Source organism: Microbacterium yannicii, from assembly GCF_024055635.1.
Lineage (GTDB): Bacteria > Actinomycetota > Actinomycetes > Actinomycetales > Microbacteriaceae > Microbacterium > Microbacterium yannicii.
On sequence record NZ_JAMXMB010000032.1, the window covers coordinates 57,672 to 114,184 of the forward strand.

At 71.3% G+C, this 56,513-nt stretch carries 52 protein-coding genes and 1 pseudogene (2 of these 53 cut by a window edge); 18 read left to right on the forward strand and 35 right to left on the reverse strand.

Annotated elements, in window-relative coordinates; translation table 11 throughout:
* Window positions 1–19, forward strand: partial view of a hypothetical protein gene (locus NCG93_RS12675; RefSeq protein ID WP_194413694.1) — the end only. The gene continues 1,040 nt to the left of window position 1, outside the view; only the last 19 of its 1,059 coding nucleotides appear in the window; its start codon lies off the left edge, out of view; it ends in the stop codon at window positions 17–19.
* A gap of 23 nt (window positions 20–42) precedes the next feature.
* Here the strand turns inward: NCG93_RS12675 and NCG93_RS12680 are convergent, their stop codons facing one another.
* The 3 genes from NCG93_RS12680 to NCG93_RS12690 form a co-directional block, all read right to left on the reverse strand.
* On the reverse strand, window positions 43–1,959 hold the full coding sequence (locus NCG93_RS12680) for a bifunctional copper resistance protein CopD/cytochrome c oxidase assembly protein (protein WP_206687396.1): 1,917 nt from the start codon (window positions 1,957–1,959) through the stop codon (window positions 43–45).
* A 318-nt stretch (window positions 1,960–2,277) separates the two neighbouring features.
* Window positions 2,278–2,565: an HU family DNA-binding protein gene (locus NCG93_RS12685; RefSeq protein ID WP_194412288.1), complete on the reverse strand. Its 288-nt coding sequence runs from the start codon at window positions 2,563–2,565 to the stop codon at window positions 2,278–2,280.
* A 210-nt stretch (window positions 2,566–2,775) separates the two neighbouring features.
* Window positions 2,776–3,369 (reverse strand): TetR/AcrR family transcriptional regulator, encoded by a 594-nt coding sequence (locus tag NCG93_RS12690; protein ID WP_194412287.1) that lies wholly within the window; start codon window positions 3,367–3,369, stop codon window positions 2,776–2,778.
* Window positions 3,370–3,591: 222 nt separating this feature from the next.
* Here NCG93_RS12690 and NCG93_RS12695 point away from each other — a divergent pair, with 222 nt between their 5' ends.
* A complete protein-coding gene (locus tag NCG93_RS12695) occupies window positions 3,592–4,446 on the forward strand; it encodes an alpha/beta hydrolase (RefSeq protein ID WP_194412286.1) in 855 nt (284 codons plus the stop codon).
* Window positions 4,447–4,588: 142 nt separating this feature from the next.
* Here NCG93_RS12695 and NCG93_RS12700 read toward each other — a convergent pair whose 3' ends face one another.
* On the reverse strand, window positions 4,589–5,719 hold the full coding sequence (locus NCG93_RS12700; protein WP_194412285.1) for an alpha/beta hydrolase: 1,131 nt from the start codon (window positions 5,717–5,719) through the stop codon (window positions 4,589–4,591).
* 231 nt (window positions 5,720–5,950) lie between these two features.
* Window positions 5,951–6,289: a hypothetical protein gene (locus NCG93_RS12705; RefSeq protein WP_194412284.1), complete on the reverse strand. Its 339-nt coding sequence runs from the start codon at window positions 6,287–6,289 to the stop codon at window positions 5,951–5,953.
* 110 nt (window positions 6,290–6,399) lie between these two features.
* Between NCG93_RS12705 and NCG93_RS12710 the strand changes: the two genes are divergently transcribed.
* Window positions 6,400–6,984, forward strand: a complete 585-nt coding sequence (locus NCG93_RS12710; RefSeq protein WP_194412283.1) for a TetR/AcrR family transcriptional regulator — start codon at window positions 6,400–6,402, stop codon at window positions 6,982–6,984.
* 97 nt (window positions 6,985–7,081) lie between these two features.
* Here the strand turns inward: NCG93_RS12710 and rpsN are convergent, their stop codons facing one another.
* Genes rpsN through rpmB form a run of 3 tightly spaced genes read right to left on the reverse strand, consistent with a single transcriptional unit; the run spans window position 7,082 to window position 7,797 of the window.
* The gene (rpsN, locus tag NCG93_RS12715; protein ID WP_127820367.1) at window positions 7,082–7,387 is read right to left on the reverse strand and encodes a 30S ribosomal protein S14; all 306 of its coding nucleotides are present in this window, start codon (window positions 7,385–7,387) and stop codon (window positions 7,082–7,084) included.
* Between the two features lie 3 nt (window positions 7,388–7,390).
* Complete coding sequence (rpmG, locus tag NCG93_RS12720; RefSeq protein WP_029145259.1) at window positions 7,391–7,561, reverse strand: 50S ribosomal protein L33; 171 nt, start codon at window positions 7,559–7,561, stop codon at window positions 7,391–7,393.
* On the reverse strand, window positions 7,561–7,797 hold the full coding sequence (rpmB, locus tag NCG93_RS12725; RefSeq protein WP_055832508.1) for a 50S ribosomal protein L28: 237 nt from the start codon (window positions 7,795–7,797) through the stop codon (window positions 7,561–7,563). Before rpmB ends, rpmG begins: the two co-directional genes overlap by 1 nt.
* A gap of 412 nt (window positions 7,798–8,209) precedes the next feature.
* Between rpmB and NCG93_RS12730 the strand changes: the two genes are divergently transcribed.
* Window positions 8,210–13,555 carry an SCO7613 C-terminal domain-containing membrane protein gene (locus tag NCG93_RS12730; protein WP_194412282.1) on the forward strand — a complete coding sequence of 1,782 codons (5,346 nt, stop codon included), beginning with the start codon at window positions 8,210–8,212 and terminating at the stop codon, window positions 13,553–13,555.
* On the opposite strand, the gene NCG93_RS12735 is transcribed toward NCG93_RS12730, so the two are convergent.
* Window positions 13,539–14,216 (reverse strand): DNA-3-methyladenine glycosylase, encoded by a 678-nt coding sequence (locus NCG93_RS12735; RefSeq protein ID WP_194412281.1) that lies wholly within the window; start codon window positions 14,214–14,216, stop codon window positions 13,539–13,541. The genes NCG93_RS12730 and NCG93_RS12735 overlap by 17 nt on opposite strands.
* A 75-nt stretch (window positions 14,217–14,291) precedes the next feature.
* Between NCG93_RS12735 and NCG93_RS12740 the strand changes: the two genes are divergently transcribed.
* Window positions 14,292–15,923: an MFS transporter gene (locus tag NCG93_RS12740; protein WP_194412280.1), complete on the forward strand. Its 1,632-nt coding sequence runs from the start codon at window positions 14,292–14,294 to the stop codon at window positions 15,921–15,923.
* Window positions 15,924–16,017: 94 nt separating this feature from the next.
* Here the strand turns inward: NCG93_RS12740 and NCG93_RS12745 are convergent, their stop codons facing one another.
* Genes NCG93_RS12745 through NCG93_RS12775 form a run of 7 tightly spaced genes read right to left on the reverse strand, consistent with a single transcriptional unit; the run spans window position 16,018 to window position 22,636 of the window.
* A complete protein-coding gene (locus NCG93_RS12745; RefSeq protein ID WP_194412279.1) occupies window positions 16,018–17,466 on the reverse strand; it encodes a hypothetical protein in 1,449 nt (482 codons plus the stop codon).
* Window positions 17,456–18,355, reverse strand: coding sequence for a TIGR03943 family putative permease subunit (locus tag NCG93_RS12750; protein ID WP_194412278.1), 900 nt, complete (start codon window positions 18,353–18,355; stop codon window positions 17,456–17,458). Before NCG93_RS12750 ends, NCG93_RS12745 begins: the two co-directional genes overlap by 11 nt.
* Window positions 18,348–19,415, reverse strand: a complete 1,068-nt coding sequence (locus tag NCG93_RS12755; protein ID WP_194412277.1) for a permease — start codon at window positions 19,413–19,415, stop codon at window positions 18,348–18,350. The genes NCG93_RS12750 and NCG93_RS12755 overlap by 8 nt, the downstream gene beginning before the upstream one ends.
* Complete coding sequence (locus tag NCG93_RS12760; RefSeq protein ID WP_194412276.1) at window positions 19,402–19,827, reverse strand: Fur family transcriptional regulator; 426 nt, start codon at window positions 19,825–19,827, stop codon at window positions 19,402–19,404. The genes NCG93_RS12755 and NCG93_RS12760 overlap by 14 nt, the downstream gene beginning before the upstream one ends.
* 51 nt (window positions 19,828–19,878) lie before the next feature.
* Window positions 19,879–20,742, reverse strand: a complete 864-nt coding sequence (locus tag NCG93_RS12765) for a metal ABC transporter permease (RefSeq protein WP_194412275.1) — start codon at window positions 20,740–20,742, stop codon at window positions 19,879–19,881.
* Window positions 20,739–21,575 (reverse strand): metal ABC transporter ATP-binding protein, encoded by an 837-nt coding sequence (locus tag NCG93_RS12770; protein WP_194412274.1) that lies wholly within the window; start codon window positions 21,573–21,575, stop codon window positions 20,739–20,741. Before NCG93_RS12770 ends, NCG93_RS12765 begins: the two co-directional genes overlap by 4 nt.
* Window positions 21,572–22,636, reverse strand: coding sequence for a metal ABC transporter solute-binding protein, Zn/Mn family (locus NCG93_RS12775; protein ID WP_194412273.1), 1,065 nt, complete (start codon window positions 22,634–22,636; stop codon window positions 21,572–21,574). The genes NCG93_RS12770 and NCG93_RS12775 overlap by 4 nt, the downstream gene beginning before the upstream one ends.
* 155 nt (window positions 22,637–22,791) lie before the next feature.
* Between NCG93_RS12775 and NCG93_RS12780 the strand changes: the two genes are divergently transcribed.
* The gene (locus NCG93_RS12780) at window positions 22,792–23,436 is read left to right on the forward strand and encodes a DUF2238 domain-containing protein (protein WP_194412272.1); all 645 of its coding nucleotides are present in this window, start codon (window positions 22,792–22,794) and stop codon (window positions 23,434–23,436) included.
* Window positions 23,437–23,473: 37 nt separating this feature from the next.
* Entirely contained in the window at window positions 23,474–24,274 is an 801-nt protein-coding gene (locus NCG93_RS12785) for an alpha/beta fold hydrolase (protein WP_194412271.1), read from the forward strand.
* A gap of 28 nt (window positions 24,275–24,302) precedes the next feature.
* Here the strand turns inward: NCG93_RS12785 and NCG93_RS12790 are convergent, their stop codons facing one another.
* From NCG93_RS12790 to NCG93_RS12805, 4 genes are all read right to left on the reverse strand, one after another.
* On the reverse strand, window positions 24,303–25,682 hold the full coding sequence (locus NCG93_RS12790) for a dihydrolipoamide acetyltransferase family protein (RefSeq protein WP_194412270.1): 1,380 nt from the start codon (window positions 25,680–25,682) through the stop codon (window positions 24,303–24,305).
* A 124-nt stretch (window positions 25,683–25,806) separates the two neighbouring features.
* Complete coding sequence (locus NCG93_RS12795) at window positions 25,807–26,772, reverse strand: alpha-ketoacid dehydrogenase subunit beta (RefSeq protein WP_194412269.1); 966 nt, start codon at window positions 26,770–26,772, stop codon at window positions 25,807–25,809.
* A gap of 173 nt (window positions 26,773–26,945) precedes the next feature.
* Window positions 26,946–28,070, reverse strand: coding sequence for a thiamine pyrophosphate-dependent dehydrogenase E1 component subunit alpha (locus NCG93_RS12800; protein ID WP_194412268.1), 1,125 nt, complete (start codon window positions 28,068–28,070; stop codon window positions 26,946–26,948).
* 53 nt (window positions 28,071–28,123) lie between these two features.
* Window positions 28,124–29,245 carry a histidinol-phosphate transaminase gene (locus tag NCG93_RS12805; protein WP_194412267.1) on the reverse strand — a complete coding sequence of 374 codons (1,122 nt, stop codon included), beginning with the start codon at window positions 29,243–29,245 and terminating at the stop codon, window positions 28,124–28,126.
* Between the two features lie 193 nt (window positions 29,246–29,438).
* Between NCG93_RS12805 and NCG93_RS12810 the strand changes: the two genes are divergently transcribed.
* Entirely contained in the window at window positions 29,439–29,828 is a 390-nt protein-coding gene (locus NCG93_RS12810) for a phage holin family protein (RefSeq protein ID WP_194412266.1), read from the forward strand.
* Between the two features lies 1 nt (window position 29,829).
* Here NCG93_RS12810 and NCG93_RS12815 read toward each other — a convergent pair whose 3' ends face one another.
* The 3 genes from NCG93_RS12815 to NCG93_RS12825 form a co-directional block, all read right to left on the reverse strand.
* Window positions 29,830–31,434, reverse strand: coding sequence for a hypothetical protein (locus tag NCG93_RS12815; RefSeq protein WP_194412265.1), 1,605 nt, complete (start codon window positions 31,432–31,434; stop codon window positions 29,830–29,832).
* A 5-nt stretch (window positions 31,435–31,439) separates the two neighbouring features.
* Window positions 31,440–31,742, reverse strand: a complete 303-nt coding sequence (locus NCG93_RS12820) for a hypothetical protein (protein ID WP_194412264.1) — start codon at window positions 31,740–31,742, stop codon at window positions 31,440–31,442.
* Between the two features lie 141 nt (window positions 31,743–31,883).
* On the reverse strand, window positions 31,884–34,514 hold the full coding sequence (locus tag NCG93_RS12825) for an ExeM/NucH family extracellular endonuclease (protein WP_194412263.1): 2,631 nt from the start codon (window positions 34,512–34,514) through the stop codon (window positions 31,884–31,886).
* A gap of 166 nt (window positions 34,515–34,680) precedes the next feature.
* Here NCG93_RS12825 and NCG93_RS12830 point away from each other — a divergent pair, with 166 nt between their 5' ends.
* Window positions 34,681–35,187, forward strand: a complete 507-nt coding sequence (locus NCG93_RS12830; RefSeq protein ID WP_194412262.1) for a low molecular weight protein-tyrosine-phosphatase — start codon at window positions 34,681–34,683, stop codon at window positions 35,185–35,187.
* 93 nt (window positions 35,188–35,280) lie between these two features.
* Entirely contained in the window at window positions 35,281–36,663 is a 1,383-nt protein-coding gene (purB, locus tag NCG93_RS12835) for an adenylosuccinate lyase (protein WP_194412261.1), read from the forward strand.
* Window positions 36,664–36,924: 261 nt separating this feature from the next.
* On the opposite strand, the gene NCG93_RS12840 is transcribed toward purB, so the two are convergent.
* The 3 genes from NCG93_RS12840 to NCG93_RS12850 all read right to left on the reverse strand — a co-directional run bounded on the left by NCG93_RS12840 (window position 36,925) and on the right by NCG93_RS12850 (window position 39,522).
* A complete protein-coding gene (locus tag NCG93_RS12840) occupies window positions 36,925–37,269 on the reverse strand; it encodes an amino acid transporter (protein WP_194412260.1) in 345 nt (114 codons plus the stop codon).
* Window positions 37,266–38,030: an acyl-CoA synthetase gene (locus tag NCG93_RS12845; protein ID WP_194412259.1), complete on the reverse strand. Its 765-nt coding sequence runs from the start codon at window positions 38,028–38,030 to the stop codon at window positions 37,266–37,268. The genes NCG93_RS12840 and NCG93_RS12845 overlap by 4 nt, the downstream gene beginning before the upstream one ends.
* 109 nt (window positions 38,031–38,139) lie before the next feature.
* A complete protein-coding gene (locus NCG93_RS12850) occupies window positions 38,140–39,522 on the reverse strand; it encodes a pyridoxal phosphate-dependent decarboxylase family protein (RefSeq protein ID WP_194412258.1) in 1,383 nt (460 codons plus the stop codon).
* A gap of 264 nt (window positions 39,523–39,786) precedes the next feature.
* Between NCG93_RS12850 and NCG93_RS12855 the strand changes: the two genes are divergently transcribed.
* Window positions 39,787–40,224: a hypothetical protein gene (locus tag NCG93_RS12855; RefSeq protein ID WP_194412257.1), complete on the forward strand. Its 438-nt coding sequence runs from the start codon at window positions 39,787–39,789 to the stop codon at window positions 40,222–40,224.
* A 45-nt stretch (window positions 40,225–40,269) separates the two neighbouring features.
* Here the strand turns inward: NCG93_RS12855 and NCG93_RS12860 are convergent, their stop codons facing one another.
* A complete protein-coding gene (locus NCG93_RS12860) occupies window positions 40,270–41,064 on the reverse strand; it encodes an alpha/beta fold hydrolase (RefSeq protein ID WP_194412256.1) in 795 nt (264 codons plus the stop codon).
* A 173-nt stretch (window positions 41,065–41,237) separates the two neighbouring features.
* Here NCG93_RS12860 and NCG93_RS12865 point away from each other — a divergent pair, with 173 nt between their 5' ends.
* A complete protein-coding gene (locus NCG93_RS12865; protein WP_194412255.1) occupies window positions 41,238–41,918 on the forward strand; it encodes a hypothetical protein in 681 nt (226 codons plus the stop codon).
* Window positions 41,919–41,956: 38 nt separating this feature from the next.
* The gene (locus NCG93_RS12870; protein ID WP_194412254.1) at window positions 41,957–42,136 is read left to right on the forward strand and encodes a CsbD family protein; all 180 of its coding nucleotides are present in this window, start codon (window positions 41,957–41,959) and stop codon (window positions 42,134–42,136) included.
* A 71-nt stretch (window positions 42,137–42,207) separates the two neighbouring features.
* On the opposite strand, the gene NCG93_RS12875 is transcribed toward NCG93_RS12870, so the two are convergent.
* Window positions 42,208–43,107, reverse strand: coding sequence for a LysR family transcriptional regulator (locus NCG93_RS12875; protein WP_194412253.1), 900 nt, complete (start codon window positions 43,105–43,107; stop codon window positions 42,208–42,210).
* A 115-nt stretch (window positions 43,108–43,222) separates the two neighbouring features.
* Between NCG93_RS12875 and NCG93_RS12880 the strand changes: the two genes are divergently transcribed.
* The 3 genes from NCG93_RS12880 to NCG93_RS12890 all read left to right on the forward strand — a co-directional run bounded on the left by NCG93_RS12880 (window position 43,223) and on the right by NCG93_RS12890 (window position 45,826).
* On the forward strand, window positions 43,223–43,909 hold the full coding sequence (locus tag NCG93_RS12880; protein WP_194412252.1) for a type 1 glutamine amidotransferase domain-containing protein: 687 nt from the start codon (window positions 43,223–43,225) through the stop codon (window positions 43,907–43,909).
* Window positions 43,910–44,181: 272 nt separating this feature from the next.
* Window positions 44,182–44,658 carry an ATP-dependent endonuclease gene (locus NCG93_RS12885; RefSeq protein ID WP_194412251.1) on the forward strand — a complete coding sequence of 159 codons (477 nt, stop codon included), beginning with the start codon at window positions 44,182–44,184 and terminating at the stop codon, window positions 44,656–44,658.
* A 253-nt stretch (window positions 44,659–44,911) separates the two neighbouring features.
* Window positions 44,912–45,826 carry a hypothetical protein gene (locus NCG93_RS12890; RefSeq protein WP_194412250.1) on the forward strand — a complete coding sequence of 305 codons (915 nt, stop codon included), beginning with the start codon at window positions 44,912–44,914 and terminating at the stop codon, window positions 45,824–45,826.
* Window positions 45,827–45,881: 55 nt separating this feature from the next.
* Here the strand turns inward: NCG93_RS12890 and NCG93_RS12895 are convergent, their stop codons facing one another.
* The 3 genes and pseudogenes from NCG93_RS12895 to NCG93_RS12905 form a co-directional block, all read right to left on the reverse strand.
* A complete protein-coding gene (locus tag NCG93_RS12895) occupies window positions 45,882–47,132 on the reverse strand; it encodes an alpha/beta fold hydrolase (protein WP_194412249.1) in 1,251 nt (416 codons plus the stop codon).
* Window positions 47,133–47,434: 302 nt separating this feature from the next.
* Window positions 47,435–48,962, reverse strand: a pseudogene (locus tag NCG93_RS12900) (MATE family efflux transporter).
* Between the two features lie 169 nt (window positions 48,963–49,131).
* Entirely contained in the window at window positions 49,132–49,752 is a 621-nt protein-coding gene (locus tag NCG93_RS12905) for a TetR family transcriptional regulator (RefSeq protein WP_194412248.1), read from the reverse strand.
* A gap of 142 nt (window positions 49,753–49,894) precedes the next feature.
* Between NCG93_RS12905 and NCG93_RS12910 the strand changes: the two genes are divergently transcribed.
* Together NCG93_RS12910 and NCG93_RS12915 are read left to right on the forward strand one after the other, a co-directional pair.
* Window positions 49,895–51,343: a purine-cytosine permease family protein gene (locus NCG93_RS12910; RefSeq protein WP_252787547.1), complete on the forward strand. Its 1,449-nt coding sequence runs from the start codon at window positions 49,895–49,897 to the stop codon at window positions 51,341–51,343.
* Window positions 51,340–52,944 carry an amidohydrolase gene (locus NCG93_RS12915; RefSeq protein ID WP_194412246.1) on the forward strand — a complete coding sequence of 535 codons (1,605 nt, stop codon included), beginning with the start codon at window positions 51,340–51,342 and terminating at the stop codon, window positions 52,942–52,944. The genes NCG93_RS12910 and NCG93_RS12915 overlap by 4 nt, the downstream gene beginning before the upstream one ends.
* 115 nt (window positions 52,945–53,059) lie before the next feature.
* On the opposite strand, the gene NCG93_RS12920 is transcribed toward NCG93_RS12915, so the two are convergent.
* The 4 genes from NCG93_RS12920 to NCG93_RS12935 all read right to left on the reverse strand — a co-directional run.
* The gene (locus tag NCG93_RS12920) at window positions 53,060–54,319 is read right to left on the reverse strand and encodes an MFS transporter (protein WP_252787548.1); all 1,260 of its coding nucleotides are present in this window, start codon (window positions 54,317–54,319) and stop codon (window positions 53,060–53,062) included.
* Window positions 54,320–54,335: 16 nt separating this feature from the next.
* Window positions 54,336–55,574: an amidohydrolase gene (locus NCG93_RS12925; protein WP_194412244.1), complete on the reverse strand. Its 1,239-nt coding sequence runs from the start codon at window positions 55,572–55,574 to the stop codon at window positions 54,336–54,338.
* 29 nt (window positions 55,575–55,603) lie between these two features.
* Complete coding sequence (locus tag NCG93_RS12930) at window positions 55,604–56,170, reverse strand: dihydrofolate reductase family protein (RefSeq protein ID WP_194413692.1); 567 nt, start codon at window positions 56,168–56,170, stop codon at window positions 55,604–55,606.
* A gap of 160 nt (window positions 56,171–56,330) precedes the next feature.
* Window positions 56,331–56,513, reverse strand: the end of a protein-coding gene (locus NCG93_RS12935) for a GNAT family N-acetyltransferase (protein WP_194412243.1). The gene runs 267 nt beyond the window's last position; 183 of the gene's 450 nt are visible here — the last part of the coding sequence; the start codon falls outside the window, past its right edge; the stop codon is at window positions 56,331–56,333.

Below are 56,513 nucleotides of genomic sequence, written 5' to 3' on the forward strand. Positions count from 1 at the left end.
GGGCCCCGACACCAACTGATCCCTGGCCCGCAGCTACGGCCGTCAGCCGCCGGCGCGGGCGTCCCGTTCGGCGAGCGCAGCCAGGCGGGCGTTGTACTCCTCCAGCTCGGCGTCGCCGGTGCGGTCGGCGTGGCGGTCGCGGCGCTTCGTCTCACGGTCGTCGCTGCGGCTCCATTGGATCGCGACCGTGATGGCGAGGATGAGCGTCGGGATCTCGCCGATCGACCAGGCGATGCCGCCGCCGGTGTACTGGTCCTCGATCGGGGTGGCACCCCACGTGCGCCCCATCGAGCCGAACCACTCGGCGATCATGAGGCCCTCCTGCATCATGATCGCGATGCCGAAGAACGCGTGCATCGCCATGACGCCGATCAGCAGCAGCAGCCGACCGGGGTACGGCAGTCGGTAGGGCACCGGGTCGATGCCGATGAGGCTCATCACGAAGAGGTAGCCCGTGATGAGGAAGTGCGTGATCATCCACTCGTGTCCGAGGTGGTCGTACAGCGACCAGCGGAAGAGCTCGGTGTAGTAGAACACCCAGAGCGAGCCCACGAACAGACCGGCGGCGACGAACGGGTTCGTCAGCACGCGGGCGACCGGCGAATGCACCGCCCAGAGGATCCACTCGCGGCCGCCGCGCGTTCCATCGTCGCGCTTGCGGATCGCACGCGCCGCGAGCGTGATCGGCGCGCCCGGCACCAGCAGCAGCGGGATCGCCATGGTCAGCAGCATGTGCCCGACCATGTGCATGCTGAACAGGTAGTCCTGGTAGACGTTGATGACGCCCCCGGTGACCCACACCAGCAGCAGCCAGCCCGCGACCCACATGATCGTGCGGTACAGCGGCCACGTGTCGCCGCGGCGGCGCAGGCGCCACACCCCCACGAGGTAGAAGAAGATCGCGAACCCCGCGATCACCGCCCAGAGGAGGTCGATGTTCCACGAGGTGATCCAGCGGTCGAGGGTCAGCTCGGGCGGAAGCGGGGCGTCGGTCAGGCGCTGGGCAGGGGTCGGCGTCTCGGGGATCAGCGCCTCTACCGGCGGGGGCGTGCGGGCGAGCGCCGCAGCGGCACCGCTCGCGACGCCCATCAGCACGAGCTCGAAGCCGATGAGGGTCCAGAACGAGCGGGCGGCCCGGTCGGTGTCGCGCATGCGGCCGATCAGCCGCGTGCGGTACCAGGCGCCGAACAGCCCGAGCGCGATCAGCGCGAGCACCTTCACACCGAGGATCAGCCCGTAGGGGGACAGCAGCGCCGACCAGTCGCGCAGACCGATCGCGGCGCGCACCGTTCCCGACACGGCGACCACCGCGAAGGCGGCGAGCGCGATGCTCGAGTAGCGCGCGACGGTCGCGGAGCTGTCGTCGCGCGATTGCAGCGGCCGCACGATCACCACGAGCAGCAGCCCGCCGAGCCACACCGCCGCCGCGATGATGTGCAGGATCAGCGCCGTCATCGCCTCGTGGTGGAACGCCTCTTCACCGGAGTGGCCCTGCGTGCCCATCGGAACGAGGGATGCCGTGGCCAGGAGCGCCACGAAGAACGTCGCGGTCCACGACCTCACGGCGAAGGTCAGAACGGTCAGGGCGGCACCGGCGAGGGTGGTGATGAGCCAGGTGCGGCCGACCTCGGTCTCGACGATGTAGCGACCCAGTTGGGCCCCGAATTCAGGACCCATGCTGATGACGGGGTTGAACGCATCGATGAACGTCAGGAAGCCGGTCGCGGCGGCCGCCATCGTGAACACGGCCGCCGAGATCGACGCGGTGTCGAGAGCGATGTCGAAGGCGCGGTCTCCCGCCCGCAGCGTGAACAGCGCAGTGACGAGTGCTCCGACCATCCCGGCGGCGGAGAGGTTGACGACGAGCTTCGCCGTCGGGAGGCCCCATCGGACGAACGGCCCGGGATCGGCTATCGCCAGAGGCGCCGCGCCGCCGCCGAACGCCAGCGCCCACACCATCACCGCGAACGCGGCGACCACGAGGAGTGCCGGCCCGGCCGCCCGCAGTACACGCGGATCACCCACGAGCCCGGCAGCTCCACGCGGCGCGTCGACGCCGGGCGAAGAAGGGGTGGGGATCACGCCACAAGCCTACGTTGCGCGGCGTCTCGGGCGTTTCGTCCCGCGGCTCGGTCGCTGAGCGAGGAGCGCCAGCGACGAGACGAAGCGTCCTCGCTCGCTCAACGACCGAAGGCCGCATGCCCGCAGCGCCCGCAGACAGCAGGAGAGGGGATGCCGCGGGTCGCGGCATCCCCTCTCCGGAGGTCTGCGTCGGGATTACTTGACGGCAGCCTTGAGCTTCGAGCCCGCGGTGACCTTCACGCGCTTGCCCGCGGGGATCTTGATCTCCTCGCCCGTCTGCGGGTTGCGGCCGGTGCGAGCCGAGGTGGCAACCTGCTCGAACGCGATCCAGCCCGGGATGGCGACCTTGCTGCCGGCTGCGACCGCCTCGGAGACGGTGGAGAAGAGGGAGTCGAGCACGCCCGAGACAGCCGACTGGCTCTGGCCGGTCGCGCTCGCGATGCTCGCGACGAGTTCGGTCTTGGTGATGGTCTTGTCGGCCATGTGGTATGTCCTCCAAAGACGACGGATGCCGCCTTGTCATTGCTGGGACCGGACGGCTTCGCCCCCCGGCTGGTCGGTTCGACCGGGACCGAATGTACCCGACATGGCACCGCGATCCGCGTATTTTCGCGGATTTCCCGGGTTTTGGGGCGCGTGTCGTGTGATTGGTGTGACCTATGGGGCTGATGTGACGCGATCGTCAGCCCACGCTCAGCTTCGGTGACTTGCGATGAACTCACGCGCCGTGCGCGCGAAGGCGGGGCCGACGCGGTCCTGGCCGTCGAGATAGCCGCCGACGAGGGCGGCATCCCGAAGCAGCACGAGGGAGGCCGCGACAGCCTCGGGATCCCTCAGCCTCGCGCCCTCGGCGAGCTGCCGGAGCGTCGCCCGGAACCACTCGCGATGCTCGGCGATGAGATCGCGCACCGGTCCTTCGTCGGGGTACTCGGCCGCCGCATTGATGAACGGGCACCCGCGCGTGTGCCGCTCCCGGATGTCCTGCTCGATGCCGGCCACGACGAGATCGAGCAGCACATCGGGGTCGTCCGACACGGCCGCCGCCTGAGCGAAGAGGGCGCGCAGCCCTTGGTCCTCGCCCTCGAGGTAGGCGAGTACGAGACCCTCCTTGCCGGCGAACTGCTTGTACATGGTGGCACGGGTCACGCCCGCCTCTTCGATGATGCGATCGACGCCGACGGAGTGGATGCCCTCGTTGTAGAAGAGATCGGTCGCCGCCTGCAGAAGTCGCTCGCGGGCGGGCGACGGACGATGTGCCGCGGTCCGCGCGGCGACGGTGGTGCTCATGGATTCCCCTCCAGTCCTCCATCGTGCCATCGTTTCCGCCCGCTGACCGGGCGTGGAGGCGACGGCCCGACCCGGGCTCCGGACTTTTCCGAGATTTTCTAGGAATAGTCTTGCATAGATAGAACGTTCGGTCTACTGTCGGTGACATCAGCAGGATCGCAGCAGGATCCGCACCTGAGACCACACAGAACCCACCGCACCACCGCACACAAGGAGCTCGAAATGGCCGCCACGACCAAGACCCCGATCGTCCTCATCCACGGACTCTGGATGACCCCCAAGAGCTGGGACACGTGGGCCGAGCGCTTCCGCGCCGCGGGCCACCAGGTCATCGTCCCCGGCTGGCCTGGAATCGACGACCGTACGGTCGCCGACATCCGCAGCAATCCCGCGGCGCTGAAGGGGATCGGCCTGAAGCAGATCGCCGACAACTACGAACGGATCATCCGCGACCTTCCCGAGAAGCCGATCATCATGGGCCACTCCTTCGGGGGAGTGATCACCCAGATGCTCGCCGACCGCGGCCTCGGTGTCGCCTATGTCGGTGTCGCCCCCGGGCAGACCGCCGGCGTCACGGCCCTCCCTCTCTCGACGCTGTGGACCGGCACCCCGATCCTCTCGAATCCGTTCGACAAGAACGGCGCCAAGCCGCTCTCGAAGCGCCACTTCCACTTCACCTTCGGCAACGACCTTCCCCGCGCAGCGTCCGACGAGCTGTGGGAGGAGTTCGCGGTCAACTCGTACAACCGGGTGTTCTTCGAGGGCGTGCTCTCGGTGGCGAACGAGAAGGGCGGCGTCACGCACGTCGACTACGGCCGCACCGACCGCGCCCCGCTCCTCGTCATCACGGGCGAGATCGACCACGTCGTGCCGCCGGCGATCGGCGAGGCGATCGTGAAGAAGTACAAGGCGTCGGGCAGTCCCGCCATCGTCGACTACAAGACCTACCCGGGTCGCACCCACCGCCTGGTGAGCCAGGACGGCTGGGAGGAGATCGCCGACTACGCGCTCGAGTGGGCCACGACGCACCAGGTCCGCGACACCGAGCAGACTCCCGAGACGGAGGCGGCGCAGTAGGCGGATGCCGCGCCCCGCTGCCGGGGAACCACTCCGCCGCTGAGCCCCCACGCCGGGTGGTGGCTCAGCGGTCGAGTGGTGCCTCGTCCCGTGTCCGAGGTGGGAGGCCCGGGTCTCGTGAGAGCCCCGGGCCTCGATCGCGTCAGGCGTGCAGGCGGCGCAGGGCGGCGACCACGTCGTCGTGCCAGCGTCGCGCGGCCGGGAGCGCGCTCGAGAAGATCGGGGTGTCGTGCGTCACGCCCTGGTACCGGACGACGCTGGCGTCCACGCCGGCCCTGCGCAGGGCCGCTCCGTATGCGTCGCCGTCACCGCGCAGCGGGTCGTACTCCGCCGTGAGGATCACCGCCGGCGGCAGGCCCTCGTGCGAGTCGGCGAGAAGGGGCGACGCATAGGGCTCGCGCCCCTGGCGGGGATCGGCGAGGTAGGTGCGGGCCACCGAGCGAAGCTCTCGCAGGGCGATGAACCGCGGGATGCCGAGGGCGCGGGTGGCCCGCAGGTCGAGGTGCCCGCCGGTGAGGTCGACGACCGGCACCTCGAGCACCTGCAGCCGGAGGGGGCGCCCGCCGCGGTCGCGATTGACCAGCGTCACCGCGGCGGCGAGATTCGCGCCCGCCGACGTGCCCGCCACGCCGATGCGGCGGGCGTCGATCCCGAGCTCGCCGGCGGACTCGAACAGCCACTCGAGCGCCGCATGCGCCTGCTCGATCGCCACCGGATACGGGTGCTCGGGCGCGAGGGCGTAGTCGACCGCGGCGATCGCGACGCCGGCGTCGTGCACGCGACGGCGGTTCGCGGCATCCGTCGTGGGATACCCGATGCCGCCGATGCGGAAGGCGCCGCCGAAGAACGACAGCACGCCCGGCACGCCCTGCGCCGGAGGGTCGTCGGGGTCCGGGTGGTAGACGCGCACGCGCACGTCGGGGTGGCCGGGCACTTCGACGACGTGCTCGGTGGTGCGGATCCGGGGTCCGGCGAGACCGACCTTGTGCAGCTCGCGACGGTCCCACGCGAGGGCGGCCTGGCGATGCCGTGCACGCGCGCGGGCGTGGGGTCCGAGAGCCGGCTTCGATTCAGTGGATGCCGGGGCGACGGCGTCCTGCGGCGGCGCAGCGGAGGCGGGCGTGGCGCCGCCTCCCATGCCGGTCATGGCCGCCGGCCCTTTGGCGAAGGGCCACAGCGCGCTCAGGCGTGAGCGCACGGAGCCCAGCGCCTGATCGAAGAGGTACTTGCGATGCACCCGCAGTCGCTCTTCGAAGAACGGATCGAGATCCACCGGCCCTCCCCTGTCGACGGTTCAGAGCTTAGAGCGGCGCCGCGCCGCGCGCGCCGGGCTTGACGCCGGCCGATCGTGTGCCCTCGCGCCTCCGGCGTGGCGCGTTCCCGCGGTCGAGACAGGGGATTCCCGGCGAGACAGGGGGCGACGTCCCCGGTCTCGGCGGAAGTCCCCTGTCTCGCCGATGACGGGGCGCTCGGCGAGCGCTAGCAATGGGAGCAGGTCCCGGCTTCAGCCGACGACGGCGTCGATGGCGCGCGCCAGATCCGCGCGCGCACTCGCGTTGCACGACACGTCGGCGTGGTTCGCCAGCAGGGCTTCGGCGACCTGGGCGGGGTCGGTGCCGACCACCCTACGGAGGGGGATGCCGCCCCCTGCAGCCTGGGCGAACAGGACCACAAGATCATCGAGCACGCCCGCCGCCGCACTGGCAGGAACTTCAGGAACACGGCGATCCAGATAGGCGGCGAAGGCATGGAAGGCGAGACGGAACTCGATGGGTATTCCCGCGACGGCTGGGTGCAGACGCCGTCCGTCGGCGCCGGCGATCGACGGAATCTGCGTGGTCATCAAGGCTCTCCTCTGCTGGCGATTTTCGGCGACACGCTACGTGTCGTGCACTGAAGCTAGCAGGCCTGTCCGCCCACGGCAACACGCTACGTGTCGTGTAGCCTGGGGCGATGGCCAGCGCTCCGGACCCGAATCGCCGTAGCGAGCGAGCACGCGTCGCGGTCCTGGAAGCGGCCATTGCGCTGTGCCGAGAGGTCGGGTTCGGCCAGCTGACGATCGAAGGGATCGCGGAACGCGCCGGCGTCAGCAAGAAGACCATCTACCGCTGGTGGCCCTCGAAGGGGGCCGTACTGCTGGACGCGGTCTCGGAGCTCGTCGATCGCATCGCGCGACATGGTGACACGGGCGACCTCGCCGCCGACATGTGCGCGCAGTTGAACACCGTGGTCGCGATGATGAATCCCCAGGAGATGTCGCCGGTCGCGGCGCTTGCGTCCGAGAGCCAACGTGACCCGGCTCTTGCCGCCGTCATCCGCGAACGGGTGATCCTGCCCAGCATTGCCGGATTCGAAGACCGCATGCGCTCTGCCCAGCGCGCCGGCCAGATCCCCGTCGACGCCGACCTGCATGTCGCCCTCGACCTGTTCTACGGCCCCATTTATCACCGGCTCGTGTATCGCCTGCCGCTGCACACCGAGGAGGAGATCCGCACACGCGTCGATCACGTCATCGCCGGACTCCGCGCGATGGGCTGAGCCAGAGATCTGGAAACGCGGAAGGCCCGGAGTTCCGAGGAACTCCGGGCCTTCTCTGCGGTCTCAGCGACGCGCGGTCACTGAGCCTGTCGAAGTGTTACCAGCTCGACTTGGTCACGCCGGGCAGCTCGCCACGGTGCGCCATGTCACGGAAGCGGACACGCGAGATGCCGAACTTCGTGAGGACACCGCGCGGGCGACCGTCGATGACGTCGCGCGAACGCACGCGCACGGGCGAGGCGTTACGGGGCAGCTTCTGCAGGCCTACGCGAGCGGCTTCGCGCTCCTCGTCGGTGGACGTCGGCGAGACGAGCGCCTTCTTCAGCTCGGCGCGCTTGGCGGCGTAGCGGTCGACGACCACCTTGCGCTGCTCGTTGCGCGCGATCTTGCTCTTCTTAGCCATGGATCAACGCTCCTCTCGGAATTCGACGTGCTTGCGGACGACCGGGTCGTACTTCTTCAGCACGATGCGGTCGGGGTTGTTGCGGCGGTTCTTGCGCGTGACGTAGGTGTAACCCGTGCCCGCGGTCGAACGCAGCTTGATGATCGGACGGACGTCCTGTGCCTTCTTGGCCATCAGAGCTTCACACCCTTCGCCTGGAGGTCACGGACGACCGACTCGATGCCGCGAGCGTCGATGACCTTGATGCCCTTGGCCGACACGTTGAGCTTGATGTTGCGACCCAGCGACGGAACGAAGTAGGTCTTCTTCTGCACGTTCGGGTCGAAGCGGCGCTTCGTCCGGCGGTGCGAGTGCGAGATGTTGTGACCGAAGCCGGGAACTGCTCCAGTCACCTGGCACACTGCTGCCATAGTGATGTCTCCTTAGTACCGTGGAGCCGGACGGCCCCACCCAAGATCCCTTGTCTGCACCCTTCGACAAGCTCAGGGACCGGAATGAACCGGCCTGGCAAGGAGGGAGGGTGCGAACTGCGTGCTGGAGTGCGCGCAGACAAAGAGCAAGTCTAGCACGCACGGAGTCTCGGCCCCGACGGGCGCCGGCTCCAGCCCCGACGAGCACCGTCTCCACGGCACGACACCGCGTGCGGCGCCCGGATCCGCGGCGCTGATCGACGTATTCCGTTGCCGGAATCCATCCTGACAGGTCGTCCAACGATAGCCTTCTGCACGACGGCGGCCCCTGCGGTTGTCTACAAACTCTCCCGCTCGTGATTCCCGCAGGTGGAGCATGTTCGTCATTCCAGCGCGGGAGAGGACGACACCGATGACCGAGCCGCTTGGCGACACCCGGTTGTGGCCGGTCTCGCCGTTCGATCTCGCCGACGCGCACCGGTGCCCGTCGTGCTTCGCCGCCATCTCGGCGGCCACGTGTCCGGTGTGCGGCTTCGAGCTGACCGATCCTCGTGCCGCCGGTGTGCTGGAGCTCGGCCGCCAGATCGTCTCGGTCGAGCTCGCGCGCCAGCAGCTGATGGACGAGATCCGCCTCACCTCGGCGTCGAGCGTGTCGCTCACAGCGGTGCACCCCGCGATGACGGATGCCGCGATCCCGCAGCTCGTCGCGACCGGCGCCGTCGTCGACCCGGCCGCGACCCCTGCGGCGGTCGCATCGTCGACCGCCGCCGACCCGGCCGCGGCGAGCGAGCTCGTCGCCCAGCCGGCGGGAGACCACACCACGGCTCTGCCGGCTGATCCGGAAACGGATGCCGCCTGGTGGAGCTCCCCGACCGCGGCCCCGCCGTCTGATCCGCTCCGTACATCAGCCCGCGACGCCGGCACGGCGCCGGTCGCACCGGAGCCCATGCCGGCATGGACCCCCGCCGGCGCGGATCCCGCCGCACCGCAGGGGGTGACGGCATCCGCTCCTCGTCGGCGCCTGACCGTGCCGGTGCTGCTCCTGATCGTGGGCGTCTCGCTCGTGGGCGTCGCGGCAGTGTTCTTCCTGCTGCTGGCGTGGTTCGTGGCGGGCATCGAGATGCGGGCGCTCATCATCGGGGGCATCACGCTCGCGACGGTGGTCCTCGCCTCGTGGCTGCGGCGGCGCGACCTGGGGGCGACGGCCGAGGCGATCGGCGTGCTGGGCGTCGGCCTGCTCGCGCTGGATGCCTGGGCGGTGCGGGCCAACGACTTGTGGGGGGCGGGCTCGACGGATGCCGCGGTCTACGCGGGGGTCGCGGCGCTCGCCGTCGCCGTCGTGTGCCGGCTGTGGGCGAGGATCTCCGGGCTGCGCGGTCCCGATCTCGCCGCATCGCTGGCGCTTCCCGCCGGTGTCGCCTTCCTCGTGGGCGGCCTGGTCGATCTCCCGGTCGGCGAGGCCATGACCGCGGGATTCCTCGGCGCCGCCGTCGGCGGCCTCGCGCACGCGTTGCCTGCGCCGTGGTCGGCGGCGAGGCCGGGTGCGGCCGGGACGCCCGAGCGTCTCATCCTGGCCCTGGCCGGGATCGGCTCACTCATCGGCGCCGCGGTGACCGCCGCGGTGGCGACGGGCGACGCGGCTCCCGTGGTCGTGTGGTCGAGCGTGCTGGTCGCGGTGCTGGGGGCCGCCCACGCGTGGGCCGCGCGTCTGCGCGCCGGCGTCGAACCCCTTCCCGGGGCCGTCGTGATCGCCGGCGTCGCCTCGAGCGCCGCGGCCGCGGTTGCGGGCATCGCGGGCTGGCAGCTCGCCCTGCGGCTCGAGGAGCCCCTCTACACGCTGCTCATCGGACCGGTCCTGCCCGTGGTCATCGCGGTCGCACTGGACGTCGCCCGCGCGCGCCGGGCGTCGGGCAGGCTGCTTCCCGCGGCCCTCACCGCAGCGGTCATCGCCGGGGGATCGATCGCGGGCGTTCTCGTCGCCTGGCTGATGCAGGCCCGGTCGGCGGTGGCCGCGGGATGGACGCTGTGGCACACGGACGCCTTCACCCTCCCGGCCTCGGCGCCCGAAGCTCCCGCGATGTCCGCTGCGGCGGCCGTCGCGATGGCCGGACTCCTGTTCGCCGCGCCCACGCTGCGGCGGCTGGTGCTGAGCGACGTCCGCGCCGTGGTCGTCGCCGTGCTCCTGCTCGCGGCGGCCGCGCGGACGGCCGTCCCGGTGGTACTCGTCGGCGCCGCCCTGCTCGTCGCCGTCGCGAGCCTCGTTGGCGCCGCCCGCGCGTCGACGCACGGCGCTCGGGACGCGCGGGATCCCGCCGCGGCGGACCGTGCCGGCGGATCCAGCGCGGAGGACACCCCGCAGACCGAAGCCACCGCCCGTCGGGCGCCCGAGCTCCGGGCGGTCTCGCTCGAGGGCTGGAGCATCGCGGGCACGATCGCCGTGATCACCGCATTCGCCGCCGGCACGGCAACCCCCTGGCTCTGGCTCGTCGGGGTGGCCCTCGCCGCCGGCTACCCGGTCGTCCTGCGCGCCGTCCGGCGGGCCGACGGCCCGCTCGCCGTCGTGCTCGCCCTGGCACCCGTCGGGGTCGGCGTGGTGGCCGCGATCATCGCGCCCGCCGCCCTCGGCGCGGCGACGGGTCTCTCCGGCTCCGGGCCCGCCGTCGCGCTCGTGCTGTTGCAGTGGGTCGCGCTGGCGACGCTTGCGGCGGCCGCCTTCCTGCGCATCGACGGGGCGAGCCGCGTCGGCCTCGCCGTCGCGGGCTACGCGCTCACGACGCTGACGCTGGTGTGGACGCTGGTCGCCGCGGCTGACGACGTGGCGACGGATGCCGCCACCACCGCCCTCGTCGCCGCCGTCGGCGAACCGGTGCTGGGCCTGGTGCGAGGGCTCGCGCTCCTCGCGCTGCTGGTGCTCGTCTCCATCAGTCGCACACTGCTGCGCGGACACGCGGCAGCAGCCGCCGCCCTGCTCGTCGCCCCGGCGATCGCGTCGCTCGCACATACGGCGCTCGACATGGCCGGTGCGAGCGACGAGTCCTGGGCGACGCTCGTGCTGGCTGCCGGCCCGGTGCTCGTCACCCTCGCCACCGCCGCGCTCGCGATGCTCGCCTCCCCGACAGCCCCAGCCTCTCCGGCCTCCCCGACGGCCACGGCCTCCTCCGCAGCCCCGGCCCCCTCGGCCCCCTCGGCCGCCTCCGGCGCTGCGGCCGCCCCGACAGCCCCGGCCTCCCCAGCGACCCCGGCCTTCGCGGCAGCTGCACCGCCCACCGCGGACCCCGCGACGCCGACCCCCATTCCGGGCCCCGCAGCGCCGACCCTCACCCCGCTCCGCGCGCGCACCGCCGCCGATCTCGGCGCGCTGCTGACGGGACTGTGCATCGTCTGGGGCATCGCCCCCGATCTCGTCTGGGCGCTGCTCGCACTGGTCGCGGTCGCGTGCGGCGCGGCATCCGTCACCCGAGGCTGGGCCGCACCCGCCGCGATCGACCCGGCCGACGACCGATTCGCCACGCGACGCTCCGGCGTCCCGGTCGGCGCGGCGCTGCGACGCCTCCTGGTCTGGCCGGCGGCCGTGGCGGCGTGCGCGGCGTGGTGGTCGTTCCTCGGCGCCGGCACTCCCGACGCCGGTTTCACCCTGGAGTCGTACGCGATCCCGGTGACCGCCGCGATGGCGGGCTTCGCCGTCGTCCTGGCACGGCTGCGACGTCGCGCCGAGGCGAGCGTGGCCATCGGCGCCGCGCTGACGGTGGGGCTCGTCTGGCCCGCAGCGACGACCTGGGGCGCGGCGGGCATGTTCGGGCTGACGTCCGCGGCGGACGAGCCGCTGTTCAGCACCGTCGTGGCGCTCGTCGCCGCAGGGATGTGCCTGCTGCTCGCGGCACCGCCGCTGCGCGGCATCCGTCCACCCGCGGTCGTCGGCTCGGCGGTCGCCCTCCTCGCCGTCGGGCTCGTCACGGTCCATCTCGCGATCGCGTGGACACCGGGCGCCTGGCCGTGGCAGACGGCGTGGCTCGCGCTTCTCGTCGCCGTCGCGTACGGAGCAGGCGTCGGCTTCGCAGGGGCCCGGCCGGAGCGGATGTCGTCACACGGGTATGCGGTCGGCCTGCCGCCGATCGCGCTCGGTGTGGCCTCGTTCATGGTGCTCGGCGCCGTCGGACACGGCGCCGTCGTGGCCATCGCACTCGCGGTGCTGCTCGCTGCGCACCTCGCCTCCGCCGGGATCGGCCGAGTGCCGTTCGCCCGTGCGACCCGATGGACCGCGCTGACCGGCGCCCTCGCCGTGGCAGCGGTGTCGGTGCTCGCCGGCGGCACCCGTGAGATCGAGTTCGCCACGCTGCCGGTCGCCGCTGCCTGCGGGCTCGGAGCCGTGCTGGCGGTGCGGCGGCGCCGCCGCGCCGGGTCAGACTGGTCGGCGGGCGAGCAGTACGTGTGGTGCGCGGCGCTGGTGCTCGCCACCGTGCCCAGCCTGCTGGTATCGGCCGAGCCCGCCCGGGTCTGGCTGCTCATCGGCATCGCGCTGATCGCCGCGGTCGCGATCTCGCTGACCCCGATTCCCGACGCATGGCGCGTGCGCGTTCCCTCGGCGCTGATCCTCGCCGGCGCGGCGCTCGCGATGGGCGTGCGCGTGCTCGTCGACCCCTGGTTCGAGCTCGGCGACGCGGCCGCGGCCACGGCCGCCGCGGGTGCCGTCGTGGTGGCGGTGAGCCTCACCGCTACCGCCGTGACCTTCGCCGAGGCGCGCGTCGCCGCGGGACTCGCCGCGGTCGCCGCCGTCCTGCTGGCCGCGACCACCCTGCTGCGTGGGGGCGACGACGCGGCCGCGACCGCGGTGACCGTGGCCATCGCCGGCGCGGCAGCCGTGGCGGGGGCGTCCGCCCTCGGGCTGCGGCGGTGGGCGACCCTGGGCGCGGTGTTGGCCGTGGGCGGGCTCGTCGTCGTGGCCACCGGCTGCGGCGTCCGGTTCGCCGCCGTCGCGGGCGATCGGGGGTTCGAAGCGGATCTGTGGGTGACCGCGGCAGCCGGGATCGCCGTGGCGGTCGCCGTGGCCGCGATGCGCGCCACGACCTCGAGGCGCGTGGACATCACCGTCGGCACCGGGCTCGCCGTCGCCGCAGTACTCGTGGCAGCGGCAGAGCTGATCCTGCTCGGGACGGGCACGGGCCTGGACGAGGTGCGAACGGCGACCACCATGACGGTCCTGACGGCGGCGACGTATGTCGGCTCCGTGTGGCGCGACCGCCTGGGAGCCGCGCCCGCCATCATCGCGGCTCTGGCCGCCGCCGTCTTCGGCGTGCTGGCGTTCTTCGCCTTCGGCGTCGACCCGGTGGAGCTCGTGACCGTGCCGGCGGCCCTCGGCGGCATCGCCTACGGGGCTCGCACGCTGCGGCGCCGGCCCCAGTCGCGGACCTGGCCCGCGCTCGGTCCGTGGCTCGCGCTGCTGCTGCTGCCGTCGCTGCTCTACGACTTCTTCGACGACGCCGAGCTGTGGCGCATCGTCGCCCTGGGCGTCGTCGCGGTCGGACTCGTGGTCGTCGGCGCGGTCTTCGCGCTGCAGGCGCCCCTCGTGCTGGGCTCGGCCGTGGTGCTCGTGCACGGCGTCGCGCAGCTGTGGCCGTGGATATCGACGTCGTACATCGACGTGCCGTGGTGGCTGTGGCTCGGGATCGGCGGCGCCGTGCTGATCTTAATCGCTGCGCGCTACGAGCGCCGGGTGCAGCAGCTGCGTAAGGCCATCACGGCCGTCACATCGCTTCGCTGACCTCGCGTGCGCCGCGCCCCCACCGGAACGGCGAGACGGTGGGGTCACCCGGAATCCAGTACCGCCAGGGGAACGCCGCGGTGCCGGCGACCCCGGCCACGCCCACGCGCGGGCCTGACGCCACCTCGGCGAGCGGTTCCGCGAGCAGCTCGAGGCGAGCGACCGCGCCGTGATGCGGCGCTCCGGTGATCGCGTCGATGCCGTCGTGCACGGGATGCCGCAGCCCCACGGCATCCCCGAACCGCCCGGGTCCGCGCGCCAGGTCGCGCGGCGTGCGGGCCGCCGGACGGCGGCGGGCCGCGGCATCCGTCCCCTCCAGCACCTCACCCGCCCGCAGCAGCACACCGCCGGCCACACCTTCCGGACCGCACACGACGTTGACGCACGAGTGGATGCCGTGGCTGAGGTAGACGTACAGATGCCCCGGTTCGCCCCACATGGTGGCGTTGCGCGGCGTCGGACCCATCCGCGCGTGCGAGCCGGGGTCGGGCACGGTGCCGGTACCGCGGCCGTGGTACGCCTCGACCTCGGTGAGCCGCACGACCACCGTCTCACCCTCGACCACGGTCGTGAGCCGGGCGCCGAGCAGGCTCGGCGCGACGTCGGCGGGAAGGCCCTGCAAGTCGGCGCGGGTCGCCGCTCGCCACAGGTCCCGCACCATGCCGCCGAGTCTACGTCCGCGGGTCCGAGCCCCCGGCGATCTCGCCGGAGTCGCCGGGGGCGCTACTGTTCGCGCATGGGGAACTGGTTCGCACTCATCCTGTTGAGCGTCGCGCAGTTCATCATGGTGCTCGACAGCACGGTGATGAACGTCTCGATCTCGACCGTCGCCGCCGACCTCGGCACCGACATCTCCGGCATGCAGGCGGCCATCACCTTCTACGCGCTCACGATGGCCGCGTTCATGCTCACCGGCGGCAAGCTCGGCGACCGCTGGGGGCGCAGCCTCGCGTTCCGGATCGGCTCCGTCATCTACGGCATCGGCTCACTGACGACCGCGCTGAGCCCCAACCTCACCGTCCTGATGATCGGCTGGTCGCTCGTCGAGGGCCTCGGTGCGGTGCTCGTGATCCCCGCCATCGCGGCGCTCGCGGCGATCAACTACGAGGGCCGCGCGCGCGTCGTCGCATTCGCGGTGCTCGGAGCCGTGACGGGCGGCGCCGCGGCGGCCGGTCCCCTCATCGGCGGGCTCGTGACCACGTACTCCTCGTGGCGCTACGTCTTCGTCGCCGAGGCGGTCGTGATGACGCTCGTGCTGATCGTGTCGGGGCGCATCAAGGACATGCCCGGCGACCGCACGCTGCGCATCGACCTGCTGAGCGTCGTGCTGTCGGCCCTGGGTCTCTCGCTCCTCGTGTACGGCATCCTGCAGAGCAAGACGTGGGGCTGGTTCGAGCCGCTCAATCCGCCCGAGATCAACGGGGAGCCGTTCGCACCGCTCGGCATCTCGCCCGTCGCCTACATGATCCTGCTGTCGATCGTCGTGCTGTGGCTGTTCGTGAAACGCCAGCAGGAGCTCGAGCGCACCGGCAGAGTGGCGCTCCTCAAGGTCAGCCTGCTCCGCATCCCGGCGCTGCGCAGCGGTCTCACGATGTTCATGGCGCAGTACTTCGCGATCGCCGCGCTGTTCTTCGTCATCCCCGTATACCTGCAGACGATCCTCGGCTTCGACGCTCTGCAGACGGGCCTCAAGATCCTGCCGCTGTCGCTCGGGCTCATCCTCTTCTCGGTGCTGGGTTCGCGGCTGTCGACCGTCCGTTCCGCCCGGAACCTCGGCCGCATCGGACAGCTCACGCTCGGCGTCGGCGTGCTGTTGGTGTTCGTCGCCGTGCAGCCGGAGCTCGCGGACTGGCTGTTCGCGACCGGCATGTTCGTGGTCGGTGCCGGCTTCGGTCTGCTCGCCTCGCAGCTCGGCAACGTCAACATGTCGGCGGTGGAGCAGTCCGACACCTCCGAGGTCGGCGGGCTGCAGGGCACGTTCCAGAACCTGGGCTCGTCCTTCGGCACCGCGATCGTCGGCTCGGTGTTCATCCTGCTGCTCACCTCGGGCTTCACCGCCGCCGTGCAGCAGAGCACGACGCTTCCCGACGACGTGCGCGAGCAGGTCGTGGCCAGCGCCTCGAAGGGCGCGCCCATCATCTCCGAGCAGCAGGCCGAGGATCTCTTGACGGATGCCGGAGCCGACCCCGACGCCGCGACCGAGGTCGCGCGGCTCTACGCCGACACCCAGGTCGAGTCGCTCCGCCAGTCGCTGTTCTTCGTGTTCGCGCTGACGGTGCTCGCGCTCCTGCTGTCGACCGGGCTGCCGTCGAAGATCCCCGTGCCGGCCGCGCCGAAAGAGGCCGCGTCCGGCCCGCCCGGTCCCTGAGCTCCGGGACACCCGGTCCCCGGCCACCCGTGCCTGAGCCCCGGCCGCCTGGTCCCTCAGCCTCGGCCCACCGGTCCCTGAGCTTGTCGAAGGGTCAGCGGGGCGGCACCTGGCACCACGAGATCGCGCTGCCGTTGAGGGCGATGACGGGCTCCCCATCGGCGATCTGGAGGATGCGCGTCTCGGGCCGTGTCGGAAGCGGCAGCTGGTAGGTGTCATACCGATTGGAGACGGCGTTCGGCGCCACCAGCAGGGCGACGTAGCGCGCGCTGGGCGACACGCAGACCTGGATCACGGCATCCGTCTCGCCGACCTCGGTGAGCATGGTCGTCGCACCGTCCGCGCCCACCCGCGCCACCGAGGTGCGCCCGGTCGGCATGCCGTCGCCGTCGAGCACGGCCGCCGTCCGGATCGTCGAGCCGTCGGGCAGCGGGGTCACCGAGCTCGTGCCGCCGAGGTCGACGTCGGGCGTCACGAGCTGCTGCTCGCTCGCGTCGGTGAGGTCGATGACCGAGGCCTGTTCCACCCGGTCGACGACGGCCTCGCTCGAGCCGCGCGCGATGCCCTCGATGGTCATCGCCGCACCGAGCGCGGTCGGAGCGCCGGCCGCGGCATCCGACCCCGTCAGCAGCAGCGAGCCGTCGAACGACAGCAGCAGGATGCTGTCGGTGTCGGGCACGAAGCGCCACTCCGCCACGCGGGGATCGGCGCCCTCGATCTCGATCGCGACGGGATCGGCGTCGGGATCTGCGAGCGACGCCGTGAACAGACGGCTCTCGCGGCCGGAATCGGCGTCGAGATGGGCGTCCGAGAAGAGGTAGCCGATGCGCTCGCCCCGGTCCGCTGTCTGCAGGTTCGACACGTAGCCGTCGCTGCCCTCTTCGACAGGCAGCGGCAGGTCATGGGCGTGCGTGCCGTCGAGGTCGGTGACGATGAGGCCCGCCTTGCCCTCGTCGCTGCCGTCGTCGTCGGTACGCACCGACACCACGAGATGCTGGCCGGTCGCGCGGAAGTCCTCGATGTGCGGGTGCCGGAACACTGGCACCGCGTTCTGCCCGCTCAGGTCGGTGCGATAGATCAGGTCGCCGTCGTTCGTGCCGCGCTGCAGCAGGTACACCTCTGCCGGTGGCGTGCGGAAGCTCTCGGTGATCGTGGCCGTCGGCCCGCCCCCGAGCGACGCGACCCCCTCGATGGTCACGGTGTACTCGGTGTCGTCCCAGAGCGGCAGGGTGAACCGCACGCCGACGCTCCGCCCCGACGTGTCGACGGCGAACGGCGTCTCGGGCGTGATCGTGACCTGCGACGCGTCGACCTCGGCGAGCGACTGCGTGGTGGTGACGATGAGACGGGATCCGGATGCCGCGGCCGCCGCCGCCGGATCAACCGACGTCTCGGTGACCCGAGGTCCCTGTGCGACGCTCGCCGCCGCGCCGGCGAGGCCCAGCACCGCCAGCAGGCCCACGACGACGCCGAACGTCACCACGAAGGCGCGGCCCCGACGACGCCGCGAGTGCCCGCGCCGTGAGGAGGCGTCAGTACTCATACGGGTCCTCGGGCTCCGGGATCTCCTCCACGGCGCTGGCGTCGACCACGAGGCGCCCATCCGACGACGAGCGCACCGTGCCGGTGATCGTGACCCACTGCCCGGTGTCGGGCGGGGGCGCGGCGCCCACGATCGGCAGGCTCGCGGGCTGCGCGTCGATGACGCAGTGCGTGATGACCAGCCGCGTCAGGTCGAAGGCGTCGTCGCCGCCGGCCGCGTCCGCTGGGGTGACGAAGCCGGTGAGCTCGATCGTGTCGCCGTCGAATGCGTCGGGGTTCGTCGCCGTCGCGAACACGGTGGCCCAGTCGCCGACGCCGAACGACGCGGTGTCGCCGGTCGAGGCGAGCTGGATGGCGTCGGCGCCGCCGAAGAGCGGGGTCGCCCCCACGTCGCGCGACATGGCGAGTTCGGCCGACAGCGACGCTGGCGGCAGCACGAGCGTCAGCACGACCACCCCGGACGCCGCCACGCCGCCCAGTACGGTCGCCGCGACACCGAGGGGATGCCGCTCGGGATGGTGCTCGAGCTCGTCACCGCGCCCGGCATCGCCGCTGGGGAGCACCAACTCCTCAGAATCGCCGCCTGTTCGCCCGTTCTGGGCCGATCGCCGCGACGGCGGACCAACGGTGAGGAGTTGGTGCTCGTCACCGGCCGCGGAGGCGGAACCGTGGTCGTGGCCGTGGTCGGCCTCGGCACCCAGCGGCAGCGCGAACGACGCCACGGCGCCGACGAGCACGAGCACGGCCATCGACACGGCGAACCACGTGGAGTCGGGGTTGATGTACAGCCCGAGCCGATCGGTGAGCGCGAGCGAGAGGGTGACCACGGCGAGCGCGGCGGCGAGCCCGACTCCGAGCCACCGCGTGCCGACGAATCCGGCGTTACGCAAGGAGGTTCACCGCCGTTCCGATCGCGAACGCCGACAGCAGCACCACGACCACGATGCCGCCGAGGGTGCGCCACGTGAAGGTGGTGCGCATGAGGGCCAGCATCTTCACGTCGACGAGCGGCCCGACCAGCAGGAACGCGACGATCGACCCGGGGGTGAAGGTCGACGCGAACGACAGCGCGAAGAACGCGTCGACGTTCGAGCAGATCGAGACCACCATCGCGAGGGCCATCATCGCGACGATCGACAGGGCGGGGTTCGAGCCGATCGCGAGGAGCGCGTCGCGCGGGATGAGCACCTGCACAGCCCCGGCGAGCGCCGAGCCGATGATGAGGGCCGGCATGACGGCGCGCAGCTCGATCACGAACTGCGCCAGGGTGCGGCGCCACTTGCCTCCGGGCTCGTGGATCACGAGCTCGCACGTCTCGCGGAAGCGGTCGGTGAGGAGCGCGTCAGGAGACGGATGCCGCGAGTACAGCCATCCGATCAGGTTCGCGATCGCGTACCCGCCCAGGATGCGCGCGACGAGGATGCCGTCACTGAACCCGAACGCCTGATGGGTCGTCAGGATCACGATGGGATTCACGATCGGCGCCGCGATCAGGAACGTCAGCGTCTCGGGCACCGAGAAGCCGCGCATGAGCAGGCCGCGCGCGAACGGCACGTTGCCGCACTCGCACACCGGCACGATCATGCCCAGGAGCGACAGCACCGCGCGACGAGGCCACGCGCGCCGCGGCATCCATCGCTCGATGACGCCCGGGGGCACCCACACCTGCACGACGATCGACAGCACCACGCCGAGCGCCACGAAAGGCAGCGACTCGATGAGGACGCTGATCGCGAGGGTCAGCCCATCCTGTGCACGGGTCGGGAGGGATGCCGGGAAGAGCGTGGGCGCGAGCCAGTCGATGAGGAAGAGACCTGCGACGAGCGCGAGGCCCACGCCGAGCCACAGCGCGGCGCGTGCCTGCCCGGACGGCCCGGGCGCGGCTGCCGTCGTCGTCGCGTGATCGTGCGCTGCCGAGCGCGCCCGTGTGGTGGGGTCAGTGCGCGTCACGCTCGGCGTCGCGCTGGTCGTCGGCGGCCGCGGCGCACGATCCGCAGAGCCCGAAGATATCGACGACGTGCTCGGCGTCGCGGAAGCCGTGGCGTTCGGCGGTGCGCTTCGCCCACTGCTCGACGTCGGTCGCCTCGATCTCGACGGTCAGTCCGCAGGAGCGGCAGATCAGGTGGTGGTGGTGGCCGGTGCTGGTGCACGCCCGGTAGAGCGCCTCGCCCTCGGGGCTCTGCAGCGAATCGGCGTTGCCCTGCGCCGCGAGCCCGGCGAGGGTGCGGTACACGGTGGCCAGCCCGATGCCGGTGTTCTCGTCACGGAGCGTGGCGTGCAGCGACTGGGCGCTCACGAAGCCACGGGCGTCCGAGAGCGCTTCGCGCACGCGTTCGCGCTGCCAGGTGTTGCGCTGGACCATGGCGGCGAGTCTACCGACGGGTCCTGGACGTGGGCCGGGCGCCTGCCGCGGTCACGCGGCCGCCCTCGTCACGCGGTCGCGGCGCGCGCCGATCACCCGGCACACGACGTAGATCGCGAACGAGATGGTCGTGATGTACGGGCTCACCGGGAGCGTCCCCATGATCGCGAGGAGGATGCCGCCCACCGCCGACACGAAGCCGAACAGCGCCGACAGCAGCGGCACCGACAGCGGTCCCGACGCGATCCGCATCGCCGCGGCGGCCGGGGTCACGAGAAGGGCCATCACGAGCAGCGCGCCGATGATGTGCACGGCGACGGCCACGATGAGCCCGAGCAGCAGCATGAAGGCGAGCGACACCGCCGTGGTCGGCACGCCTCGGGCCGCCGCCGACTGCGGGTCGAGCGAGTCGAACCGCAGCGGACGCCAGATGAGCAGCACGCCCAGCAGCACGACGGCCCCGATGCCGATCAGCCAGCCGAGCTGCCCCGTCTGCACCGATACGATCTGGCCGGTGAGCAGGCTGAACCGGTTGGCACTGCGCCCGTCGTAGAGCGAGAGGAACAGGATGCCGAGACCCAGCCCGAACGGCATCAGCACGCCGATGATCGAGTTGCGGTCGCGGGCCTTCGCGCCGAGGACGCCGATGATCGCGGCCGCGATGAGCGACCCGACGATCGACCCGGTCACGACGTCCCAGCCGATGAGGAGGGCCGCGGCGGCGCCGGCGAACGAGAGCTCGCTGATGCCGTGGACGGCGAACGCCATGTCGCGCTGCATGACGAAGACGCCGACGAGCCCGCCGACGAGCCCCAGGACGGCGCCCGCCCACACCGAGTTCGACACCAGCGCGAGGATCTCGCCGTAGTACGGCAGGCCGCCGAACATCGCGTCCGCGATGTCACCCCAGTTCACGCGACTCCCTCACCCTCGTGGTGGTGATGGGATGCCTCGGCGTCGGGGGCGCCGACCACCACGAGCCGGTCGCCCGCCCGCAGCACGAAGACGTGCGCACCATAGAGCGCGGTGAGCACGTCGGAGCGCAGCACCTCCTGCGGCGTCCCCAGCGTGAAGCGGCCGTTCGCGATGTAGAGGATGCGGTCGACCTTGCCCAGGAGCGGGTTGATGTCGTGCGTCACGAGCAGGACGGCAGCATCCTTCTCGCGGCGATGCCGGTCGATGAGGCCGATGACGGCCTGCTGGTTGGCGAGGTCGAGGCTGGTGAGCGGCTCGTCGCACAGCAGCAGCCGCGGGTCGTCGGCGAGCGCCTGGCCGGCGCGCAGACGCTGCTGCTCGCCGCCTGACAGCTGCCCGACCGGCCGGTCGGCGAACTCCCGCGCCCCGACGGCGTCGATGAGGGCGTCGACGCGGGCACGATCGCCGCGGCGCGGGATCGGCAGCCCGAAGCGGTGGCCGTCGACGCCGAGGGTCACGAGGTCGCGGCCGCGCAGCGAGGTGTCGCGGGGCAGCGGCCGTGCCTGCGGGATGTAGCCGATGCGGCGGCTGCCGTGCCCCTCCACCGGTGCGCCCTCGACGCTGATCTCGCCGCGGGACAGCGGCTCGAGCCCGAGGATCGCCCGCAGCAGCGTCGTCTTGCCCGACCCGCTGGGTCCGAGCACGGCGACGAGCTCACCGGCATGGACGTCGAGGTCGAGGCCTGCCCACAGCTCCCGGTCGCCGCGCTGCAGTGCGGCATCCCGGATGCTCAGCACCACGCGCCGTTCGGCGCCGGCGGACGCGGGTGTCACGCCTGCAGCGCTGTGTTCAGCGCCTCGATGTTGGCCTGCATCCACGAGATGTAAGTCTCCCCCTCGGGAAGCGTTTCCGAAAACGCGATCACCGGGATGCCGAGACCATCGGCCTCGTCGACGATCTCCTGCGTCTCTGCTCCGCCGGTCTGGGTGTTCGTGATGACCACGCTGACGGCGCCGCCCCGCACGAGCGCCAGGGATTCGAGGAGCGTCGCAGGCGCGACATCCTGCCCCTCTTCGACCGCTTCGCTGAACGCTTCGGGCGTCGCGTTCTCGAGTCCGGCGGCGTCGGTGAGGTACACCGGCACGGGCTCGGTGACGAAGACCTTCTCGCCGCCGTGGGCGGCGCCGATGTCGCCGAGCGCGGCTTCGAGCTTCTCGACCTCGGCGCCGAACGCCTCGGCGTTGGCGATGAACGTGTCGGCGTCGTCGGGGCTCAGCCGACCCAGCTCGTCCGCGATGGCCGAGGCGACGTGCGCGATGGTGTGCGGGTCGTACCAGACGTGCTCATTGAAGCCCTCGACGTGATCGTGGCCATGGTCGTGGCTCTCGGACTCGTCGGCGTGGTCGTCGGCGCCGTCGGTGGCGGTGTCGTCGGTCGCGGCATCCGTCGCAGCGGCATCGGTCTCAGCGGTGTCGGTCTCGTCCGCCGCGGGCGGGTCGGCGTGGCCGGGGTTGCCGGGCCAGTCGTGCGAGTACTCGACGGCGGTGATGACGGGGGCGTCCGTGCCGCTGGACTCGATGAGCGCGTCGACGAACGCGTCGTAGCCGCCGCCGTTCTCGATGACGAGATCGGCCTTCGACACGACGAGCTGGTCGCGGGCACTGGGCTCGAAGGAGTGCGGGTCCTGCGACTCGTTCGTCACGGTCGAGGTCACGTCGACCAGGTCGCCGCCGACCTCCGCCGCGATCTGCCCGTAGACGTTGGTCGAGGCGACGACCGACAGGCGGCCGTCGGCAGTGTCGTCGCCCGCCGCGGTGCCCGTGCATCCGGCAAGGACGAGGGCGGATGCCGCCGTCAGGCCGAGCAGAGGCAGGGATCGTCGCAGCGAGGTCATGTCCGCAACTCTAACGCTAATGAGAATCGTTCTCAAACCGACGTCATCCCATCGCATTCAACGGCGTTGTGGGCCGGGCGACGGGCGAACGTCCGTGGAACCGGGCGGACGAACGCGCGTGGGCACCGGCGGGCAGCGCTTGATAGCGTCGGGGCGTGCTTCCGCAGGTCGTCCGCCGCTCACTGCTGCTCGCCCTCCCGTTCCAGGTGGGCGCCCTCGTCGTCGCGCTGGTGCTGTATGCCGCGGGGCTGCCGGCTCAAGTGCTGCTCACGGTGCTGCTCGTCGTCTCGATGTGGGCGCCCGCCGCCGCCGAGCTCGTCTTCCGCACGACGCTGCCGCGCGCGCTGCAGCTGCACTACCTCATCTTCATCACGCTGGGCCCGTACGCGGGGAGCGCGCTGAACGTCTACGTCGCGATCGCCGACTGGGACACGCTGATCCACTTCGACTCGGGCGTGATGCTCGCGTGGCTCGGCATGCTCTGGGTGCGGCGCATGGAGGAGCGGGTGAACGCCGAGTTCCCCACCTGGTTCGGGCTTGCGGTCATCCAGCTCACCGCGATGGCGTTCGCCGCGGCATGGGAGATCTGCGAGTTCGCGAGCGACAACCTGATCGGCACCGTCGCCCAGGGCGGACTCGACGACACGATGTCCGACATCATGGCGGGCACGATGGGCGGGCTCTTCGCGATCGCGCTGCTGCTGATCCTCGGTCGCCCGCGTTCGCTCGCGCCCGCGTCGCTGCTGCGTCCCGAGTATCGGACGGCCGCCGCAGAGGGTCAACGGCCCACAGACGGCTGAGCGTCGCGATGTCGGCGGTGGCGGGGAGTATGGCGCCATGGCATCTGCGACGGCGAGGGACGGGGCACGCGTCTGGTTCGAGACATCCGGTGATGTGACGGGCCCGGGGCTGCCACTGGTGCTCGTCCAGGGGTTCGCGCTCGACCATCACGGCTGGGACTCGGCGATCGATGACTTCAGCGGGCGACCAGTCGTGGTCCTCGATCATCGCGGGACCGGTGACAGCGACGACCGTTTCGCGGACGAGTGGTCGATGCGCGACTTCGCGGGCGACATCATCTCGGTGCTCGACGAGGCCGGGATCGACCGCGCCCACATCTACGGTCACTCCATGGGCGGACGCATCGCACAGTGGCTCGGCGCACGCCATGCCGATCGCATCGCCGGGCTGGTGATCGGTGCCACGACCGTGGGAGATGACACGGGCGTTCCCCGATCCGCGCGCGCGTCCGAAGCGCTCGAGTCCGGTGACCCGGACCGGCTGGCGGCCTTCTTCTATCCGGATGCCTGGATCGCAGCGCACCGCGAGGCAGCGACGAGCGTGATGCCGGCGGCCGCCTCTCCGACGGCGACGAGACAGCATCTCGCGGCGATCGCGAACCATGACGGCCCGACGCCGGCGCAGATCGCCGCACCGGCGCTCGTCATCCATGGCGCCGATGACGAGCTCTGTCCGATGGACAACGCTCGACTTCTGGCCATGCGCATCCCCCGTGCCGAACTGCGTCTCATCGACGGTGCCCGACACGTGTACTGGGCAGGCATGCCGGAAGCGCATCGCGACGTGAACGACTTCCTGCGACGCCATGACCGCGTTCGGCCGATGTCGCTCGCGTGATGCGGAACGGCGAGACCAGCCGCCGGGATCAGTCGAGGAGCAGTGCGGGCTCTTCGAGGATCGACGCCACATCCGCGATGAAGCGCGACATGCCGTCGCCGTCCACCACTCGGTGATCGAACGAGCCGGCGACGGTGGTCACCCAGCGCGGGCGGACCTCGCCGTCGACCACCCACGGCTTCTGCCGGATCGTCCCGAGCGCCACGATGCCGGCCTCGCCGGGGTTGATGATCGGGGTGCCCGCGTCCATGCCGAAGACCCCGATGTTGGTGATCGTGATCGTGCCGCCGTGCTGGTCGGCCGGAGTGGTCTTGCCCTCGCGCGCCGTGAGCGTCAGCTTCTCGAGCGCGCGGGCGAGCTCCCGCATCGACAGGTCCTGCGCGTCCTTGATGTTGGGCACCAGCAGCCCACGCGGCGTCGCCGCGGCGATCCCGAGGTTGACGTAGCGCCGCACGCGGATCTCGGCGCCGCCGTCCGCGTCGACCCACGCGGCGTTCACCATCGGGGTGCGCCGTGCCGCCCAGATCACGGCCCGCGCCATGATCAGCAGGGGCGAGACCTTCGTGTCGGCGAAGTCCGGCGAGGACTTGAGCCGCTTGACGAGCTCCATCGTGCGGGTCGCATCCACGTCGGTCCACACCGAGACGTGCGGCGCCGAATAGGCCGACTGCACCATCGCCGACGACGTGGCCTTGCGCACACCCCGGACGGCGATGGTCTCCTCGCGACCCGCGGCGTCCGGGGCGGGCGTCGACGGCGCGACCTCGACGGGTGCCGGCGCCGACGGACGCGCGGCCGTCGGCGCACCGACCGGAATGGTCTCTTCGCGTACGTCGCCCCACTCGGGCGTCTCGATGTTGCGGAACACGCTCGCCTGCGAGGCGTGCCGTACGACGTCCTCGCGGGTCACCTCGCCGGCGGGTCCGCTCGCGGCGACGGCCGCGAGTTCCACCCCCAGATCACGCGCGAGCTTGCGGATCGGCGGCTTGGCGATGACGCCGACGGATGCCGCGACCCGCTGCTCCGCCGGAACAGCCGGTCCCCGCCGCCGTGACTGGACGTGACCGCCCGTGCCGTAGCCGACGAGCACCGCTCCCTCGCCCTCGGCCGGCTCAGCCGGCTGCCCGTGCTCGGACTGGCCCACGGTCGCCGGGGCCGCGGCATCCGTCTCCGAAGCGATGGTGATGATCGCCGTGCCGACGTTCACCGTGTCGCCCTCGCCGGCCAGCAGGTCGCCGACGGTGCCGGCGAAGGGCGAGGGCAGCTCGACCAGGGACTTCGCGGTCTCGATCTCGACGAGCACGTCGTTCACGGCGACGCTGTCGCCGGGGGCGACCCGCCACTGGACGATCTCGGCCTCGGTGAGACCTTCACCGACATCGGGCAGAACGAACGTCTGGGTGCTCATGGAGTGTCCTTTCGAAAGACCCGGTCGTCGAGCGAGCGTGCGAGACGAAACGCGTGCGACGTTCCGGCCGGTCCGGGCCGTCTCGTCTCGCTCGTTCCTCGCTCGCTCAACGACCGGCTCCCTGTCAGTAGGCGAGAGACCGGTCGACGGCCTCGAGGATGCGGTCGGCGTCGGGCAGGAAGACGCCTTCGAGCTTGGCCGGGGGGAACGGGGCGTCGAAGCCCGACACGCGGAGCACGGGAGCCTCCAGCGCGTAGAACGCACGCTCCATCACCGTCGCGGCGACCTCGGAGCCGAGAGACGTGAAGCCGGGTGCCTCCTGCGCATAGACCATGCGACCGGTGCGGCGCACCGATTCGAGGATCGGGCCGTAGTCCACCGGCGACAGCGAGCGCAGGTCGACGACCTCGATGCTCGTGCCCTCGGCCTCGGCGAGGACGGCGGCCTGCAGCATGGTCGTCACCATGGCGCCGTGGCCGACGAGGGTCACGTCGGTGCCGCGGCGGACGATGCGCGACGCGTGCAGCGGCAGCGCGCGAGCCGACGTGTCGACCTCGCCCTTCTGCCAGTACTTGCTTTTCGGCTCGAGGAAGATCACCGGGTCGGCGGACGCGATCGCGTCCTGGATCATCCAGTACCCGTCGTTCGGCGTCGACGGGCTCACCACCCGCAGGCCCGGGGTGTGCGTGAAGTACGCCTCCGGGCTCTCCTGGTGGTGCTCGATCGCGCCGATGTGCCCGCCGTACGGGATGCGGATCACGACGGGCATCTGCACGGCACCCTCGAGGCGGTTCGTGATCTTCGCCAGCTGCGAGGTGATCTGGTCGAACGCGGGGAAGACGAAACCGTCGAACTGGATCTCGACCACCGGGCGGAATCCCGCGAGCGCGAGCCCGATCGCGGTGCCGACGAGGCCGGACTCGGCCAGGGGGCTGTCGATCACGCGCTGCTCGCCGAACTCGGCCTGCAGCCCCTCGGTGATGCGGAAGACCCCGCCGAGCCGGCCGATGTCCTCGCCCATGAGCAGGACGCGGTCGCTGCCCGCGAGGGACCCGCGCAGACCGGCGTTGATGGCACGGCTGAGAGGCATCGTCGTGACGGTGGATGCCGCCGCCGCCGTCGCGCTCGCCGCCTGCGGAGCCGCCCCCGGTTGCTGAGCCGCTCCCGGTTGCTGAGCCGCCCCCGGTTGCTGAGCCGCTCCCGGTTGCTGAGCCGCCCCCGGTTGCTGAGCCGCTCCCGGTTGCTGAGCCTGTCGAAGCACGGTCACGATGCGCCCCCTTCGAAGGATGCCTCGTACGCGGCGAGCCACTGCCGCTGCTCGTCCATGAGCGGATGCGGCTCCGAGTACACGTGGGCGAAGATGTCGTCCCGATCGAGCCCGCCCAGCGCGTTGGTGCGTACGCGGATGTCGTCGGCGAGCGCCTCGGACTCGGCCTCCACGTCGGCGAAGAACGACTCCGATGCCCCGCGGCTGAGCAGGAAGGCCTTCGTGCGCGAGAGCGGGTCTCGGCGCCGCCACGCCTCCTCCTCGCTGGACGGCCGGTACTTCGTCGGGTCGTCGCTCGTGGTGTGCGGGCCGAGGCGATAGGTCATCGCCTCGATCGCCTGCGGGCCGCTGCCGGCACGCGCGTCGTCGAGGGCCGCCCGCGTCACGGCCCAGCTGGCGAGGACGTCGTTGCCGTCGATCAGCGTGCTCGGCATCCCGTAACCCGCACCGCGCTTGTACAGCGGCGCCCGGGACTGCGTCGAGACCGGTACGGAGATCGCCCACTGGTTGTTCTGCAGGAAGAACACCTCGGGGGTGCGGTAGCTCGCGGCGAAGACCATCGCCTCGTGCACGTCGCCCTGACTGGACGCGCCGTCGCCGTAGTAGACGATGACGGCCTCGTCGCGGTCCGCGTCGCCGGTGCCGCAGCGGCCGTCGAAGACGAGGCCCATCCCGAAGCCCGTCGCGTGCAGCGTCTGCGAGCCCAGCACGAGCGTGTAGATGTGGGTGTTGCCGTTCTTCGGGTCGGTCGGATCCCATCCGCCGTGTGTGAGGCCGCGCATCACACGGATGATGTCGATCGGATCGACGCCGCGGATCTTGGTCACGACGTGCTCGCGGTAGGACGGGAAGATGTGGTCCTGCGGCCGCGCCGCGCGGGCGGAGCCGACCTGCGCCGCCTCCTGGCCGTAGCTCGGCGGCCAGAGCGCCAGCTGCCCCTGACGCTGGAGGTTCGTCGCCTGCACGTCGAACGCGCGGATGACGGCCATGTCGCGGTAGAACGTCTCGAGGTCGGCGTCGCTCAGTGCGTCCACGGCGTCGCGATAGGGCTCCGCTGCGGGGGTGGGCGCGTACCTGCCGTCCGCTTCGAGGAAGCGGACGATCGCGGGGTCTTCGGGCATCGTGGGTTCCGAAGGTGCCGTGGCGCCAGTCGTCACCGAGTCTTCAGGCGGGGTCACCGTTCTACGCTAGCCCGCACTCCTGCGTGCCCTTCGGGGAGGTTCTTCACAACGGATGCTGCAATCCCTAGGACCTTCTCGACAGATTCCTCTTCGCCGACCGAGATACGGATGCCGTCGCCCGCGAATGGACGGACGATCAGGCCCGCCTCTTCGAAGGCCGCCGCGAACGTCGCGGTCTCGTCGCCGACGGGGAGCCACACGAAGTTTCCCTGCGCCTCGGGCACGTTCCAGCCGGCCTCGCGGAGTCCCGCCGCGAGCCGATCGCGACGATCGGCGATCACGCGGACGCGCTCGAGCAGCTCGTCCTCCGCGTCGAGGCTCGCGAGCGCCGCGGCCTCGCCGTGGGCGGTGACCGACAGCGGAATCGCCGTGCTGCGGGCCGCGTCGAGGACGCGCGGATGGCCGACGGCGTAGCCGACGCGCAGTGCGGCCAGGCCGTACGCCTTCGAGAAGGTGCGCAGCACGACCACGTTGGGATGGGCGTTCGTCGCGAGCACCGTGGCGCCGTTGACCGCCTCAGGATCTGTGACGAACTCGGAGTACGCCTCGTCGAGGATCACGAGGACGTCGGCCGGCACGCGCGCGACGAAGGCGTCGAACTCCGCCTGCGTCACGATGGGACCGGTGGGGTTGTTGGGGCTGCAGACGATGATCGTGCGGGTCCGCTCCGTGATCGCGGCCGCCATCGCGTCGAGGTCGTGGCGCGCGCCGGCGCCGAGCGGCACCTCGACGGCCGTGGCGCCGGCCACGACGGCCAGCCACGGATAGGCCTCGAACGAGCGCCACGCGTAGATGACCTCGTCGCCCGGTCCGGAGGTCGCCAGGACGAGCTGGGCCAGGATGGAGACGCTGCCGGCGCCGATGTGGACGCCGTCGGCGCCCACGCCGAATCGCTCGGCGAGGCGCTCGCGCAGCCGTGCGGCACTCGCATCCGGATATCTGTTGAGCGCTGTCGCGGCCTGGACGCGCTCGAGCACGCCGGGCAGGGGGTCGAACGGGTTCTCGTTGCTCGACAGCTTGAACGCCTCGGCGCCGGCCTGCCGGCCCTGCTTGTACGGCGGCAGCGCGGCGACCTCGGGGCGCACGCGCACGGGGATCTCGGGAGCGTCGGTCACGGTCCCGAGTCTACGAGCGCGACTGGATGCCGCGACCCTGGCGTTCGAACTCGTGCTGTCGGTCGCCCAGAGTCAGAGGGAACTGGATGAGATCGCCACGGTGATCGCCGACCACATCATCCGCGACGCGTAGCCCGACTCGCGGGAGCCCGCCCTTCCTGCCCATCGGTCGCCATGGAAGACTGGGCGGACTATGGGCTTCCTCCTCCGCGTCGTCATCAACGCGTTCGCGATCTGGGTCGTCACCCTGATCCCGGCGCTCCAGGTCTTCGTCGTCCCGTTCCCCCCGGGAGACACGCTCCAGACGGTGCTGACGCTGCTGATCGTGGCGGCGATCTTCGCGCTCGTGAACACCATCATCGGCACCGTGATCAAGGTGCTGGCCTTCCCGCTCTACATCCTGACGCTGGGGCTCATCGGCCTCCTCATCAACGCGTTCCTGCTGTGGCTCACGGCGTGGCTCACGCACTGGTGGAACTGGGGTCTGCGCGTCGAGGACTTCTGGTGGGGCGTCGTCGCGGCCGTCATCATCACCCTGATCAACTGGGTCTTCGGCATCATCCTCCGTCCCCGCAAGGACTGACTCAGCCGGCGCCGCGCGCCGCGGCGTACTCGGTGACCTCGACCGCCTCTGCACGGGAGAGATCGTCGAACACACCGCGGAGGGCATCCACCCGCGGATCGGACGAGCCGTCGACGAGCGCTGCCGTGTCGGCGTACGCGGTCAAGCGGTGGGCGGGCAGGCCGGCGTCATCGGGACCGGTGTCGGGGTCCGATACGCGTTCGACCAGGAAGCTGCCCGGCGAGCCCACCGGTTCGGCGTGCCCGCCGCCCGCGAGCGCCACGACGGGGTCGTCGGCGTGGCGCACCGCGACGCTCAAGGTGCCCGGCCCCACATCCGCGTCCACGGGCGAGCCCAGCGAGACGAGCGTGCGGGTGTCGTACGGACCCTCCAGCGCGAGATGCGCCCCGATCATCGCGCCCTGCGAGAACCCGAAGACGTGCACCGCCTCTCCCGGCTGCGCACCGGCAGCGGCGAGCGCGGCCTCCGTCGCGGCGTAGGAGTCCGACATCCTTCCCGCGTACAGCTCCACGTTCGACGCGTTGTCCCAGGCGTCCGGGCCGCCCACCGCGCCCGACTGCATGCCGGCGATGTAGACGGCGAACTGGCGCGAGCCGTCGGGCATCGTGTAGCGCTCGACACGCACCCTGGCATCACCCTCGCTCGGGATCCGCACCGTCGCCGCCGCCAGGCTGTGCGGCGCGATGGAGCCGGGCGAGCGTCCGCCGACGGTGCTGAGCCGGCCTCCTTCGCCGGCGCCGAGCAGCGCGCCGACGCGGTTGTCCGCGGTCAGGGGCGACACGCCCATCGCCGGCCCCGCGCTGCCGGGTGCGGCCGGCGTCACGGGCGTGAGCATCACCGGACCTGCCGTCCCCGAGAGCCGCGCCTGCCGTGAGAGCGTCCCCGCGCCGACGAGTCCGGCGGTGATCGCCCCGCCGAGCGTGAGCACGCCGGCACCGGCACCCACCACGATGGCACCGGGATCGCTGATCTCGCTCCCGATGGCGACGCCCCACTGCGTCGCCTGCCGCACCAGTTCGGACGGCCACATGACGCCGTACCCGAACTCCGCCCCGAGCGCCATCCGCCAGGCGTCGGGGTGCCGGTCGACCAGTGCGCCCAGCCGCAGATCGAGACGCTCGGCGCGTGCCGCGTCGCCCGCGAGGACCGCGGCTCGGTGCGCGGCCTGGATCTCGACCATCTCGTACGCGCAGCCCGCCTCGCGCAGCGCGCGAGCGATCTCCTCCGCCTCGGCCTGCGCCGCCTCGAGCCTGTTGACGAGCACGGATGCCGACGCCGGGGCCTCGCCTGCGGCCGCCGACAGCGCCCGCATGGCCCGCTGCAGCCGTCGCACGTGCTCGGCGATCCCCGACAGCTCTTCTGCGGCTGCGTCGAACCGCACGGCCGCGGCCGACAGCGTCGCCGTGTCGACGGCGACGGCGCCGCCGCTGCGGATCTGCAGGCCGTCGTCGACACGTGGCCAGTTGTCGGCCGCGAGGCTGATGATCCCGTCGCTCGGTCCTAGCCGCCCGGGCTGGCGGGCGAGGTCCGGTGCGAGGATCTCGGTGGGCGACGCGACGTCGTCGCCTGCGAAGGCCGGAGGCAGCGTGTCAGCGCCGGGTGACACGCTGCTCATCGCACGCCGCCGGGGAACAGGGCGGTGTACGACTCCGCGAATGCGGCGCGGTCGCGCGCGCGGGCGAGGTCGTGGCGCGCCGTCTCCGCGACGCAGGAGAGGCCCGACACGTCGCCCGCCCAGGCCGTCGCCCGGTCATGGAACGCCGTCGCGGCCTTGGCCTGCCAGTCGACGGCATCGGCGAGGCCCCGGGCGGCATGCGCGGCATCCGTCAGGCGATCGAGCAGGCGCGAGAGCTCCCGCTCGATGTGGGAGAGCTGCTGAGCGGCCGAGTCGCCGGCGGGAGGTGCGAACGTCACACGTCGATGATCGTCGGCGGCGGCGTGCCGCTTCGTGCCCCGGCGACGATCCGTGGACAACCCCACTGCGACCGCAGAAGGGGAGGAGGGGCGCCGTTCCGCGACGGAACGACGCCCCTCCGGGGGCGGAGCGCTCGTCGGCTACTTGCCCACGACCACCTCGACGGTGTCGGATGCGGTGTTGCCCGCGGCATCCGTCGCCGTCCAGGTGAAGCGGTAGACCGCTCCCTTCACAGCCCTGACCTCGAAGGTGTCCTCATCGATCTGCTCCCATGTCGCCTTCGAGGAGCCCGTCACGGTGACGTCGGTGAGCTCGACGGTGACGTCTTCGCCGCTGTCGTCAGCGGCGTCGATCGAGAACTGCACGGTGCGCATCTTCTTGTTCGGAGGCCAGACGGTCTCCGGATCAGCGGTCACCTCGATGGTGGGATCGGTCGTGTCCGGCGGCGTCAGGTTCAGGCCGACGATCACCGGGTCGTGGTCGCTCGAGCGGTACGGGTCTGGCGCCCAGAGGGCGTCCTGCGCCGGCAGCTTGAACGACATGTCGTAGTCGATGAGGCTGGGCTCGTCGGCGTTGATGTGCCACGCCGATACGCCCGACACATCGGCGAGCAGCGCCGGCTGTGCGAGGGCGTAGTCGAGGTAGCCCAGCTGCCCGTCGAACACGTACGAGTACGCGTGCTCGCCGTTGAACTGCTTCTCGAGGTCGGTGAAGCCGCCCGCGACGAACGCGTCGATCGAGTCCTCGTGGTCGTACGAGTTGAGGTCGCCGATCACGATGGCACGTCCGTCCGGCGCCACCGTGGTGTTCAGCCAGGTAGTCAGGGCCTTCGCGGCCGCGGTGCGCACGGCGCTGCAGTTGCCCTGCCCGTCACCGAGGTCGGGGCTCTCGGCGCAGGCCGAGCCCTTCGACTTCAGGTGGTTCACCGACACCACGAACTCCTCGCCGGTCTCGGTCGAGGCGAATCGCTGGGTGAGCCCCGGACGGTTGCGCTCGTCGGACCAGGTCGGGTCGACCGCGCTCGTCATCAGCAGGTGCGTGCCCACCGGTGCGACGGAGGCCTGCTTGTAGATGATCGCCGTCGCGATGGCGTCCGTGCCGATGACGCCGGTCGTGACGGGCACGTACGTGCCCGGGCCGACCTTCGCGTTCAGCGCGTCGGCGAGCGCCTGCACCGCCGTGCCGTTGTTCTCGATCTCGAGCAGTCCGAAGACGTCCGCGTCGATGTCGGCGAGCGCCGAGACGATCTTGTCCTGCTGGCGCTGGAACTCCTCGGTCGTATCGGCGCCGCGGTAGTAGCTGTCGTCGTTCGAGTTGGCCGGGGTCGGGTCGATCGAGGTGAAGTAGTTCAGCACGTTGAAGCTCGAGATCTTCACGTCGCCGCCTACGTCGGGAACCTCCGGACGCGGGTTGGCGACCGTGAAGTCGGCGCCCTCGGTCGGCTGCACGCCCCACGCGTCGAAGCGGTAGTCCAGCACGCCGGTGGCGTTCTGCACGAGGTCGCCGCTGCGGAACGAGTGGTCGAGCGTGAAGACGTCCCCATCGGGGTGGATCGCCGGGTCGGGGTTCTGCGTGCCCCGGCCGTCGTCGAGCGTGATGCTGTTCTCGAGGTTGGCTGCGGCCAGCGCGACGGCTGCGGCCCCCGGCTCGACGACCGCGGTGGGGGTGTCCAGGCGACCGTTGGTCAGCGTGACCGTGCCGAAGCGGCCGTACTCGAACGTCTCGCCGATCGCGAGGTTCTGCGGGAGCGTAACGTACATGCCCTCGAGCGCCTCACGCTGGGAGACGGACGCGGGCAGGGTCAGGGGGACCGCTGCCGGCAGCGGGTTGCCGGTGGAGCAGACCTCCACGTCCGCCGCGACGATCTCCGTAAGGCCGAACTGCTCCTTGACCGCCCCCGCGACGCTGACACTGTCGCCGGCGTCGACCGCGGCACCGCCCGGCGCGTAGACGAAGACGCCGTCGGAGGTCGCGGAGTCGCCGTCTCCGGCATCCTGCACGTAGTAGCCGTCGTAGCCGCCGCTCTGGAAGTCGCCCACGACGATGCCCTCGATCAGCACGTCCTGTCCCGGGATCGGCGTCGCCGCGCCGGAACCCTGGACGGACCCGATGGTCGCCGGGGTCGCCGCGCAGTCCGCGACGGGGTCCGGCTCGGGCTCGGGGTCCGACCCGTGCGAGCCGAGGCCGTCGAAGGTGTCGCTCGCGTAGCCGGTCCACTCGACCGCGGGGTCGAACGGGTTCGTGCCGTCGGTGTCGCCGGTCAGCACGCTCGCGTTGCGGCGGAGCGTGTGATTGGCCGTCGTCGTCAGCCCGGTGCCCCATTCGGTGCCGGGGTCGACGCCGATCTGGCCGATGACGTCGACGACGACGTCGGCCTTCACCAGTGCGACGGCGTCATCGCCGTTGTAGAGCCCCGTGGTCGTGCCCGTGACCTGGTCGGCGACGGCGAGGATGGTGCCGTCGGCCGCACCGTGCGCGAGCACGTAGACATCGCCGGGTGCGACAGAGCCCGTGAGGGGGATGGTCAGGCCGGCAGAGGGGGAGCCGTTGGAATACTGCTTCAGCGCGTACCCGGAGGCCGCGAGGTCGACCGCAGCCGTCGACGGGTTGTAGATCTCGATCGCCTTGTTGTTGGACGATCCTTCGACGTATTCGCTGATGAACAGATCTCCGGATGCCGCGGCCGCAGGTGCGGCGAAGGCCACCACGCCCGCGGAGGCGAGCGTGAGGGCCGCGACGGCGGCGGTGAGTCTGCGGGGTGATGGGGACACGGAACCTCCACGGGACGGCGGCGATCGGTGGATCGCGCAGAAGACGCAGGCAGGCCGGTCGCCTCCCCGCTCGTCACAAGCTAGATGAGCGGCATCCCTCCATGGAAGACCCCCCGCGAGGAGAGACTCTTAACGTTCGGCGTCGGCTCGGTCCACAATGGAACCCATGACCGCGACCGACGTGGCGCCCTTCCGCGTCGTGTTCGTATGCACGGGCAACATCTGCCGCTCTCCGATGGCCGAGGTGGTGTTCCGGGAATTCGCGGATGCCTCGGGCCTGGGCGCCCGCGTGGCGTCGACCAGTGCCGGCACCGGCGACTGGCACGTGGGCGAGCAGGCCGATCTCCGCACCATCGCCGCCCTCGAGCGCGCCGGCTACGACGGCGCCCACCATCGTGCGCGGCAGTTCACGCACGCCGACTTCGCGCGCAGCGATCTCGTGGTCGCACTGGACCGCAGCCACGAGCGGATCCTGCGCGGGTGGGCGCGCACCGAGGGGGACGCCGACAAGATCGCCCTGCTGCTGTCGTTCGATCCGTCGGCGCACACCCTCGACGTTCCCGATCCGTACTATGCCGGGCCCGGAATGTTCGACGAGGTGCTCGGTATGATCGAGAGTGCGAGCCGGGCGCTCTTCCGGCAGCTCGAACCCGCCATCCGCCCACTGCCATGACTCCGTCGCCGTGACCTCCGCCGTCACGACATCGGATCGACGGTCGGTCCGCTGATCGCCGCCACACGATCTCCGAGACCGACGGGAGCCACCGTGACCTCACTTCCTCCGCAGCCCCTCAGCCCTCTCGACGGGCGCTATCGCCCCGCCGTCGGCGAGCTGGGCGAGTACCTGTCCGAGGCCGGCCTGAACCGCGCCCGCGTCGAGGTGGAGGTGGAGTGGCTCATCGCCCTCACCGACCGCTCGCTCTTCGGCTCCGCTCCGCTGCCGGATGCCGACAAGGCGCGTCTGCGTGCGCTCTACCTCGAGTTCGGGCAGGCCGAGATCGACTGGCTCGCCGAGAAGGAGGCGGTGACCCGCCACGACGTCAAGGCCGTCGAGTACCTCGTGCGCGACCGGCTCTCGACGCTCGGCCTCGACGCGATCGCAGAGCTCACGCACTTCGCGTGCACGAGCGAGGACATCAACTCGACCTCGTACGCGCTGACCGTGCAGCGCGCGGTCAAGCGCGTGTGGCTGCCGAAGCTGCGCGCCGTCATCGCCGCCCTCGCCGAGCTCGCCGTGGAGCACCGGGACGCCGCGATGCTCTCCCGCACCCACGGGCAGCCGGCGACGCCCTCCACGATGGGCAAGGAGCTGGGCGTGTTCGCCTGGCGTCTCGCTCGCGTCGCCGACCAGATCGAGGGCGGGGAGTACCTCGCGAAGTTCTCGGGCGCCACGGGCACCTGGTCGGCGCATCTCGCCGCCGCTCCCGACGTCGACTGGCCGGAGCTCTCCCGGGCGTTCATCGAGGGGCTCGGTCTCGACTTCAACATCCTGACGACCCAGATCGAGTCCCACGACTGGCAGGTCGAGCTCTATGACCGCGTGCGGCATGCCGGCGGCATCCTGCACAATCTCGCGACCGACATCTGGACGTACATCTCGATCGGCTACTTCACGCAGATCCCGGTCGCCGGGGCGACCGGCTCGTCGACGATGCCGCACAAGATCAACCCGATCCGGTTCGAGAACGCCGAGGCGAACCTCGAGATCGCGGGCGGACTGCTGGCGACGCTCTCGCAGACGCTGGTCACGAGCCGCATGCAGCGCGACCTGACCGACTCGACCACGCAGCGCAACATCGGCGTGGCGTTCGGGCACGCGCTGCTCGCGCTCGACAATCTGCAGCGCGGGCTGCGGGAGATCTCGCTGGCCGACGACGTGCTGCTGGCCGACCTCGACGCCAACTGGGAGGTGCTCGCCGAGGCCATCCAGACGGTCGTGCGCGCCGAGATCGCGGCCGGTCGGTCGCAGATCACCGACCCTTACGCCCTCCTCAAGGACCTCACCCGCGGCCGCCGGGTCGGTGCGCCCGAGCTCGCCGAGTTCGTGCGCGGCCTCGACATCGGCGACGACGCGAAGGAGCGCCTGCTCGCGCTCACCCCCGCGACGTACGACGGCCTCGCCTCGAAGCTGGTCGACGAGCTCGGCTGACCTCGCGGTCACCGAGCCTGCCGAAGCGTCCGCCCCGGTCGTTGAGCGAGGGAGCGCCAGCGACCGAGACGAAACGCCTCGAGCCGACGTTCCGCGCCCGGGCGCGTTTCGTCTCGCTCGTTCCTCGCTCGCTCAACGACCGGAACCACCACCCCGGTCGCTGAGCTTGTCGAAGCGCCCGTCCCCGGTCGTTGAGCGAGGGAGCGCCGGCGACCGAGACGAAACGCGGCCGGGCGGAACTCCGGCACCGCGCCTGCGGCGTCAGGCCTTCGGGTCACCGGATGCCGCGGCATCCGGGTTCTCGCCCTGCTCCGGCTTCTCGGAGTCGTCGTTGAATAGCACGGGCCGGTCGATCTGCTTCGTCACCTGCGCGGGGTCGACGGCGAGCAGCAGCAGCGACACGATGAGCAGCACGGCGATGAAGCTGACTCCGGCGATGACGAGGGCGGTGACGACCGCGCGCCCTGCCTCGCCGGCGGTGCGCTGCTGGAAAAAGCCCATTGAGACGAGCGTCACGACTCCCGCGAACAGCGCGGCGCCGAAGGCCAGCCCAAGCAGCTGCAGGGGCTTCATCAGGTCGCGGCGGGTGGGGCTGTCGTGGCTCACGCGGAGTCCTTCTGCGGGGTGGGGTCGGCGGATGCGGGTGCGTCCGCCGTGGCGCTCTCGGCCGTGAAGCTCGCGGCGGTCTCGGGCTCAGCGGTGACGGCGGCGGTATCGGCGGTGCGCGGCGAGAAGCCGGCGATGCCGAGGTACACCGCGACGATCGCCGCGTAGCCGCCGAAGAGGCCGACGCCGATCGTGATGCCGGTGAGGGTGAACGTCGCGTGCGCCTCTTCGATCGTGTAGTCCAGCGCGTAGGCGGGCTGGACGAAGAGGAGGCCGATGCCGAGCAGGATCGTGATCGCGCCGATGACGGCGCCGTCGCGGCTCTCGGAGCGCGGCCCGGCCGGAACGGCAGGACGAGCGTCGGCGATGCCGGGGGCGATCTCACGGCGCTCGCGCCGGCCGGCGAGCCCGCGCCATCCGGCGATGAGCTCGAGCACGCCGCTCAGGAGCGCCCACACGATGACGATGGCGAAGTAGCCGGCCACCGTGCGCAGCGGGTAGAGGCCGCTCGCCATGCCTGCGGCCACGGTCACGCCCCCGATGGCTGCGGCCGGCCAGCGGCGACCCGCCGGATAGACCAGCCACACCGAGAGCAGCAGCACGAGTCCGGTCGCGATGGCGAAGCCGCTGAAGACCGCGCTGCCCACGGCCGCCGAGTGATCCGGCGAGAACGTGATCATGAGCGCCGCGATGGCAGCGAACGCGGCGCGCGCGAGCTGGACATGGCGCACGGCGAACGTGCGGGAATCGGCTGAGGTCACGGTGATCCTGCGGAGGAGCGGGTTCTCAGAAGCGAGAACGGATGCCCTCAGTCTACGTGCGTCGTAGGTGACAGCATCCTGAACCCCTCCCGGGCCCGGCTCCTCGCTGTCAGGAGAGGGTGTCGAGGATGCCGGTGAGCAGCTCGAACGTGGTGAGCGGCGAGACGATCGCGAAGCGCAGCACCGGCTCGCCGGCGTGCGAGCTCGGAACGACGAAGGCGTGCTGCTCCTCCAGGAGGCGGTCGGACCACGCCTCGTAGTCCGCGAGCGTCCAGCCCTCGCGGCGGAAGACCACGACCGACAGCTGCGGGTGGCGCACCAGCGACAGGCCCTCGCGCGCCTCGATCTCGTCGGCGATCCGTCGGGCGAGATCGATGCCGTACTCGATCGTGGCGCGGTACTGCTCGGTGCCGTGCGTCGCGAGGGAGAACCACATCGGCAGCCCGCGGGCCCGGCGGGTGAGCTGGATGGCGAGGTCGGACGGATTCCAGTCCGGCTTGCCGGTGAGCGTGTCGAGGTACTCGGCCTTCTGCGTGTGCGCCGACAGGGCCAGCGCGGGCTCGCGATAGATCAGCGCGCAGGCGTCGAACGGTGCGAACAGCCACTTGTGCGGGTCGACGATGAGCGAGTCGGCGAGGCCGACGCCGTCGAACGCCGGTCGCATGCGCTCGACGAGCATCGCCGCGAGCCCGTAGGCGCCGTCGACGTGGAACCACACGCCGCGCTCCCGCGCGACGGCCGCCACACTCGCGATGTCGTCCACGATGCCGAAGTTCGTGGTGCCGGCAGTGGCCACCACCGCGAAGACGGCGTCGCCGTGCTCGTCGAGCACGCGCGCGACCGCCTCGCCGTGCAGGCGCCCATCGGCATCGACCTCGGCGGTCGCGACATCCACATCCATCACAGCGGCGGCCGACGCGATCGACGAGTGCGCCTCCGCGCTGCAGACGACGACCCACCGCGGCGGCGTCGCCCGCCCCTCTTCGGCCGTGCGTCGGCGCGCGGCATCCCGTGCCGTGACGAGCGCCGAGAGGTTGCCGATCGTGCCGCCCTGGACGAACACGCCGCCGGAGCCCGCCGGCATCCCGAACTCCGAGGCGAGCCAGTGCAGCACCTCGTTCTCGGCGTAGACGGCACCGGAGCCCTCCATCCACGAGCCTCCGTAGATGGCGGATGCCGACACCACGACGTCGAACGCCAGTGAGGCCTTCGTCGGGGCGGAGGGGATGAACGACAGGTAGCCGGGGTGGTCGGTCGACACGCAGGACGGGGCGAGCACGTTCTCGAACAGCGCGATGGCCCGTCGCGAGCCGATGCCCTCTGCGGTGATCGAGCCGGAGGCCAGGCGCTCGAGGTCCCGCGGCGTCATCGGCTTGTCGAGCGGCACATCCTCGTAGAGCGCCCGGCGGCGTGCGTACTCGAGGACGTCCTCTACGGTGTGGCGGGTGTCGGACGAGATGGCGTGCATGTGGTCGGGGGACGTCTCTGGCATGGCGCTCCTCGGTCGACGCTGACGGGTTCGGGTGCAGATCACGCTAGACCACCGCGCCATGCCGGCACATCCTCTCCGGTTCGGGGCGCATCGCGTCCGTTCGGGGCGCGCCGCGAACGCCCCGAACGCCCGTGGCGCGCCCCGAACCCGGGGCGGGGGACAGGTGCGCGCGATCGGGCAGAAATGGAGAAGCACGGCGGATGCCGCGGCCGTAGCGTGATGGACATCAGGCGCACAGCGCCCCGAGCGTGAAGGAAATGGACCATGGCTGACAAGACATCCGAGAACCTGTCGCAGATCGAGCGCGACGCCGTCAAGGCGCGCGCGAAGGAGCTGCGCGAGCAGGCCAAGGCGGGCAAGAACCGCGAAGCGGGTGCGAAGCAGGTGCAGGAGGCAGTCGCCAAGCTCGAAGGGCTGGACCGGCAGATCGCCGAGGCCTTCGTGGCGCTGGTGGGCGATGTCGCGCCCGAGCTGATGCCGAAGACCTATTACGGCTTCCCGGCGTATGCGAACGCCGCGGGCAAGGTGGTCGTGTTCTACCAGCCGGCGAGCAAGTTCAAGACCCGGTACGGCACCATCAGCTTCGACGAGTCGGCGCAGCTCGACGACGGCGACGTCTGGCCGGTCAGCTACGCGGTGGTCGCCTGGAACGACGCGGCGGAGAAGAAGTTCCGCGCCCTCGTGGCGACCGCCGCGTCCTGAACGCAGTGGCGACCGCCGCGTCCTGAGCGCCGCCGCGGCGCGGCCTCACTCCAGGAACTGGAGGGCCGCGTCGCGGAACGCGCGCGAGCCGGGGGTGTTGAAATGATGCCGCCCCGGGATCTCGACGAAGGTGCCGTGCGGAGCTGTCGCGGCGAGTATGCGCGAGCGCTCGAGGATCGCGTCCTCCGAACCGGTCGCGAACAGCACCGGCTGCCGGGGTGGACGCTCGGGATCGGGGTCGGCGTCGCCGAATCGCATGCCTTCGGCCAGCGCGATCAGCGCACGCAGATCGTTGTCGGGCACCCGCTCCGCCAGCCGGACGTAGTTCTGGGTGACGGCGTCGCTCAGTGGTATGCCCTGCTCGGCATATGCGCGCGCCTGGTCGATCCGCAGGCGTCCGAGCGGCCGGCCGTCGGGGATGCCGCCCAGCACGGCGCGGCTGATGTGCTCGGGCGCATCCACCGCCAGCTGCCATCCGACGCGAGCGCCGAGCGAGTACCCGACGTAGCGCACCGCGTGGACGAGATACGTGTCGAGCACAGCGATGAGGTCGGCCACGAAGGCGGCCATCGAGTAGGCATGAGCGTCGTCGGGCTTGTCGCTCGCCCCGTGGCCGCGCTGGTCGACGCCGATCACGCGGTAGCCCGCCGTGGTCAGCATCCGCACCCAGCCGGTGTCGACCCAGTTGTCGCGGCAGCTCGACGCGAACCCGTGCACGCACAGCACGGGCTCGCCGTCCGGCTCGCCCCATTGGTACGTCGCGAGACGGTAGCCCTCGCTCGACATGATGTAGCTCGGCGGCGGCATCTCGGTGCGAACAACGGGGGCGACGGCATCCATATCCGCCATTCTGCTCTGCAGGGGGCCGGGACGCGCGGACCCGGGCGGCGGCACGTCATGAGCGGGGCTCGCAGGGCCCGCGATACCCGGTCGGGAGGTGCGGAGAGTACGCTCTTCGGCCACTGTTGACAAGTGGGCTGAGTGATCTCAGGTGTTCCGCCTAACGTCGCGGCATGAGCACGGACGACACCCGAGGTGTACCGCCGACGCAGCCGTTGGCTCCGCGGCGGACCGACACCGACCTCGACCGCGACGGAGTCGCCGACCGCAACGAGGCCTCGCTGCGGGACACCGTCGTGGCACGGGAGCACGAGCGTTTCGGCGGCATGAAGTTCGGCGCCGCCTTCTTCGGATGGCTGACGGCCCTCGGCGCACTCGTGGCGCTGACCGCGGTGGTCGCCGCGATCGGGGCGGCGACGGGACTCGCCTCGCCCGAGACCGTGGAAGACGCCGTCGACGCGGCCGACCAGAACCTCGGGACGGCGACGATCATCGGCGCGATCGCCATCGCGATCGTGCTGTTCATCGCCTACTTCGCCGGCGGGTACGTCGCCGGGCGCATGGCGCGGCTGAGCGGCGCCAAGCAGGGTCTGGCCGTCTGGCTGTGGGCGATCCTGATCGCGATCGTCGTCGCGATCGTGACGGCCATCGCCGGTACCCAGTGGGACATCCTGGCGAACGTCGACATCTTCCCCCGCATCCCGGTGACCGCCGATACGGCGACCTGGACCGGCATCCTCACCGCCATCGGCGCCGCGGTGATCACGCTCATCGCGGCGATCCTCGGCGGCGCCGCCGGCATGCGGTACCACCGTCGCGTCGACCGGGCCGGCTTCGGCGACGACCGGGTCTGACACTCGACCTCTATCCACCACGAGAAGGGAGATCCACCATGGGTCTGGACGATGACATCAAGCACAACGCGGAAGAAGTGAAGGGCAAGGCGAAGGAGGCGGTCGGCGACGCGACCGACAACGAGCGTCTGCAGGCTGAGGGCGTGGGCGACCAGGCCAGCGCCAAGATCAAGAAGGCCGGCCAGGACGTGAAGGACGCGTTCACCGACGATCGGTGATCTAGCCACGACGGTGCCCCGGACCCCCACGGGTCCGGGGCACCGTCGTGTCCGAGTGCCGGACGACCGCCTCAGAAGACGTCCCAGTCCCGGGCGCGTTCGACGAGCGCGTCGATGACGCGCGTCGCGGCGGCGCCCCGCGAGGCGCCGGCGCGGATCGCGAGGTGCAGCGTGTTGATCGGCGCTTCGGCCGATCGATGCAGCAGCTCCACGGTGCCCGCCCCGATCGCGGGCTCGGCCAGGTAGCGCGGCAGAGCCGAGATCCCGGCTCCCGCGATCACTGCTGCGAGCACCGCCCGCAGATCGGGCACGATCATGGCCACGGTGTTGGCCGGCCGGTGGCCGAACTGGCTGCGCCAGTAGCGCCGCACGATCGACAGATCCGCGTCGTACGCGACCAGCGGCAGATGCCTCAGCGCCTCGGCGGGGTCCGCGGCGAGGCGATGCCGGTCGATCGTGCCGGCGAGCGAGGGCGCACCCACGAGCACGAACTCCTCATCGACCAGACCTCGATAGCGGATGCCGCGGATCGGCGTGCGCACCGACGACACGACCACGTCGAGACCGCCGCCGGCGAGCAGTGCGAGCAGATCATGGGCGAGTCCGAGCGTGAACTCGACGCGGACGCCACGGCCCGTGAGCGGGGCCAGCGCGGGGACCACTCGTGCCGCGACCACATCGCTCGCGCCGCCCACCCTCACCGTCTCGGCGGGTCCGACCTCCGGCACCGTCCACACCTCTCGCAGGCGGTCGACCGGTGCGGACACCCGTGCGGCGAGCGCATCGCCCGCGGCGGTGGGGGTCACGCCGCGCACGGATCGCGTGAAGAGCGGCGTTCCCAGCTCCGTCTCGAGGCGGGCGATCCGTTCGCTCACGGACGGCTGGCTGATGCCGAGGCGCGCCGCTGCGGCCGTGATCGAGCCCGCGCGATGCACCTCGAGGAACGTGTGCAGCAGGTCGAGCTCTTGCACGCGGCATCCTTCCATCAAGAAATCTATGGCGCCCTCTCATCATAGGAAATGCCGGTGATGGCTACCCCGTTGTCGTCGGCAAGCGGCTCGCACAGGCCGCAGAACGGGAGAAGACATGGCACACGTACTCATGGCGGTCACCGGCGCGGACGCCATCGCCCTCACGGACGGCACGAGTCACCCCACCGGATTCTGGGCGGAGGAGCTCATCGAGCTGCACCGCGGACTCGTGGCCGCCGGGCATCAGGTCGACGTCGCGACGCCCGGAGGCGTCCGCCCGACGGTCGACCCCGGCAGTCTCTCCGGCGATTCCGCGGATGGGCTCCGCGAGGATCTCGCGGTGATCGACGATCTGCTCGCCCACCCGCGGGCGCTGGCCGACGTGGGGGACGGCGAGTACGACGCGATCGCGCTGCCGGGCGGCCACGGACCGATGGTCGACCTCGCGGTGGACGCCGACCTCGGACGCCTGCTCATCGACGCGGTCGACCGCGACGCGGTGGTGGGGGTGCTGTGCCACGGGCCCGCAGGGCTGCTCAGCGCGGTGCGCGAGGACGGATCGTTCGCGTTCGCCGGCCGCCGCCTCGCCGTCTTCACCGACGACGAGGAGCGGCAGGGCGGCCTCGGCGACGGCTCGCCCTATCTGGTCGAGACCCGTCTGCGCGAGCTCGGCGCGATCGTCGAGCCGGGCGAGCCCTGGTCGGTCACCGTGGTGACGGACGGCTCGCTGGTGAGCGGTCAGAACCCGCAGTCGAGCGTCGCGACCGCGCAGCGCCTCGTCGAGGTGCTGGCGACACGCTGACCGCGAGGGATGCCCCGGGGTGCGGTCACGGCCGACAGCAGGCCGCGCCCGCGGGCATGCGCCGCGCGCCACGCCGCGTCGTCGTGCGGGCGGCACGTCGAGACCTGGGGCACGGCCGCTGCCCCCCGCCCCCGCGGCGCCGTCGCCCTGTCCGCACCGCAGATCGGGGAGGATGAAGGCGACGCGTGCCACGCGGCGCGGCGTCATCGCAGCAACAATCGCAAGAGCAGGCGTCGTGCACCTGGCGAGACGTCGGGAAGGCGACGCGCGGCATGACCATCGTGCTGGTCGAGGGCGAGAGCGACCGGATCGCCCTCGAGACGCTGGCGACCCGGCTGGGCATGCGGATGCCGGAGGTGCGGGTCATCGGCGGGTCGAAGGGTGCCCGCCGGGCGGCGGCCGAGCTCACCGGCATGCGGCTGTTGGGGCTCGTCGACCAGGGTGAGCGTGAGGACTTCGAGCGGGTGCTCGACACCGTGTTCGTGTGCGATCCCGACCTCGAGGCCGAGTTCGTCCGCGCGCTGGGCGTCGCCGGAGTCGAGGCCGTCATCGCGGAGCAGGGCGAGCTGGCCTCGTTCCGCAGTCTGCAGCGCCAGCCCTTCCAGCGCGGTCGCCCCATCGAAGCGCAGCTCGCGCGCTTCTTCGGCGGCCGCAGCGGCAACAAGGCCCGCTACGCCGGGCTGATGGCTGAGGCTGTACCGCTGGACAGGGTGCCGCCGCCGCTGGCCGCGCTGCTCGCCGCGGTATGACGGACTGTCCGCCGGCCCAGCGCGAGGCCCCGCGGCCCGGCCGGCGACATCCTGCGCGTTTTCGTACGCGACAGGTATTCCCGCAATGGTTCTCCGAACGGCCGGTGTGCCGTGGAACGTCCGGTCGCCATCGCTCCGGCGACCGCGACCGCATCCTCCGCGCTGGGCCGTCCCGCGGACGGAGACCACGGGGACCCGGCGCGGGACCGGCGACGCACCTCGCGATGACCGTGGCTGTCGATAGTCTGCGCGAGTGAGCAACGCCGAACGCCGCCCCTTGCCCGCGTACGTCTGGTTCCTGATCGGCGCCGCCGGCGCTGTCGTGGGGCTGCTGCCGTGGCTGGTGGCCGGTGGGCGGCTGCCGTTGCAGAACCTCGCGGTGGACCAGTCGACGACGGCGATGCCGTTCGTCCTGCTGCCGTTCAGCCAGTACTTCCTCCTGGCGATCGTCGCGCTGCTGGTCGTGGGCGCGGCGGCCGCCGGCATCGCCGCTCGGGCGCTCGCGCCTCGACGTCCGCGCTTCGGCACGACAGCGCTGGTCGGCGGGATGCTGATGGTCCAGCTGGTCGCGGCGGTGCAGGCGACCGTGGTGACGGTGCGCCTGCTCGAGCGGTCCTCGCGCACGGCGGTCTACGCCGGAGCGGTCGGCGCCGTGATCGTGGTGTCGCTCCTGGTCGGACTGCTCGTGGTGCTGCTCATCGGCCGCTCACCGGTGCCGGGTGCCACGATCGCGCTCTCGCTCGCCGCCGTCGCGGCGCCGACCTGGATCGGCACCGCCTTGCGCGACGCCATGCTGCTGGCGTCGAACGACGTCGTCCAGCCGATGCTGTTCGTCCTGCGCTGGATGCCCGCCGTGCTGGTGGGATGCGCGATCGCCTGGTGCGGCTTCCGCACGGCGGGCCGCATCACGGCCGTGATCGTGAGCTTGGCCGCGCTGTGGATCGGGCCGGCCTTCTTCACCGCCGTCTCGTCGGCCGCGGGGACGCGTGTGCTGGCGCCGTATCCGTCGGAGATGGTGGAGTACGGCATCCAGGTGTTCCTGATGGCGCTCACGATGCCCGAGCTCGTGGTGCCGCCGCTGGTGGTCGCGCTCATCATCGGCGTCGGCGGATCGCTGCTGCTGGCACGCCTGCGCCGCGGTTCGCGGGACCCCGTTCCCGCAACCTGACACCGCTGCAGCTCTGGTGCCGCGCACGCCGCCGGGCTGCGGCATCCGTCCCGCGTCAGCGCAGGCGGCGGCCGTGGGCGATGTCGATGAGGTGTGACAGCACGTCGCCGCCCGACCGGAGGCCGTTGTGCTCGTGTTCGCTGGTGATCCACGGCGTCACGCCCGGCAGCAGCCGAGCGGTCTCGAGAGAGAACTCCAGCGGCACGTACAGGTCGTTGACGTACACGGCGGCGGCGCCGCGGGCGTCGGACGCGGCGATCGCATCGGCGTCGTACAACCGCGGCCACGCGAAGCCGGCGAGCTCGAAGGTCACGTCACGCCACGGCTGGAAGCCGGGAACCGTGTCCGCCCACTCGCGGCGCACGTGCTCGCCGGTGAACAGCGTCGGGTCGTCGCGGAAGTCGTCGGGCTCGGTGCGCTCGGCCGACCACTCGGTGGCGTAGCCGTCGGCGTAGCTCGACTCGTGGAACACGTAGTACAGCGGATTGCGCGCGTCGAAGGGCATCGCGGCCGCGAGGTCGTGGCGGAACGCGTTCGTGTGCGGCTCGAGTTCGAGCAGGCTCCACAGCTTCTGCCATCCGTCGTTCGTGCCGAGGGCCGACCCCACCGACCGCACGCGCGACACCGACGCGATCTCACCGTCGGGCAGCACGAGGGCGCCGGCGTCGGCGAGGTCGACGATCCGCCGCATCGCGTCGCGGTGCGCAGGGAAGCGCCGGTAGTAGCGCTCCGACGCCTCGCGCATCTTGTCGTAGGTGAGAGCGTAGACATCGTCGGGATGCCGTCCCACGGCGCTCAGACCGCCCGTGAGGTAGACGTGCTCGAGGGACGCGGCATCCGTCGACAGATAGGCCAAGGTCGTGAAACCGCCGAAGGACTGTCCCAGCACGCTCCAGCGATCGGCGCCGAGTTCGGCACGCAGGGCCTCGCAGTCGCGAACGATGGCGTCGGCGCGCAGGTGCGTGATGTGCTCGGCGAGCTCGGCCGTGCCGCGCTCGAGGTCGACGTCGCTCACGGGCGTCGAGAGCCCGGTGCCCCGCTGGTCGAGCAGCACCACCCGGTAGTGCTCGAGCGCGGAGTCCAGCCACGACGGCCCGGCCGGCGCGTGGAATGCTCGGGGCGCCTCGTGACCCGGGCCGCCCTGCAGGAAGACGAGATACGGGAGGCGGCCGCCGCCCTCGCGGGTGACCACGGCGGCGTGGATGTCGATCGTGCGCCCGTCGGCGGGATCGTCCCACACCAGCGGCACGGTGAGGAGGTGGTCGTCGATGGTCAGATCCTGCATGCGGCGCGTCGTCACGGACATGCCTCCGAGCCTACGACGCGCTCACTCCCGCGCAGATGGGGCCACCGTCGCCGAGACAAGGGATCCGCGCCGAAACCGAGGGCAGCACCCCCTGGTACGGCGGAAATCCCTCGTCTCGACGCAGCCACGGCATGCCGTCGCACCCCCGCCAGCCGCCGCAAAACCCGGCGCCGACCCCCCTCCCGCACCCGCACATCGCCGAGACAAGGGATCCGCGCCGAGACCGAGGGCAACGTCCCGTGGTTCGGCGGAGGTCCCCGGTCTCGGCGCACCACACGGGCGCGGCGGCGGAGCCGGGCGACTCAGCCGCGCGTGCTGCGCCGTGGGCGCTCGGCGGCGCGGGCGACCCGGCGACGGCGACGCGGCGGGGTCGGGGTCGCCGTCTGCGCCGCGGTCGGCAGCACGATCGGCTGCGTCACCACGGCGTCGACGACCATCGATCCGTCGGTGGGACCGATGACCGCGATCGGGGTGGTCGGCGTCATGACCATCGGCGACACCGGGACCCTGGCGAGCTGGCGGTGCGCGACGATGTACGCGGGCACCAGCACGACGACGGCGCCGAGCCACGCAAGCGGATTGCTCGCGGCCACGCCGATGAAGCCGAAGATGCCACCCAGCACAACGGCCGCGCCCACGCGCATGACGAGCTCGATCACGCCCGTCACCGTCGGGATCAGGGCATGGCCGAGTCCCTGCAGTGCGCCGCGAAGGACGAACAGGATGCCGAGGATCCAGTACGTGGCCCCGTTGATGGCGAGCATCTGCGCCGCCATGCCGACGACCTCGCCCGAGCCTTCGCCGACGAACAGCCGCACCAGCTGCGCGCCGAAGGCGATCAGCAGCGCGCCGAGCACGATCGCCGCGGCGACCGACATCCAGGTCGCCTGGGTGACGCCGCGGCGGATGCGATCGGGCCGACCGCCACCGTGGTTCTGCGCGACGAACATCGACACCGCGAGTCCGAGCGACTGCAGCAGCGCCACGGCGAGGCCGTCGACGCGGGATGCCGCGGTGTAGGCCGCGACCGCGTCCGCGCCCAGCTCGTTGAGGGCCACCTGCACCGACAGCGTGCCGATCGCGATGATCGAGGCCTGGAAGCCCATCGGGAGGCCGAGCCGCAGGTGCTCGGCGAGGTCGGCACGGCTGACGCGCCAGTCCTCGCGGTGGACGTGGAGCACCGGCATCCGTCGACGAACGAACTCCAGGCAGAGCAGCACCGAGATGGCCTGCGAGACGACGGTGGCGAGCGCCGCGCCGCCCACGCCCCAGCCGAGCGGGCCGACCATGACGATCACCAGCACGACGTTCAGACCGCACGCGAGGGTGAGGAAGACGAGAGGCGTGCGGGAGTCGCCGATGGCGCGGATGATCGCCGACAGATAGTTGAAGAACATCATCGCGCCGGCGCCGAGGAAGCTGATCCGGGCGAACACGACCGCGTCGTCCATGAGCTCCGCGGGCGTCTGCAACAGCGTGAGCAGCGGGCCGGCGAGCAACGGCGCACCCACCGTGAGGAGCGCCGTGCACGCGCCGGTCAGGAGGGTCCCCGTCGCGACCGAGCGCCGCACCGCCGCGTAATCACGGGCGCCGAACGCCTGTGCCGTAGGGATGGCGAACCCGGACGTGAGCCCCCACGCGAACCCCAGCAGCAGGAAGAGCATGCTGCCCGTCGCACCGACGGCGGCGAGAGCGTCCACGCCGAGATGGCGGCCCACGACGATCGCGTCGACGAACTGATACAGCTGCTGGACGACATTGCCTAAGGAGCGGGACGGCGAACAGGACGATGACGCGCCACGGGCGGCCCGTCGTCAGGGCGGTGGTCATGAAAGGCGGCTCTCGAAGGAGAAGGCGAAGGGGGGAGGGCCGGAAAGCGGCTGCCGATCACTATATCGAATCGATTCGGCCCGCACATGGACGATCGCTGGGTGTGACGGACGGATGCTGCGGCCCGGTGTCGCGCGTCAGCCGGCCGCGCCGGCGGGCCGCGCCCGCCTCACGCGGCGGCGAGCGCCCCGGGCCGCAGCCCCAGCGCCCACTCGGCGGTGTCGGTGACGAAGGTCGCGTACGCCGCGTGGGTGAATCCGCCGACATCGTTCACGTAGGCGCCGTGCCCGTCGATCGCGACGAGGATGCGCACGCACGCCGCGAGGGGATCGTCGCAGCGGAAGGTGCCGTCGGCGGCGCCGTCCTCGATGATCGCGAGCAGGCTCGCGACGTTGAGCTTCTCCTGCTCATGGACGGCCTCAGCGAGCGCCGGCGTGAACCGCGACAGATGTCGCGCGTTGAGCCAGAGCTTCGACAGCGGATCGGACGACGGCGCCTCGATGTCGTGCACGACCGCGGCCAGGCGCGCGAGCGGCGTGCCCTCGGCCGGGTACGCGCCTCGCCGCTCATCTTCCGCCGCGCGTACGAAAGCGGCGATGACCAGGTCTTCCGCGGACGGATAGTAGTGCGTGATGAGGCCGGGGCGCACGCCGATCCGCTCAGCGACGGCACGCAGCGTGATGCACTCCAACCCTTCGGCGAGGGCGATGTCGGCGGCCGCGGCCAGGATCTCGGCTCGGCGCTCGTCGGGATGCTTGCGGATCCGCCGCGGCGCAGGGCTTGACACCATGTCCGTCATGTTATTGGATGTGTGACCAATAGTCTATTGTTCGCTCGACCAATAGATGTTGCGAGAACACACACCCCGATCCGCACCGCGCAACGAAGCCGCCGGCGAACGACGACGTCATGCCGCTCCGAGAGGAACTCCCGTGTCAGACGAGACCCAGACCGCGAAGGCGCCGCCTTCTCCGACCGCCGAGTTCGTGGATGCCGCGACCCAGCCCGAGACCCGCGGAATCGAGCTGATCGGGGCCGGGGAGCGCCACGGCCGCGCGCGCGACCTGTTCTTCGTCTGGGCGGCGCCGAGCGTCAGCATCCTGAATTTCACGGTCGGTGCGACGCTGGTGCTGCTGGGCCTGGAACTGTGGCAGGCCGTGCTGGTCGTCATCGCGGGGTCGGCGCTGTGGGCGTTCCCCGGGATCATCGCGATCAGCGGCCCCGCCGCGGGCACCTCCGGCTCGGTCATCACGCGCGCCGTCTACGGCATCATCGGCAACAAGCCGGTCGTCGCCTTCACCGGCTGGCTGATCGGTGCGGTGTTCCTCGCGCTGAACTGGCTGGCCTCGTCATTCCTCGGAGCCGACCTGCTCGCGGGCATGGGTCTGACCGACCCTGTCGTCGTGCCGATCGTCGTCACCCTCGTGATCTCGGCGCTCACGGTGCTGGTGGCCGTCTACGGCCATGCGCTCATCGTGCGGGTGTATTCGTGGCTGGCGATCGTCCTCGCGGTGATCTTCGTGACGGTGACGGCGTTCATCCTGCCCCAGGTGGACTGGAGCTACCAGGCGGCCGAGCCGTTGTCGGGGGTGCCGCTGTGGTCTGCCGTCACGATCGGGTTCACGCTCGTCGCGTCCGGTCCGATCTCGTACATCAACAGCCCCGACATCGCCCGCTACCTGCCGCGCTCGACGAAGCCGTCGCACATCATCGCCGCCACGGCGCTCGGCGGCGCCCTGCCCGGCATGGTGTTCACGTTCGTCGGCGTGCTGCTGGCGACCGTGGTGATGAGCGGGATGGATGCCGGCATCGAATCGGCTCTGCTCGGCCTGCTGCCCACATGGCTCGTGCCCGTCTTCGTGATCGGCGTCATCGTCAACACCGTCGCGCTCAACGGCATGACCACCTACACGTCGAGCATGGCGCTGCAGGCGATCGGCATTCCGCTGCGCCGCATCCCGGCCGCCATCGTGGTGGGCGCGATCGGCACCGCACTCACGATCTATCTCGTGCTGTCGACGAGCCTCCTCGACGCCGTCAACCTCATGCTGCAGTTCCTCGTCGTCGTGTCGGCACCCACGATGGCGGTGTTCGTCGCCGACGTCGTGCTGCGCCACGGCCGCTACGACGGCGTCGACCTCTTCGACGAGGAGCGCGGCGGCCGCTTCTGGTACAGCCGCGGCTGGAGCATCCCCGGTGTCGTGGCGGTGCTCGCGGGCGGCACGGCGAGCGCGCTCTGCCTCTCGACCACCATCTGGACCGGCCCCGTCGGCGAGGCCTTCGGCGACATCGACCTCTCGGTGCCGGTCGGCATGCTGGTGGCGGCATCCCTCTACACGTTGCTGCTGCGCACCTCCCTCGGAAAGGCAGGTCGGCCATGACCACCCTGTACACGCACGCCCATGTGTTCACCGCAGACGCCCGTCGCTGGGCGTCTGCGATCGTCGTCCGCGACGGCCGGATCGCCTACGTCGGCGACGACGACACCGCGCGCCGGATCGCCGGCGTCGAGGCGCCGGAGATCGACCTCGGCGGCGCCACCGTGCTGCCGGGATTCGTCGACGGGCACGCGCACATCGTCGGCACCGGAGAGGCCGCCGCGCAGGTGGACCTCTGGGGCGCCGACACGCTCGACGAGATCCAGCGCCGCATCCGTGCCTTCGCGGACGACCACCCCGACGCGCCGCGCATCCGCGCGCAGGGCTGGCAGCACGCGGCGGTCGGGGGCCGCCCGACGCGGCAGCTGCTGGATGAGGTCGTCTCCGACCGGCCGGTGTACGCGGACGCGTACGACTTCCACTCGATCTGGCTCAACACGGCGGCCCTCGCCGAGACCGGCATCGGCGACGACACCGCCGACCCGGCAGGCGGCATGGTCCACCGCGACGGTGAGGGGCACGCCACCGGGCTCGTCGACGAGACGGCGATGCACCTGCTCGTGCAGCCGGTGCTCGCGAGCTTCACGACCGACGACGATCGCGACGCGGCGCTGGCTGCGGCCCTGCGCGGCTACGCCGGAACGGGCGTCACGGCCGCGACCGATATGGGGCTCGACGAGCACGACCTCGCCGCGATGATCCGTGCCGAGCGGGCCGGCGCCCTCACCGCGCACATCGCCGGGCACTGGCGCGTGCAGCCCACCGGCGATGAGGGTCAGAACCTCGCGCAGGTTGCGCGGGCCGTCGAGCTCGCCGTCGCCCACGCATCGGAGTGGCTGCGGGTCGTCGGCATCAAGGTCATGATCGACGGCACGGTCGACGGCTGCACGGCGGCGGTGGGCCACCCCTACTCGGACGGCAGCGATCCCGACCCGGTCTGGAGCCTCGACGAGCTGGCGCCTGTCGTCGCAGCCGCGGACGCCGCCGGCCTGCAGGTCGCCATGCACGCGATCGGCGACGAGGCGGTGCGCATCGCGATCTCGGCCGTCGAGCACGCGATCGCCGCGAACGGGCCACGACGACGGCGTCACCGCATCGAGCACCTCGAAGTCGTGGAGCGCGCCGACATCGACCGCCTGGCCGCGCTCGGCATCACCGCGAGCATGCAACCCGTGCACGCCGATCCCGCGATCCAGGCGAACTGGCGCGCGATGCTCGGCGACGAGCGCGTCGATCGCGGCTTCCCGTGGCCCGAGATGACCGATGCCGGCGCCCCGCTGGTCTTCGGCACCGACTCCCCGACGTCGCCGTACGCGCCACTGCCCAACATGTTCATCGCGGCGACGCGACGCTCGGCTCTCGACCCGACGCTGCCCCCGAACGTGCCCGCGTACGCTCTCCCGCTCATGGCAGCCATCGAGCACGCCACGCGCGACGCCGCGTGGGCGAGCGGCGCCGAGGAGTCGTACGGCCGCATCGCGGCCGGCCTGCACGCCGACTTCATCGTGCTCGACCGCGATGTGTTCGCCGGCTCGCCCGACGAGCTGCTCGAGACGCGCGTTGTCCGCACGGTGGTCGGCGGGCGCACGGTGCACCAGGCCTGACGCGCGACGTCGATGAGGAGCGGATGCCGGCGGCCGCGGCATCCGCTTCTCATTTACGTGGCAGCACCCTGCAAGGTGACGAGCCGCCCTTCGATCGCTGACGGAGGGCGAGCGCTCAGTCGGAGTCGGGAAGAATCCGCATCCCGCGGAGCGAGGGCGAGAGGACGGCGATAACCGCCGCCGCCCCGAACACGACAATCACGACGACGAGCGTCCACTGATCGCCGATGAGACCGACAGCCGCACCGCCGGCGAGGGCACCGATCGCCGCTGCCGTGCGGTTGGCCGCGCGGATGTTCGCGTTGACCCGTCCGAGCAGGGCGTCTGGCGTCACCGCCTGTCGGAGGCCCATCTCGTTCGCGTTCTCGACGCCGGCCGCGAGTCCGTGGAGCGCGAGCGCTATATAGAGGAGTGCAGGCGCCGCCGACAGCCACGCTGCCACCGCGACCAGCAGCCACGCGAGGGGATACACCGCGCGGGCGACGATGATCGCCGGCCCGGTGCCCAGCCACGAGCCGAATCTCACCGCGAAGCTTGCGCCGAGCAGCGCCGCCGACCCTGAGACGGCCAACAGCAGCCCGAACGTGAACGCGGTGAAGCCGAGGGAGCGCAGCGCCAGCAGCGAGAGCACGGTGAACGCGATGCCGTTCGCGAAGAACCAGACGTGCGTCGATACGGCGAGCGGCCCGAGCGTCGGATGCGCGTACGCCCAGCGCAGCCCCTCGCGGATCTCGCGGCCGAGGTGGCGCCCCGGGCGCCGCCCACGCGGCTCGTCGACGCGGATGGACCCGTTCAGCAGGGCATCGACCAGGTAGCTGGCCGCGTCGACCACGAGCGCGATCGGGGCTCCGAGCAGCCCCACGAGCCCGCCGCCCAGGGCCGGACCGACTGTCTGGGCCGCGGCATCGGTCTGATCCAGGCGCGCGTTCGCCACCACCAGTCGAGACCGCGGCACCAGCCGGGGCAGGAACGACTGCGTCGCGGCGAATCCGAACACCGAGAACGAGCCGAAGAGCAGCAACAGCACCACGAGCATCCAGATCTCGAGCGCACCGGTCAGCCACAGCACCGGGATCGCGCCGAGAGAGACCGCGCGGCCGATGCTCGACCAGACGAGGATCGGCTTGCGGCGCCAGCGGTCCGTGTACGCACCGGCGATCAGCCCGAGCACGGCGTACGGCACGAACTGCGCCGCGTTGACGATCCCCACTTCCGCCGGCGTCGCCGCGAGCAGCTGCACCACGAGCACCGGCATCGCGACGGCCGAGACCGCGGTCCCGAACGAGCTGATCGCCGCCGCCGTCCAGTAGCGTCCGAACCAGCCGCGCGACGGACCCGCCGCGGCGTCGGCGTCCGCGTCGGCGGCGGGGCTCACGGAAGCGGCTGCCGGCCTAGGCCATCCACGACGTGCGGCCGAAGCGCTCCCAGCGCTCGACGACACGCGGGCTCGCGGCATCCGGATCCGGCTCGTAGACCGCGCGCCCTTCGATGAACACGCGCTGCACGCGCGAATCGACTGCCAACGGGTCGCCCGACCACACGACGACGTCGCCGTCGCGTCCCGGTTCGAGGGCGCCGACCCGCTCGTTCAGGCGCAGGATGTCGGCAGGGTTGGTGGTGAGCGCCTGGAGGGCGGTGTCGGCGGAAAGGCCGTCGCGCACGGCGAGGATCGCCTGCAGGCGGATCTGGTCGATCGGCACCACCGGGTGGTCGGTCGTGATGGCGACCTTGACCCCGGCTTCGGCGAGGAGTGCGAGGTTGCCGATGGCGCGGTCGCGCAGCTCCACCTTGGAGCGCGAGGTCAGGAGAGGTCCGAAGATCACCGGGATCTGCTTCTCGGCGAGCACGTCGGCGATCTTGTGCGCCTCGGTGCCGTGGTTGACGATCAGCGCGTACCCGAATTCCTCCGACAGCCGGATCGCGGTGGCGATGTCGTCGTGGCGGTGGCAGTGCTGATCCCAGAGCAGCTCGCCCGACAGGACGGCCGCCAGTGTCTCCTTGCCCAGGTCGCGCTCGAACGGCTCGTCCTTGTCGGCGGCGGCCGTGCGCTTGTCGGCGTAGGTCTGGGCGGCGACGAACGCGTCGCGGAGCACGGATGCCACGCCCAGACGCGTCGACGGGGTCTGCTTCTTGTCGCCGTACACGCGCTTCGGGTTCTCGCCGAGCGCGGACTTGACGGAGACGTCGGCGGCGAGGATCTGCTCGTCGACGGTGCGACCGCCCCACGTCTTGATGGCGACCGTACGCCCGCCGATCGGGTTGCCCGAGCCGGGCTTGATGACGGCCGTCGTCACGCCGCCGCGCAGGGCGTCGCGGAAGCCGACCTCTTCGATGTCGATGCCGTCGAGCGCGCGGAACCGCGATCCGTTCGGATCGGTCATCTCGTTCGTGTCGTTGCCCGACCACCCCTCTCCGTCCTCGTGGACGCCGAGGTGGCCGTGCGACTCCACGAAGCCCGGGACGACCCAGCTCCCCGTGGCGTCGACCACTTCGGCGCCGTCGGGTACCGCGGTGTCGGGCCCGCCGACGGCGGTGATGACGCCGTCGGTGACGACGACGGTGCCGTTCTCGATGGGGTCGGAGCTGACAGGGACGACGTAGCCGCCGGTCACGGCGATGATGCGAGCCATGCTCTCCAACCTACGCCGCGCGGGCGGGGTCACCCGAGCGGCGGACGCTCCAGCACCATGGGCACGTACTCGAGCAGCTGGCTGCGCTGGTCGAAGGTGCGCGACTCGACGAGGTCCAGCCGCACGTCGGGGTAGCCGTCGAAGATCCGCTCCTGCCCGGTCGCGCCGGTGATCACCGGGAACACGACGACGCGGTAGCGGTCGACCAGGCCGGCGCGGAGGAGCGAGCGGCAGAGTGAGACGCTGCCGAGCGTGCGCAGCGGACGGTCGGACTCCTCCTTCAGCCGCCGCACGAAGTCGACCGCATCCTCGCGGACCAGCACGGAGTTCGCCCAGCCGAGGGGCTCCTCGAGCGTGGACGAGAAGACGTACTTCTGCACGCCGTTGAGCACGTCGGTGCCCTCTTCGCCGCCCGCGGTGAGCTCCGACATCACCCGGTAGGTCGTCGCGCCCATCAGGAGCGGGTAGTCCTTGTCGGGCAGCTCCTCCAGCCAGCCGAGATACTCGGGGCCCTCCATCCCCCACCATCCCGGCCAGCCCTCGGCGGCGCCGTAGCCGTCGAGCGACATGATGAAGTCGATCGTCAGGTTCTGCATCTGAGCCTCCTGCGCGTTCCGTCGCCCGCGCGAGCGCGCGGGCGTCACTTCTCGAGTGGATGCCTCGGGCACGAGGGTAATCGCGGGCCCCAGCTGACGGAACCCCGCCGCCGGGATGAGGGCGACGGCTGCGATGTCCCCCGGCACGTGCCGACGCGGATCAGATCTCGCGTTGCAGCAACACAGGTGACGGCGCGAAACCCGCGCGGCGATAGAGGTCGATCGCACGGGTACTCGAGTGCACGGTCACCCGGGGAATGGCGCGCCGGTCTGCGGCATCGCACAACGACCGGACCAACTCCGCGCCCACGCCGCGCCCACGGTGCGACGGGATCACGAACAC

Excerpts from the sequence above, each read along its gene's own strand:
- NCG93_RS12880 (WP_194412252.1), top strand. The coding sequence starts at position 43,223 with ATGGCACACGTACTCATGGCGGTCACCGGCGCGGACGCCATCGCCCTC.
- NCG93_RS12735 (WP_194412281.1), bottom strand. The coding sequence starts at position 14,216 with ATGGTGCGGGACCTGTGGCGAGCGGCGACCCGCGCCGACTTGCAGGGC.
- NCG93_RS12810 (WP_194412266.1), top strand. The coding sequence starts at position 29,439 with ATGGGCTTCCTCCTCCGCGTCGTCATCAACGCGTTCGCGATCTGGGTC.
- NCG93_RS12865 (WP_194412255.1), top strand. The coding sequence starts at position 41,238 with ATGAGCACGGACGACACCCGAGGTGTACCGCCGACGCAGCCGTTGGCT.
- rpmB (WP_055832508.1), bottom strand. The coding sequence starts at position 7,797 with ATGGCAGCAGTGTGCCAGGTGACTGGAGCAGTTCCCGGCTTCGGTCAC.
- NCG93_RS12740 (WP_194412280.1), top strand. The coding sequence starts at position 14,292 with ATGGGGAACTGGTTCGCACTCATCCTGTTGAGCGTCGCGCAGTTCATC.
- NCG93_RS12800 (WP_194412268.1), bottom strand. The coding sequence starts at position 28,070 with ATGCCCGAAGACCCCGCGATCGTCCGCTTCCTCGAAGCGGACGGCAGG.
- NCG93_RS12710 (WP_194412283.1), top strand. The coding sequence starts at position 6,400 with ATGGCCAGCGCTCCGGACCCGAATCGCCGTAGCGAGCGAGCACGCGTC.
- NCG93_RS12860 (WP_194412256.1), bottom strand. The coding sequence starts at position 41,064 with ATGGATGCCGTCGCCCCCGTTGTTCGCACCGAGATGCCGCCGCCGAGC.
- NCG93_RS12905 (WP_194412248.1), bottom strand. The coding sequence starts at position 49,752 with ATGGTGTCAAGCCCTGCGCCGCGGCGGATCCGCAAGCATCCCGACGAG.
- NCG93_RS12775 (WP_194412273.1), bottom strand. The coding sequence starts at position 22,636 with ATGACCTCGCTGCGACGATCCCTGCCTCTGCTCGGCCTGACGGCGGCA.
- NCG93_RS12745 (WP_194412279.1), bottom strand. The coding sequence starts at position 17,466 with ATGAGTACTGACGCCTCCTCACGGCGCGGGCACTCGCGGCGTCGTCGG.
- NCG93_RS12915 (WP_194412246.1), top strand. The coding sequence starts at position 51,340 with ATGACCACCCTGTACACGCACGCCCATGTGTTCACCGCAGACGCCCGT.
- NCG93_RS12830 (WP_194412262.1), top strand. The coding sequence starts at position 34,681 with ATGACCGCGACCGACGTGGCGCCCTTCCGCGTCGTGTTCGTATGCACG.
- NCG93_RS12730 (WP_194412282.1), top strand. The coding sequence starts at position 8,210 with ATGACCGAGCCGCTTGGCGACACCCGGTTGTGGCCGGTCTCGCCGTTC.
- NCG93_RS12690 (WP_194412287.1), bottom strand. The coding sequence starts at position 3,369 with ATGAGCACCACCGTCGCCGCGCGGACCGCGGCACATCGTCCGTCGCCC.
- NCG93_RS12870 (WP_194412254.1), top strand. The coding sequence starts at position 41,957 with ATGGGTCTGGACGATGACATCAAGCACAACGCGGAAGAAGTGAAGGGC.
- NCG93_RS12885 (WP_194412251.1), top strand. The coding sequence starts at position 44,182 with ATGACCATCGTGCTGGTCGAGGGCGAGAGCGACCGGATCGCCCTCGAG.
- NCG93_RS12685 (WP_194412288.1), bottom strand. The coding sequence starts at position 2,565 with ATGGCCGACAAGACCATCACCAAGACCGAACTCGTCGCGAGCATCGCG.
- NCG93_RS12795 (WP_194412269.1), bottom strand. The coding sequence starts at position 26,772 with ATGCCTCTCAGCCGTGCCATCAACGCCGGTCTGCGCGGGTCCCTCGCG.
- NCG93_RS12785 (WP_194412271.1), top strand. The coding sequence starts at position 23,474 with ATGGCATCTGCGACGGCGAGGGACGGGGCACGCGTCTGGTTCGAGACA.
- NCG93_RS12850 (WP_194412258.1), bottom strand. The coding sequence starts at position 39,522 with ATGCCAGAGACGTCCCCCGACCACATGCACGCCATCTCGTCCGACACC.
- NCG93_RS12855 (WP_194412257.1), top strand. The coding sequence starts at position 39,787 with ATGGCTGACAAGACATCCGAGAACCTGTCGCAGATCGAGCGCGACGCC.
- NCG93_RS12790 (WP_194412270.1), bottom strand. The coding sequence starts at position 25,682 with ATGAGCACCCAGACGTTCGTTCTGCCCGATGTCGGTGAAGGTCTCACC.
- NCG93_RS12930 (WP_194413692.1), bottom strand. The coding sequence starts at position 56,170 with ATGCAGAACCTGACGATCGACTTCATCATGTCGCTCGACGGCTACGGC.
- NCG93_RS12680 (WP_206687396.1), bottom strand. The coding sequence starts at position 1,959 with ATGGTGTGGGCGCTGGCGTTCGGCGGCGGCGCGGCGCCTCTGGCGATA.
- NCG93_RS12705 (WP_194412284.1), bottom strand. The coding sequence starts at position 6,289 with ATGACCACGCAGATTCCGTCGATCGCCGGCGCCGACGGACGGCGTCTG.
- NCG93_RS12895 (WP_194412249.1), bottom strand. The coding sequence starts at position 47,132 with ATGTCCGTGACGACGCGCCGCATGCAGGATCTGACCATCGACGACCAC.
- NCG93_RS12695 (WP_194412286.1), top strand. The coding sequence starts at position 3,592 with ATGGCCGCCACGACCAAGACCCCGATCGTCCTCATCCACGGACTCTGG.
- rpmG (WP_029145259.1), bottom strand. The coding sequence starts at position 7,561 with ATGGCCAAGAAGGCACAGGACGTCCGTCCGATCATCAAGCTGCGTTCG.
- NCG93_RS12760 (WP_194412276.1), bottom strand. The coding sequence starts at position 19,827 with ATGGTCCAGCGCAACACCTGGCAGCGCGAACGCGTGCGCGAAGCGCTC.
- NCG93_RS12925 (WP_194412244.1), bottom strand. The coding sequence starts at position 55,574 with ATGGCTCGCATCATCGCCGTGACCGGCGGCTACGTCGTCCCTGTCAGC.
- rpsN (WP_127820367.1), bottom strand. The coding sequence starts at position 7,387 with ATGGCTAAGAAGAGCAAGATCGCGCGCAACGAGCAGCGCAAGGTGGTC.